Origin of the sequence: Pseudoalteromonas sp. R3 (assembly GCF_004014715.1) — a bacterium.
Classification (GTDB): domain Bacteria; phylum Pseudomonadota; class Gammaproteobacteria; order Enterobacterales; family Alteromonadaceae; genus Pseudoalteromonas.
In genome coordinates, this window is the sequence record NZ_CP034834.1 from 576,716 (window position 1) to 634,386 (window position 57,671).

General features: G+C 45.1%; 39 protein-coding genes (2 of these 39 running past the window's edge). 23 read left to right on the forward strand and 16 right to left on the reverse strand.

Annotated features, from left to right (window positions below):
• From ELR70_RS02070 to ELR70_RS02090, 5 genes are all read left to right on the forward strand, one after another.
• Positions 1-1,010 carry the final stretch of a M43 family zinc metalloprotease gene (locus tag ELR70_RS02070; protein WP_054016578.1) on the forward strand. It extends 2,176 nt beyond the left edge of the window, so the window shows 1,010 of its 3,186 coding nt (coding positions 2,177-3,186); the start codon falls outside the window, past its left edge; the stop codon is at positions 1,008-1,010.
• Positions 1,011-1,476: 466 nt separating this feature from the next.
• A complete protein-coding gene (locus ELR70_RS02075) occupies positions 1,477-3,270 on the forward strand; it encodes a S8 family peptidase (protein WP_054016577.1) in 1,794 nt (597 codons plus the stop codon).
• A 298-nt stretch (positions 3,271-3,568) separates the two neighbouring features.
• A complete protein-coding gene (locus ELR70_RS02080; protein WP_054016576.1) occupies positions 3,569-4,420 on the forward strand; it encodes a DUF417 family protein in 852 nt (283 codons plus the stop codon).
• Between the two features lie 110 nt (positions 4,421-4,530).
• Positions 4,531-5,739 (forward strand): tyrosine-type recombinase/integrase, encoded by a 1,209-nt coding sequence (locus ELR70_RS02085; RefSeq protein ID WP_054016575.1) that lies wholly within the window; start codon positions 4,531-4,533, stop codon positions 5,737-5,739.
• Between the two features lie 107 nt (positions 5,740-5,846).
• Positions 5,847-6,794, forward strand: a complete 948-nt coding sequence (locus tag ELR70_RS02090) for an IS30 family transposase (protein ID WP_054016422.1) — start codon at positions 5,847-5,849, stop codon at positions 6,792-6,794.
• 580 nt (positions 6,795-7,374) lie between these two features.
• Here ELR70_RS02090 and ELR70_RS02095 read toward each other — a convergent pair.
• A complete protein-coding gene (locus ELR70_RS02095; RefSeq protein WP_054017696.1) occupies positions 7,375-10,428 on the reverse strand; it encodes an FAD-binding and (Fe-S)-binding domain-containing protein in 3,054 nt (1,017 codons plus the stop codon).
• A 162-nt stretch (positions 10,429-10,590) separates the two neighbouring features.
• On the opposite strand from ELR70_RS02095, the gene ELR70_RS02100 reads away from it, so the two are divergent.
• Positions 10,591-10,782: a PGPGW domain-containing protein gene (locus ELR70_RS02100; RefSeq protein WP_268795185.1), complete on the forward strand. Its 192-nt coding sequence runs from the start codon at positions 10,591-10,593 to the stop codon at positions 10,780-10,782.
• Positions 10,783-10,827: 45 nt separating this feature from the next.
• On the opposite strand, the gene ppsA is transcribed toward ELR70_RS02100, so the two are convergent.
• A complete protein-coding gene (gene ppsA / locus ELR70_RS02105; protein ID WP_054017695.1) occupies positions 10,828-13,203 on the reverse strand; it encodes a phosphoenolpyruvate synthase in 2,376 nt (791 codons plus the stop codon).
• Positions 13,204-13,344: 141 nt separating this feature from the next.
• Between ppsA and ELR70_RS02110 the strand changes: the two genes are divergently transcribed.
• Positions 13,345-14,154, forward strand: a complete 810-nt coding sequence (locus ELR70_RS02110; RefSeq protein WP_054017694.1) for a pyruvate, water dikinase regulatory protein — start codon at positions 13,345-13,347, stop codon at positions 14,152-14,154.
• 32 nt (positions 14,155-14,186) lie between these two features.
• Here ELR70_RS02110 and ELR70_RS02115 read toward each other — a convergent pair whose 3' ends face one another.
• Positions 14,187-15,542 (reverse strand): 3-deoxy-7-phosphoheptulonate synthase class II, encoded by a 1,356-nt coding sequence (locus tag ELR70_RS02115; protein WP_054017693.1) that lies wholly within the window; start codon positions 15,540-15,542, stop codon positions 14,187-14,189.
• 1,601 nt (positions 15,543-17,143) lie between these two features.
• Between ELR70_RS02115 and ELR70_RS02125 the strand changes: the two genes are divergently transcribed.
• Positions 17,144-18,016, forward strand: a complete 873-nt coding sequence (locus ELR70_RS02125; protein ID WP_054017692.1) for a DNA replication terminus site-binding protein — start codon at positions 17,144-17,146, stop codon at positions 18,014-18,016.
• 3,045 nt (positions 18,017-21,061) lie between these two features.
• On the opposite strand, the gene ELR70_RS02130 is transcribed toward ELR70_RS02125, so the two are convergent.
• Complete coding sequence (locus tag ELR70_RS02130) at positions 21,062-22,276, reverse strand: hypothetical protein (protein WP_054017691.1); 1,215 nt, start codon at positions 22,274-22,276, stop codon at positions 21,062-21,064.
• 700 nt (positions 22,277-22,976) lie between these two features.
• Here ELR70_RS02130 and ELR70_RS02135 point away from each other — a divergent pair.
• From ELR70_RS02135 to rmuC, 6 genes are all read left to right on the forward strand, one after another.
• Entirely contained in the window at positions 22,977-24,209 is a 1,233-nt protein-coding gene (locus ELR70_RS02135; protein ID WP_054017690.1) for an AAA family ATPase, read from the forward strand.
• Positions 24,210-24,225: 16 nt separating this feature from the next.
• Positions 24,226-25,188 (forward strand): ParB N-terminal domain-containing protein, encoded by a 963-nt coding sequence (locus ELR70_RS02140; RefSeq protein WP_054017689.1) that lies wholly within the window; start codon positions 24,226-24,228, stop codon positions 25,186-25,188.
• Positions 25,189-25,343: 155 nt separating this feature from the next.
• On the forward strand, positions 25,344-28,439 hold the full coding sequence (locus tag ELR70_RS02145) for a DEAD/DEAH box helicase (RefSeq protein WP_054017688.1): 3,096 nt from the start codon (positions 25,344-25,346) through the stop codon (positions 28,437-28,439).
• A 239-nt stretch (positions 28,440-28,678) separates the two neighbouring features.
• Positions 28,679-28,885 (forward strand): hypothetical protein, encoded by a 207-nt coding sequence (locus ELR70_RS02150; RefSeq protein WP_054017687.1) that lies wholly within the window; start codon positions 28,679-28,681, stop codon positions 28,883-28,885.
• On the forward strand, positions 28,886-29,578 hold the full coding sequence (locus tag ELR70_RS02155; protein ID WP_054017686.1) for a response regulator: 693 nt from the start codon (positions 28,886-28,888) through the stop codon (positions 29,576-29,578).
• Between the two features lie 119 nt (positions 29,579-29,697).
• Entirely contained in the window at positions 29,698-31,155 is a 1,458-nt protein-coding gene (gene rmuC, locus ELR70_RS02160) for a DNA recombination protein RmuC (protein WP_054017685.1), read from the forward strand.
• Positions 31,156-31,275: 120 nt separating this feature from the next.
• Here the strand turns inward: rmuC and ELR70_RS02165 are convergent, their stop codons facing one another.
• The 4 genes from ELR70_RS02165 to ELR70_RS02180 all read right to left on the reverse strand — a co-directional run bounded on the left by ELR70_RS02165 (position 31,276) and on the right by ELR70_RS02180 (position 37,045).
• Positions 31,276-31,806 carry a hypothetical protein gene (locus tag ELR70_RS02165; RefSeq protein ID WP_054017684.1) on the reverse strand — a complete coding sequence of 177 codons (531 nt, stop codon included), beginning with the start codon at positions 31,804-31,806 and terminating at the stop codon, positions 31,276-31,278.
• A gap of 208 nt (positions 31,807-32,014) precedes the next feature.
• On the reverse strand, positions 32,015-32,494 hold the full coding sequence (locus tag ELR70_RS02170; RefSeq protein ID WP_054017683.1) for a hypothetical protein: 480 nt from the start codon (positions 32,492-32,494) through the stop codon (positions 32,015-32,017).
• A 294-nt stretch (positions 32,495-32,788) separates the two neighbouring features.
• On the reverse strand, positions 32,789-34,882 hold the full coding sequence (locus tag ELR70_RS02175) for an ATP-binding protein (RefSeq protein ID WP_054017682.1): 2,094 nt from the start codon (positions 34,880-34,882) through the stop codon (positions 32,789-32,791).
• 558 nt (positions 34,883-35,440) lie between these two features.
• Positions 35,441-37,045 (reverse strand): isocitrate lyase, encoded by a 1,605-nt coding sequence (locus tag ELR70_RS02180; RefSeq protein WP_054017681.1) that lies wholly within the window; start codon positions 37,043-37,045, stop codon positions 35,441-35,443.
• A gap of 231 nt (positions 37,046-37,276) precedes the next feature.
• Here ELR70_RS02180 and ELR70_RS02185 point away from each other — a divergent pair, with 231 nt between their 5' ends.
• The 5 genes from ELR70_RS02185 to ELR70_RS02205 all read left to right on the forward strand — a co-directional run bounded on the left by ELR70_RS02185 (position 37,277) and on the right by ELR70_RS02205 (position 44,360).
• Positions 37,277-39,451: a malate synthase G gene (locus tag ELR70_RS02185; RefSeq protein WP_054017680.1), complete on the forward strand. Its 2,175-nt coding sequence runs from the start codon at positions 37,277-37,279 to the stop codon at positions 39,449-39,451.
• Between the two features lie 162 nt (positions 39,452-39,613).
• Positions 39,614-40,000, forward strand: coding sequence for a hypothetical protein (locus ELR70_RS02190; RefSeq protein ID WP_054017679.1), 387 nt, complete (start codon positions 39,614-39,616; stop codon positions 39,998-40,000).
• Positions 40,001-40,143: 143 nt separating this feature from the next.
• Positions 40,144-42,438 carry a ferritin-like domain-containing protein gene (locus ELR70_RS02195; RefSeq protein WP_054017678.1) on the forward strand — a complete coding sequence of 765 codons (2,295 nt, stop codon included), beginning with the start codon at positions 40,144-40,146 and terminating at the stop codon, positions 42,436-42,438.
• Positions 42,439-42,447: 9 nt separating this feature from the next.
• The gene (locus tag ELR70_RS02200; RefSeq protein WP_054017677.1) at positions 42,448-43,440 is read left to right on the forward strand and encodes a DUF692 domain-containing protein; all 993 of its coding nucleotides are present in this window, start codon (positions 42,448-42,450) and stop codon (positions 43,438-43,440) included.
• On the forward strand, positions 43,437-44,360 hold the full coding sequence (locus ELR70_RS02205) for a DNA-binding domain-containing protein (RefSeq protein ID WP_054017676.1): 924 nt from the start codon (positions 43,437-43,439) through the stop codon (positions 44,358-44,360). Before ELR70_RS02200 ends, ELR70_RS02205 begins: the two co-directional genes overlap by 4 nt.
• On the opposite strand, the gene ELR70_RS02210 is transcribed toward ELR70_RS02205, so the two are convergent.
• The 3 genes from ELR70_RS02210 to ELR70_RS02220 all read right to left on the reverse strand — a co-directional run bounded on the left by ELR70_RS02210 (position 44,351) and on the right by ELR70_RS02220 (position 47,278).
• Complete coding sequence (locus tag ELR70_RS02210) at positions 44,351-44,566, reverse strand: hypothetical protein (RefSeq protein ID WP_235577157.1); 216 nt, start codon at positions 44,564-44,566, stop codon at positions 44,351-44,353. The genes ELR70_RS02205 and ELR70_RS02210 overlap by 10 nt on opposite strands.
• 70 nt (positions 44,567-44,636) lie before the next feature.
• The gene (locus ELR70_RS02215; RefSeq protein ID WP_054017674.1) at positions 44,637-45,086 is read right to left on the reverse strand and encodes an Hsp20 family protein; all 450 of its coding nucleotides are present in this window, start codon (positions 45,084-45,086) and stop codon (positions 44,637-44,639) included.
• 947 nt (positions 45,087-46,033) lie between these two features.
• Positions 46,034-47,278: a hypothetical protein gene (locus ELR70_RS02220; RefSeq protein ID WP_054017728.1), complete on the reverse strand. Its 1,245-nt coding sequence runs from the start codon at positions 47,276-47,278 to the stop codon at positions 46,034-46,036.
• A gap of 160 nt (positions 47,279-47,438) precedes the next feature.
• Here ELR70_RS02220 and ELR70_RS02225 point away from each other — a divergent pair, with 160 nt between their 5' ends.
• Both ELR70_RS02225 and ELR70_RS02230 read left to right on the forward strand, forming a co-directional pair.
• Positions 47,439-50,336 carry a tetratricopeptide repeat protein gene (locus ELR70_RS02225; protein ID WP_054017729.1) on the forward strand — a complete coding sequence of 966 codons (2,898 nt, stop codon included), beginning with the start codon at positions 47,439-47,441 and terminating at the stop codon, positions 50,334-50,336.
• A 5-nt stretch (positions 50,337-50,341) separates the two neighbouring features.
• The gene (locus ELR70_RS02230) at positions 50,342-50,746 is read left to right on the forward strand and encodes a hypothetical protein (RefSeq protein WP_054017730.1); all 405 of its coding nucleotides are present in this window, start codon (positions 50,342-50,344) and stop codon (positions 50,744-50,746) included.
• Between the two features lie 90 nt (positions 50,747-50,836).
• On the opposite strand, the gene ELR70_RS02235 is transcribed toward ELR70_RS02230, so the two are convergent.
• From ELR70_RS02235 to ELR70_RS25175, 3 genes are all read right to left on the reverse strand, one after another.
• Positions 50,837-51,286, reverse strand: a complete 450-nt coding sequence (locus ELR70_RS02235) for an Hsp20 family protein (RefSeq protein ID WP_054017731.1) — start codon at positions 51,284-51,286, stop codon at positions 50,837-50,839.
• 720 nt (positions 51,287-52,006) lie between these two features.
• The gene (locus tag ELR70_RS25170; RefSeq protein ID WP_241566295.1) at positions 52,007-52,750 is read right to left on the reverse strand and encodes an alkaline phosphatase D family protein; all 744 of its coding nucleotides are present in this window, start codon (positions 52,748-52,750) and stop codon (positions 52,007-52,009) included.
• Positions 52,672-53,583 (reverse strand): alkaline phosphatase D family protein, encoded by a 912-nt coding sequence (locus tag ELR70_RS25175; RefSeq protein WP_241566296.1) that lies wholly within the window; start codon positions 53,581-53,583, stop codon positions 52,672-52,674. The genes ELR70_RS25170 and ELR70_RS25175 overlap by 79 nt, the downstream gene beginning before the upstream one ends.
• Positions 53,584-53,758: 175 nt before the next feature.
• On the opposite strand from ELR70_RS25175, the gene ELR70_RS02245 reads away from it, so the two are divergent.
• Positions 53,759-54,550, forward strand: a complete 792-nt coding sequence (locus ELR70_RS02245; RefSeq protein ID WP_054016408.1) for a transporter substrate-binding domain-containing protein — start codon at positions 53,759-53,761, stop codon at positions 54,548-54,550.
• 87 nt (positions 54,551-54,637) lie between these two features.
• Positions 54,638-56,089 carry a metallophosphoesterase gene (locus tag ELR70_RS02250; RefSeq protein WP_054016407.1) on the forward strand — a complete coding sequence of 484 codons (1,452 nt, stop codon included), beginning with the start codon at positions 54,638-54,640 and terminating at the stop codon, positions 56,087-56,089.
• A gap of 46 nt (positions 56,090-56,135) precedes the next feature.
• Here the strand turns inward: ELR70_RS02250 and ELR70_RS02255 are convergent, their stop codons facing one another.
• On the reverse strand, positions 56,136-57,218 hold the full coding sequence (locus ELR70_RS02255; protein WP_128064434.1) for a hypothetical protein: 1,083 nt from the start codon (positions 57,216-57,218) through the stop codon (positions 56,136-56,138).
• 85 nt (positions 57,219-57,303) lie between these two features.
• On the reverse strand, positions 57,304-57,671 hold the final stretch of the coding sequence (locus tag ELR70_RS02260) for a hypothetical protein (RefSeq protein WP_054016405.1). Its footprint extends 3,139 nt past the window's final position; only the last 368 of its 3,507 coding nucleotides appear in the window; its start codon lies off the right edge, out of view; it ends in the stop codon at positions 57,304-57,306.

Consider the following 57,671-nt stretch of genomic DNA (forward strand, 5'->3'; position numbering starts at 1 on the left):
CCTACTCTGCCATGTCAGGACAAGCCGTCGCCTTCAGCAGTGCAGGTTCTGAAGATCCGGATGGCAATATTGTTACTTACCTGTGGGAGTTTGGCGACGGCAACTCAAGCAATGAGCCGAACCCCGGCCATACCTACACTCAGACTGGCGACTATATGGCAACTTTAACAGTGACAGATAACGATGGACTGAGTAACAGCGCGCAAGCCGCCGTAAGCATTTCCGGCATTGAATACTGTTCAGCCAGTGGCAACACCCGATATGAATGGATCGCAAATGTACAAAATGGATCGTTTAGCAACCCTTCTCAGGCAGACGGATATGGTGATTTTTCTAATCAGACTATTAAGCTTACAGAGGGATCTAACCTGTTTACCTTTACGCCAGGCGGAAGTTACACCGAGCATTGGGTTGCCTGGATAGATTTTAATAACAATGGTCAGTTCGAAGAATCTGAGCAGGTTATGTCAGACGTGTCTGGTAAAGGCGAAGTGACAGGCTCAATTAATGTTCCTGCAAATATGGTGGGTTCTAAAGCCAGATTACGTATTGCTATGAAGTACAACGGCGCTGCTGCCAGTGCCTGTGGCTCGGTAGGTGATGGAGAAGTTGAGGACTATACCGTTGAGATCATGCCCAAAGATATCAGTGGCTCGGTACCTGATGCATGTGCGACTCAGCAGCCAGTAACCGGCGGTCGACTGGTGGCGGGCGAAGCGACCTGTCTGGGAGGAGATGGTACTTTATGGTTATCTATTGGAGATATTAATTCTGCACAAAGCCTGGCTATTACAACAGCGCATGGCAGTGGAAGTCTGAACATCTTGTACAAAAATGGTGGCTGGCCAAGTGATAACGATAAGGACGCACAATCTAATTCTGGTGGCACATCGGAATGCATTCAAATCGCAGCTGGAAGCCAGTATTGGTCTTACCTAAAGATCTCTGGTAATGCAGAAAACGCCAGCATAATTGTCGACTTTGACGCACAGCAATGTCGTAAGCAGTAGTCGATAACAAGCTTAAGCCAAAAAGCAGCACCTGAAAAGTGCGCTGCTTTTTGGCTATTACTCTTTTCTAAGGTGCTCTTGCAGGAACTTACCTGCGTTCACAAAGTTAATAGAAAACTGACCGCCCATTGCTAAAGATAGTCAGAATTTACAAAACCTACTGGAACTTCTTAATGCAGATCATGTGCTTATTAAAGGGCCAAATAGGTGTGAATTACTCATAAATTATCACTAGCTATTTACAATCATTTACATGAAAAATATATCATCACAACCCTTAAAAATATGAATTAAATATTACAAAACAACTAGCTGTGTGAAATCTGATCAACTCTTATAACCCAAACCTCATCTAATATAAGTAAACGGAATTTAAAATAAAAGTAACCTCGTGTTTACATTTAAACACCTTCTGTACGCAATGCTGAACGGAAGGAACAACAACTAAATCTAGGGAAAAACTATTATGACAACGAATAATTTAAAAATTGGTGCCGTTGCGCTGGCTATTTCAGGCATGTTCGCTGCAACTCAAGCTGTGGCAAATAACGCTGAAGCGTTCAATAGCGTTGCAAGTATGGCGCAGTTGAGCCAGAAAATTGAAGGTCAAAACACCGCAGGCACGCAGTTTATCATTAAATACAAGGACAATAGTAATCAGCTTATGTCCATATCTGAGGCCGAGATGTCTCCGGCGATGATGAATTCACGAGCACAAAGTTTTGTTAAGAGCTTCAAGAGTAAAAATAAAGCGTCGTTACAAACTAAATATGTCCGTCAAATGGCACTGAGCAACCATCACGTTATGCGCGTAGACCAAACGCTTTCTGCGGCTGATGCCCATAGCCTGATGCAGGAAATGGTCGAGACAGGCAATATTGAATACATAGAAATCGACCAGATGTTGCAACCTTTCGCTACCCCTAATGATCCACAGTACTCAAGCCAGTGGCACTATTTTGAGTCTGCTGGTGGTATCAACGCACCTGCTGCGTGGGATAAGGCAACGGGTAATGGTGTGGTAGTGGCTGTACTGGATACTGGTTACCGCCCTCACTCAGATCTGAACGCAAACATCCTGCAAGGTTACGACATGATCTCCAACTTGTCAGTTGCAAACGACGGCGGTGGTCGTGACAGTGATGCACGTGACCCGGGTGATGCAGTATCTGCCAATGAATGCGGCTATACACATAGCGCTCGCAGCTCTAGCTGGCACGGTACACATGTTGCGGGAACGGTCGCGGCGGTTTCAAACAACGGTCAGGGTGTGGCTGGTGTCGCTTATGACGCCAAAGTTGTACCTGTACGTGTACTAGGTAAATGTGGCGGTCTGACTTCTGATATCGCAGACGGTATCATCTGGGCATCAGGTGGTTCAGTATCAGGCGTACCATCTAACGCAAACCCGGCTGATGTCATCAACATGAGCTTAGGTGGTAGCGGTGCATGTAGCTCAACGACACAGAGCGCTATTAACACGGCGCGTGCTAATGGTACGACCATCGTAATCGCAGCGGGTAACGACAACTCAAATTCTGCCAATTTCAATCCGGGTAACTGCTCCGGCATCATCAATGTTGCTTCTGTAGGTCGTAACGGTGGCCGCGCTTACTACTCAAACTACGGTTCAAACATCGACGTTGCAGCACCCGGTGGCGCGCAAAGTTTTGCGAATGACCCAGAAGGTATTCTTTCTACCTACAATTCGGGAAGCAATACGCCTTCCAGCGATAGCTATGCATACTCACAAGGTACGTCAATGGCAGCGCCTCACGTTGCGGGTGTGGCTGCGCTTATTAAACAAGCTAAACCTTCAGCTAGTCCGGACGAAGTTGAAAGTATCCTGAAGAGTACTGCTCGTAGTTTCCCCGCCACTTGTAGCAGTTGTGGTAGCGGTATCATTGATGCTTCAGCCGCGGTGGATGCAGCATTAAATGGCACCGGTGGTAATGAGTTGCAAGATGGTGTAGCCAAATCCAGCCTGAGTGGTAGTTCGGGCAGTGAAGCCTTTTATACATTCAACGTTGGTAACGGTGTGAGTAAAGTGACGTTTACAATGAGCGGCGGATCAGGCGATGCAGACCTGTATGTACGTGCAAACGCGCAGCCTACTCTCTCTACATACGACTGTCGTCCTTATAAAAATGGCAATAACGAGGTTTGTACTGTTAACAATCCATCGGCAGGCACGTTCCATATCATGTTACGAGGCTACTCGTCCTATAGTGGAGTAAGCCTTAAAGCTCAAACAAACTAAGGTTTTGCTGCAAGCCGGACAATCTTTTCCTAGCTTACACTTAACTTGTATATAGCCTATTCAGTTTATGCTGAACTATCAATTGGGCATTGTGTTCCCGTTAACGCACTGCCCTTTTTATTTTAAGATACATAGAGAGCGAAAGACTTGGTCTTTCGTATTCATGGTTAACGTACACCTACAAACAATCTCCTAACTGGCTTCACTTTGTTTTTGACTCATCAAAAAAACAAAACCTTTCTGAAATTAAAACGGGCTTGTCCGGTCTTCTTGGTACATCCATTTGCATAGGACTATTATGTCACACTCAACAAATTATAAGGTGATTGCTTTTACCGTTGCCCTAAGCCTGATGTTACTCGGTAGCTCGTTTATTCTTGGGGGGAATATTGGTTATGTAGAAAAAGCCCTGGGTTTTTACTCGCTCAACGATTTATATTCAATGCAGAGTCTTAGTCAGGTATTTGGGCTATTTTTCTTAATTACGGGCATAAGCGTTGGCGCCGCACTTTTTATAACTCAGTTACGCAGACCGCAATTTGCTTTGCTCGTTGTATTGAGTGGTATTATGTTGCTAACCCTGTTCGACGCTGGTCGCTGGATTGCAGCACACGGCGGGTTTCCGGTTATTGGTTCAGGTCAGGGTATTATTAAGTATTTTGCTCTGTTACCTTTGGCACTTTATTTATGTTTCACTAAGCGGATCTCAGCACGCCAGCATGCGATATTAAATTATATTCCCGTGGCTATTGTACTTTTCTGGATTGGTGGAATGAAGTTTCTAGAATTGGAAGCCAAGGCCATAGTGCCATTGGTCGAAACCTCCCCGTTTATGGCATGGCTTTATCAGGTGTTCACAATCCAGCAAGCGTCAGATTTAATCGGTGTTTATGACCTGGGATTTTCAATACTACTTGGTGCCGGCATTTGGCTTGGCAGACGTAATCTGGTTTTGATTGGTATAGTCGGTACAGGTGCTGTATTTATTATGACACAGACATTTTTGTTCACAGCCGATGGTGGGTTTTCACCGACTACTCTGATAGACGGGTTGGGGTTATTCATAATCAAAGATCTCTGGTTCATTTGTAATCTTGCCATCATCTTCGAGTACGCTCGCGAATTGCATGCTTCGAAAGCAGAAAATTAAGGCTTAAGTGCTCGCTGCGGATAACGCGCGAGCTCGGTTTTCCGTTGCAATCTTGCTGAGCTTAGTTCAGAATGAAACACTGTTTATATAATCAGTGTTATACACATACAATGACGCCATTAGTTGATACGCTTAAGCAGCTCAGGTACTTAGTCGCACATCTTGAGGACAATACACTCGAGACAGAATACCCAGATATTGCTAACTTTCTTACCAATGAGGTCTTTGATCCACATTGTTGTAAAAATGATCTGGCGTTTCTATATCAATTTTTGTATGTATATGGTCGCAAGTCAGAAGCCACATTCAATCGATTTCGTAATGAAATAGAGCGCTTCTATCTTTGGTCCTGGACAATAAAACAAGCCTCTGTATTTGATCTGAAACGTGAAGACATTGAGGCATATGTTGAGTTTGTCGTTGAGACCAGTGACGACTGGGTTGCCCAATCAGTGCAATGGCGTTTTAAGGATAGCAATGGTTTAAGGGTTGTTAATTCAAGCTGGCGACCCTTTGTTTATAAGACTAATGGGGTTAGTCAGCAAACACTCGCATCAATGTTCACCGCATTAAATGTGTTTTATAAGTTTGCTATCTTGGAAGAAAAATCATTCGCTAACTTTGTTCCTGTGGTGAAAAAAAACTGCCCTTATCTCGTAGTACAGTCACAAATTAAGATGCCAGATACACTGAGTAACCTGCAGTGGGAATATGTGTTTGGTGTTACAAAAGACCGTTGCGAAAATGACCCCAAGCTTGAAAGAAATCTGTTTACATTAGCATGTTTAAAGGGATTATATTTACGGATATCCGAATTGTCTGACCGCCCGCAATGGGCACCGGTAATGAGCCATTTCTGGCAAGATCCAGATGGTTTTTGGTTTTTGCGTATAATGGGCAAAGGAAACAAGCTTCGAGATGTAACATTAAGCGAAGAATTCATCGAGTATTTAAAGCGATATCGTTTAAGCAGAGGGCTGACTTCCTTGCCTCGCGTCGATGAACCTCACCCCATCATTCATAAACTTCGCGGTAATGGAGGCATGAATGTAAGACAAATTCGCAGAATCGTGCAGGAAAGTTTTGATCTGGCAATTAAAAAGCTCAATGAGGATGGGTTTCAGGAAGAAGCTGAAAACTTACAAGCAGCTACATCACATTGGCTACGTCATACTGGTGCCACGCATGATGCGCAGCACCGCCCCCTTAAACATTTATCCGAAGATCTGGGTCACTCAAAAATAGCGACGACCGATCAAATATATATCCAGACCAATATTAAAGAAAGAGCAAAGTCTGGAATAAAACGTAAATTGTAGATCCTGATTTCAGATAATAAGTGCGACATTCATGGTAACGCATAGAAGAGGAAGCCAACTACTGAAAGTGGTACGCTCTTCTCGCCAAAGAAACAAGCAGTACTACCATGAAATATCAGCAGTTGACCGAGGGCAGAAGATACCAGATTTCCACATTATTGGAAGTGGGTTGTTCTGCCTCTGAAATCGCAGAAAAAGTAAAATGTCATCGCTCCACCGTTTATCGAGAGTTAAGAAGGCATAAAATCAACGAGTCATATTGCCCTGATTCGGCGCACGTAATGGCTATAGGGAAACGCAAAACGGCACGGAAATACCGTATCCCTCAAAAACGAATCGACTTCATCCGAATACTACTGCAATCAGATTGGAGTCCGGAACAAATTTCAGCAGTATTGACGAGCGTTAAACAGCCTGTCAGTCATGAGTGGATCTATCGTTATGTTGCTGTTGATAAACGCAATGGCGGAAAACTCTATCGTCACCTACGTCAAGGGCATAAGCGATATAGACGAGGTAGAAATGACAAAGGCCCTGCGATTTTAAATGCAATGTCAATTGATGGACGACCCGAAGTCGTGGAAGAGCGAACACGGCTCGGGGATTGGGAGATTGACACCGTATTAGGGAAGCAAGGAACTGGTGCCCTGGTCACTGTTTTGGAGCGAAAAACACGCTTCTATCTTGTCAAAAAAGCCGCATCGAAATCAGCGGAAGATGTTGCACAGGCAACGATAGAACTGCTTTCGCCTTATAAAAAGTACGTGCATACAATCACGGCAGACAATGGCGGCGAATTTGCCGCTCATGAACTCATTTCGGCCTCTTTAGAGGCGGATTTCTACTTCGCGCATCCTTACTCTTCCTGGGAGCGTGGGGCAAACGAAAATGCAAATGGTTTGCTGCGTCAATATATAAAGAAAGGCACTGATTTGCGAGAAGTAAGTGATGCAGACGTCGAGTTCGCGATGTCGCGGATAAATTATCGACCGAAAAAGTGTTTGGGTTTTAAGCAGCCAGCTGTAGTATTCAAAGAAATGATGCAGGCCGCTTAATTTAGGTAAGAGTGTCGCACTTCAGGGTTGAATTCGGGGATCTCTTTTTTATTCTTAATACCACGAAAGCCTAATGATTTATTTGAGCATCATTGGGTATCGTTGTTACTTCATGAAAATCGAATAGAGCTCGCTTACGTCTAATAAAACACGAATCAATATTGAAATGTGATTCGTTCATATCGGCTTTGTGAAACAGGCGTTTAAACTCAGTATAAAAAATACCTCTTCAGCAAAGCTAAAGTCCTGATTCGAATTATCTGTGCTTTCAAAGAGCGTATCTGAATCGCTTATTTCAGTACTAAAAATGGAAGCTCTGTAAATTCTCTGACCCGTGTTCACACCACTATAGTTAAAATTCTCCGATCTCTTTAATTTATATGTGAGGAAGAACACATCATACAATGTTGCGCGATACTACTTCCGCCACATAATTCCCGTCTATCTTAAAAAAACAATCAAATGGAATGTTGATTTTTAAATTATGTTAAATCGAGGTTTGATTAGAGAATCAAGGAATGGAGTTGTAACTAAAATCGAAAAGTAGCGACACAAATACGTATCGCTACCATCTATTGTATTAAAGATTCTTTGCAATGTACTCTATCGGATGCATTGGTTTTTTATTCTCGTAACGCTTAACCTGGCAACGACAAGAAAAGCCCGTAGCCAGTACTGTTTCTTCTGCCATATTACTCGTGTGTTTTTGCCACGACATTTCATATAACGATCTTGAATTGTGCTGATGATCGGTTTCATGGCCATAAGTGCCAGCCATTCCGCAACATCCTGTTGCTGGAGTCTCCAAGTTCACACCAAGTTGCCCAAAGATATCTTTCCAAACAGTTTTGCTTTCAGGCATCGCACTGGTTTCTGTGCAATGACTAAGTAACTTGACAACGGAGTTGCCGTTTACGTTTGACAACTTCCCAACTGAACTCCAGTCCTGAATTGACAGCCACTCATGTGCAAGGTGAACTGTAAATGCTAATTTGTCTTCATTCAGGATCTTGAGATATTCGTCTCTGTAACACAATACCAAAGAGGCATCTAATCCAACGAGTGGCCGGCCATAACTGGCAATACGTGACAAAAACTCAGTGGCAGACTTAGCTGTTGATTTGAATTCTTTTAAAAACCCTTTTACATGTTGAGCTTTACCGTTTGGAACAAATGGTAAGAGCACTGGCTTTTTACCGAGTTTAGTAATTACTTGCATAAATGCTTCTACTAACTCAGCTTCGTAGAAACTGGTAAACGGATCCTGAACGATAAAAATTATATCGGACATTTGTTCTTTTGATAGTGTAGAAAACTTTTTCTCGTCGTACTTATACTCACTGTTGGTGCGTTTGTCTAAAGTTGGTACGCTTAACGTTGGCGTATCTACATAACCTACAATATTTTTCAACGCGGATTTGACAGGAGCAAAATTCACAACAAAGTTAGTAAGTCTTGGCAGCTTTGCCATCAGAGGCGTTGTTTGTTCCACATTTGCAACAAGGTGATCCTTTAATGGACGGTTGTATTTACTGTAATACAGATTTAAGAAGCGAGCCCGAAAACTCGGCACATCAACTTTAATCGGGCACGCAGTGGTACACGCTTTACAAGCAAGACATTCATCCATTGATTCTTTGACTTCATGTGAAAAGTCATAGATGCCCTGTTGTTTCTTTCGATTGTTTCTAAAACGCTCCCACCAGGTGGTATCGTTTTCTTTTTCTATCAGCGTTTTCTCTGATGATAGTAAATCGACCCCCTGCTCTTCCTGAAGACGAAACCACTCTCGTATCAGAGAAGCTCTACCTTTTGGCGAGTGCCGACGGTCTTTGGTCACTTTATATGACGGGCACATAGGAGAGGCTTCATCATAATTAAAGCAAAGTCCATTACCGTTGCAGTTCATTGCATTTTCAAAGCTTTCTTTGACTTCAATATTAATCGCTCTGTCAAACCATGCACGTTTCTGTCCGTCAACACTGACCAGACTGTCACTACATTCCAGAGGCGTACAGATTTTTCCTGGGTTAAGGCGGTTATTTTTATCAAATGCAGATTTTATTTTTCTCAGTTCAGTGAAAAGTTTGTCACCGAAAAATTCCGGGCCGTATTCACTACGATACCCCTTACCATGTTCCCCCCACATGAGACCACGATATTTAGCTGTTAATGCAACAACCTGGTCTGAGATTTCTCGCAATAATTTTTCTTGTTCGGGATCACACATATCTAAGGCGGGTCTAACATGAAGTACGCCAGCATCTACATGACCAAACATACCATAGTGTAGTCCTTTGCTATCCAAAAGAGCCCTAAACTCAAGAATAAAATCTGCGAGATTTTCTGGTGGTACTGCAGTATCTTCGGCGAATGCAAGCGGCTTCTGTTTGCCTTTCGTATTGCCAAGTAAGCCTACAGCCTTCTTACGCATAGCGTAAATTTTTAGGATATCTGCTTTATCATTAGTAAGTTGATAGCCAACAACACCCGCTTCCTGGTTGGTGATAAGTTGGTCAAGTTGGCTGCATAACGAAGAAACTTTTCCTTCGATTTCTTCTGGGGTCTCGCCATTAAACTCAACCATGTTGAGGCCCTGAACCTCAACTCCTGGAACATCCGAGATTAAGTCCGATACTGAATGCCAAATGATGTCTTGCTTGGCTAGATTCAAAACTTTACTGTCTACTGTTTCTACGGAAGTTGCATTTGCTGCAACTAGGAAAGGTGAGTTCCTCAAAGCAGACTCGAAAGAATCGTATTTAATATTGATGAGTGTTTTATATGGCTGTATGCGGGTTACGTTCAGTTTCGCTTCGGTAACTATCCCTAACGACCCTTCAGACCCTGTGATTACACGGCTTAAATCAAATGTGGTCATCTCATCGTCAAAGACATTTTCGAGATCATAGCCCGTAAGGAATCTATTTAGCCTTGGAAACTTTTCAAGTACCAGGTCTCGATTTTCGCGGCAACTCGTTAGTACCGCCTTATATACTTCGCCGACTCTGTTGGTTTGCGCTGCTAATAATTCGGCTTTTTCGAGATCAAGTTTATTGGTGTTGAGCTCAGTACCGTCTACAAGAATGGTTTTAAGTTCTAATACGTGGTCACTGGTTTTACCGTAAACCAAAGACCCTTGACCAGAAGCATCTGTATTGATCATGCCTCCAATAGTCGCGCGATTACTGGTTGATAGATCTGGCGCAAAAAAGAATCCGTAAGGCTTCAGAAAATCATTCAATTGATCTTTTATGACGCCAGTTTGTACTCGCACCCAGCCTTCTTCTTCATTTATTTCAAGAATTTCTCGCATGTAACGAGACAGATCGACCACTATCCCAGGTGTAAGAGATTGCCCGTTAGTACCTGTTCCTCCCCCTCTGGGTCCAAAGCTTAAAGACAAAAAAGGGTCCAGAGATGCTACTTGCATTGCAACTTGTACATCTTTGGTATTCTTAGGGTAGATAACGGCTTGAGGTATTTCTTGATAGATACTGTTATCAGTAGCAGTGACTATACGGGTCGCATAACTTGTATCTGTATCCCCGCTAAAGCCTTGGCCGCAAATTTTACTGATGTAGTCATTTAATAATGTGTTGGCAGAATTCTGCTGGGTAATTTCGGCAATCATGACGGTAATAATTTATTGCTTTGGCATTATTGTATCATGTTGAGTCTCGTTAAAAATCCGGAATTTTTTGTTTTGTTACACTTTGAAAAGGATCAAAGCAGGTATATGGAGTAAATTTAATACTAATATCGAATTTGAGGTCACACTATGAATAAAATTATGATGAACTTAGTTGCAGGGGTTTGTGCTTTGCTAGCGATGGTGTTTATTGTGGTACCAGGCCCGTCGATTTTCTTTCTGCTTGGTGCGTTGCTTTGCTTATCCTTCAATTACCCATGGGCACGAGTATGGCTGAAAAAGAGTCAAGTATGGTTTAAGAGTGCCTGTGTTCAACTAGACAAGCGTTTTAGATAATTTTTTAAAAAAGGCCTGCATGATGCAGGCCTTAATCAATCTTTACTAAGCTTTGTTTTGCTCGGCAAGGTATAGCCAGGTTTCAAGAACAGTATCAGGGTTGAGCGATACTGAATCGATGCCCTGATCAACCAACCAGGCTGCAAAGTCTTCATGGTCAGAAGGTCCCTGTCCACAAATACCTACATACTTACCTTTTGCTTTGGCTGTTTGAATTGCCATAGAAAGCAGCTTTTTGATGGCCGGGTTACGCTCATCGAATAAGTGAGCAATAAGGCCGGAATCACGGTCAAGACCAAGAGTAAGCTGAGTTAAGTCGTTCGAACCAATCGAGAAGCCATCAAAATACTCAAGGAATTCTTCTGCTAACAATGCGTTAGAAGGTAACTCGCACATCATGATAACTTTAAGACCATTTTCTCCGCGTTTAAGTCCGTGCTCTTCGAGTAGCTGTATAACCTTAGCAGCTTCTTCAAGTGTACGAACGAATGGGATCATGATTTCAACGTTATCGAGACCCATTTCGTTACGAACGCGTTTGATTGCTTCACACTCAAGGGCAAAACATTCGCGGAAATCTTCAGAGATATAGCGAGATGCGCCGCGGAAGCCGATCATTGGGTTTTCTTCTTCCGGCTCATACTGTTGACCGCCAACAAGGTTTGCGTATTCGTTAGACTTAAAATCTGACATACGAACAATCACGCGCTCTGGTGCAAATGCAGCGCCAAGGGTAGAGATACCTTCGACAAGTTTAGCGATGTAGAATTCAACAGGTGACTCGTAACCAGCAATAATTTCTTTGATTTCAGCTTGTAAATCAGCTGGTTGAGTGTCGAAATTGATCAACGCTTTAGGGTGTACACCAATCATTCGGTTAATGATGAACTCTAGACGAGCAAGACCAATACCAGCATGTGGCAACTTAGCAAAATCAAAAGCACGGTCTGGGTTACCCACATTCATCATTATCTTCATCGGAATGTCAGGCATTGAATCGATACGTGATGAGATAACTTCAAAGTCTAGTTTACCCTGGTAGATATATCCAGTGTCGCCTTCTGCACACGAAACCGTTACTTCATCACCATGTTTAATGGTGTCGGTCGCATTACCACAACCAACTACTGCCGGAATTCCCAACTCTCGAGCGATGATTGCAGCGTGACAGGTACGACCTCCACGATTCGTTACGATTGCAGCTGCGCGTTTCATGATCGGTTCCCAATCCGGGTCTGTCATGTCAGTAACCAGGATATCGCCCTGCTCGACTTTATCCATTTCGTCAATCGAGTTTAGTACGCGTACGACACCACTACCGATTTTGTGGCCAATTGCACGACCTTCACAAACGATGCTTGATTTTTCTTTAAGCTGATAACGCTCCATTACGTTAGCATCTTCATTAGAGCGTACCGTTTCCGGGCGAGCTTGTACGATATAAAGCTTGCCATCGTTACCATCCTTTGCCCATTCGATATCCATTGGACGGCCGTAATGCTTTTCGATGATAACAGCCTGCTTTGCTAATTCCTGTACTTCGCTATCTGTGATGGAGAACTTGTTTGACAGCTCAGGGTCCATATCAACAATCTCTACTTGTTTACCGTGAGATTCATCGTTCGAATAGACCATTTGAATTGCTTTGGAGCCAATGTTACGTCTTACAACTGCTGGCAAGCCCTTGGCCAGTGTTGGCTTATGGACGTAAAACTCGTCGGGGTTTACTGCGCCTTGCACGACCATTTCACCAAGACCATAGCTTGAGGTTACGAAAACGACGTCCTCAAAACCTGATTCTGTATCAATAGTAAACATAACACCTGAAGATGCTTTGTCTGAACGTACCATACGCTGAATACCAGCTGATAAAGCGACGCCGCGATGGTCGTAGCCCTGGTGAACACGATAAGAAATTGCGCGGTCGTTGAACAAAGAGGCAAAAACGTGCTTGATAGCGACCATTACTGCGTCGATACCTTTAACGTTAAGGAAAGTCTCTTGTTGTCCTGCAAATGAAGCGTCTGGCATATCTTCGGCTGTTGCTGAGGAACGAACAGCAAAGGAGACATCGTTGCTTTCATCGCCGTGTAGTGAGGCGTATGCGTTGCGAATGGCTTGGTCTAATTCTGTCTGGAAAGGAGTATCAATAACCCATTGGCGGATTTGTGCGCCGACTTTGGCAAGTTCGTTGACATCGTCAACATCGAGGGAATCGAGAATAGTGTGAATTTTCTCATTCAGGCCTGATTGCTCGAGGAATTCATTAAAGGCGTCTGCCGTTGTTGCGAATCCACCGGGTACTTGTACACCTGCATTGGCAAGGTTAGATATCATTTCACCCAGAGAGGCATTTTTACCACCAACCCTAGGTACGTCTTGCATACCTAATTCTTGATACCAGAGAACGTAGTCTTGCACGGAACTGTCTCCAAAAACAAATTGTATTTAATGTGAGAGAAAAATTGACCTTCCTATAGGTCGAAGGCATTCTACAACTTAATGCATAGCGGCGTAAACCGCGACACGAAAAAATACTAAAAAAGTAATTGAAAGGTTAAAATGAGAACTGCATTTTATATATCTGATGGAACAGCGATTACATCAGAGGTGTTCGGGCACGCAACACTGTCGATGTTTCCCGTAGACTTTAATCATAAGACGATCCCTTTTGTGGAGACTGTCGAAAAAGCGGAAAAAATCAAAGAGCTAATTAATGCCACAGCCCAATCAAGCGGCGAAAAGCCGCTGGTGTTTTTCACATTTGTCAACCCGGTATTGTCCGATATTATCCTTACTTCTGATGGCGTTTGTTATGATTTCTTATCATATTCCAGCGAAATAGTGAAAAGAGAATTGAAAGTCGCTCCGGTGCCAAAAATTCACCGAACGCATAGTATTCATGAAGCAACTTATGATTTCAGAATTGATGCAGTCAACTACGCCCTTGCCAATGACGATGGCGCAAATGTTAAAGATTATGAAAAAGCTGACATCATTTTAGTGGGCGTTAGCCGAAGTGGTAAAACCCCAACAAGTTTGTATTTGGCACTTCAATATGGAATTAAAGCAGCAAATTATCCAATGACAGAGGATGACCTTGAAAAAGGCGCGTTACCTAAGTGTCTGATGCCGTATAAGCAAAAGATTTTTGGTTTGACGATTGATCCAGAACGTTTGTCGGCAATCAGACAGGAGCGTATGGCAAATTCGAGGTATGCATCTCTGCGTCAATGTCGGATTGAAGTAAGAGAGGTAGAAATGCTGTTTAAGAAGAATAAAATTCCTTACCTAAATTCCACCAAATTTTCAGTTGAGGAGATATCAGCCAAGATTATGTCTGAAACAAATCTGGAAAGGCGTAAATACTAATAAAAGGGCCCTGAGGCCCTTAAATCCATATTCTATACTCGATTTCTTGCATCTTTTAGCAGGTCAGCAACCAGGAACCCGAGTTCCAGGACTTGATCTGCGTTTAAACGTGGATCACATTGTGTACGGTAACGCTGTGCAAGGTCTTCATCAGAGAGACCATATGCACCGCCAATACATTCGGTAACGTGTTGACCTGTCATTTCTAGGTGAACACCACCCGGGTATGAGCCTTCCGCTTTATGTACTGCGAAAAACTGGCTGATTTCACGTAATATATTATTAAAACTACGCGTTTTATAACCTGTACTTGCCTTTTCTGTATTGCCATGCATCGGGTCAGAACTCCACACGACCTTACGCCCTTCTTCCTGAACTTTTCTGACCAAAGCAGGTAGTTTTTCTGGTAAAACATCTGCCCCCATTCTGGTAATTAGCGTAAGGCGACCAGGTATGTTTTCTGGATTCAAAGCGTCGATCAATTCGATAAGCTCGTCAGGTTTCATACCTGGGCCAACTTTTACACCTATAGGGTTTTTTATGCCTCTGAAAAACTCAATGTGTGCATGATCTAGTTGCCTTGTACGTTCTCCGATCCAAACAAAGTGGGCTGAACAATCATACCAGTCTCCACTTAGGTGGTCTCTTCGAGTTAGGGCTTGCTCATAACCAAGTAGCAGTGCTTCGTGCGATGTATATAAGTGTGTTTCCCTAAGACTTGGCGCAACTGTAGAGTCGATACCGCATACTTCCATAAACTCAAGCGCTTCTTGAATTCGATTAGCCAGTTGTTGAAACTTCTCTTTCATAGGGTTTGCAGCAACAAAGCTCATATTCCATCGGCTTACTTGGTGAAGGTCTGCAAGTCCCCCTTGAGCAAACGCTCGAAGTAGATTGAGCGTTGAAGCGCTGTGATGATAGGCCGTTAGCAACCTTTTTGGATCTGGTATGCGAGCTTCTTCTGTAAATTCAAAACTATTTACTATGTCACCACGGTAGGATGGCAGTGCTACACCGTTGATTGTCTCAAAATCGGATGACCTCGGTTTAGCATATTGACCTGCCATTCTTGCTATTTTTACAACTGGACATTTGCCACCATAGGTCAGTACAACAGCCATTTGCAAAAGTGTTTTAAAGGTGTCTCTTATGCTTGTAGCGCTGAAGTCTGCGAACGATTCTGCACAGTCACCGCCTTGCAACAAAAATGCTTTTCCTTCACACACATCAGCTAAGCTTTTATACAGACTACGAGTTTCTTCAGCGAATACTAAAGGTGGTGCTGCATTGATCTGTTTTTCTACTGATTCAAGCTCAAATTTATCAGGGTATTCAGGTTGTTGAACAATCGGATGTTCTCTCCAGCTATCTGGGCTCCAAGGTTTCATATTTTCCTCATTCCTCATTAGTTACCTCAAAGGCAAGGTACCTTATAGACGCTACAGCTTCAAGGATATTTCGAAGAAATTAACGGATTAAACACAACAAAGAACACATCATACACTTTAACAATTAAAATCAAGTCAGCATTAGTGTGATTTTAGATAAATTTACCAGAGTCAAACGCTAGATCTGTTCGGTCTATTTGATGGTCAGAGGGTCATTCCTTGCTCAAAATAGAATTATGTTAAATTGGCGTGATGTTAAGAATTTTGCGTATCTCTCCCCTTCCGACCAAAACAACTACTTCAATGCAATCCCAACATATTCCTTGTGCCCAGATCGAGTATCGTATTCCGATTAGTTAAAAGTTCACTGTCACAACCTGCATTGGCTTCTTGAGCCTAGCATTGTTCAACGCGATGTTCATCACTCCTGTACTATTGATACGTGTAGCTCAATTGAATTTAAAATTAGATAATCTTAATAATGCCACAACTTAAGCTCAATCACTTCTTTGTCTAAATATGCAGTGAACAAATTGCGCCCCCCCCTACCAAGGAAGAATTTGGTCTAAATCAATCAAAGCGAAAAGATACGCTTCATAACAAGATACCAAATTTACACCGATTTACTGAACTCAAGTATCATATAGCCTTGAAAACCAGGGCGCTGTCACTAATAGAGAGAAATGGCAGATTTTAGGTGGCAAGCAAATCTACATCCTATAACGGGGTAATCAAATTATTTTTATCGCGCGCTAAGCTGGTGACCTTCAGAGAGAGCGAACAAAGATACAGTGATTTATTGGTTTAATAACAGCGTGAAGGTACAGCGCAATTCAGCTTCAAGGAGAGCAAGGCAAAAACAATGTATCAAAACTATTCTTATGAGCATAACCGACAAGAAGCATTGGTTAGCTAAGAAAGTATCGTGCAAGTTGGAGCCTAGAAATAACGACCATAAGAGATCTCAAGTACAAAAGCCAATATAGTTAAGCGACATAAGTTTTCTATAAGTCACGAAAGTTAAACTATTTGGACCTCGTCATTGAAACATTTTTTGAACACCAAAATTCGCAGTTCAGATAACACGAGCAAGGTGTCTAAAGAAAGCTATTTTTAGCCGAAGTTGACTTCATTAAGCCTTATTTTTTGAACTTTCGTGCCTATAAATATTACTCGATCAACGCCCAAGATTTGGGAATTGTCCTACATTGAAACAAAGTAACCAATTAATCAGAAAATGTATGTAACAGAGACTATTATTCATTTAATACAAAAAGACTAGTATAGAGAGAATAGTTGTAAGGAGAACGATGTTCCAGGATCGTTTGTATAAGCAAAGCAATGCTCTTTTACTTTATTAGCCTCTGCTCCTGAAGTTGCCAGTAATTTCCTATCCCCCTGGCCTATTCTATATAGAGAACCTGAGGCAGGAAGAGTTGTACAAAAGTGTTAGATGAGCTAAAATAAGAGGAACACATCATACTTTTGTTATGCTTAATTTTATCAAAGCAATTGATTCGTTTTTAAGAAAATTAATCAAGCACGATAGAAAGTAAGTGTATAATCACTTCAGTTTTTGAATAGTTTTTATTGGTTATCTCATGAAAAGTAAACTTTCTATAAGGTCGCATTTTGATTATCTTTTTGAACAAATCTCTTTGTTCTGTGACGAGATACAAGCCGCTGATATTACACAAGCTGTCTATTTTAAGCTCCCAGCTGTAGAAAAAAAGGACGAAACTTCAGCTCCTGAAAGCATTCCTGTAGAAAAATTGACGGGAGATGTAGCTCTTTCGCATTGCGTTAGGTCATTTAAAGATCTTTTTCTTGATAAGAAAGAGAGTGGTAAAGTACTTACACGCCACCCAGGACTACTACTAGTTAACGATCCAAAAAGTGAAATTCGAAATCGACTTGTAGAAATTAACGCAGCCAAAGATGCCTTTAAAGAATTGGTTTTAGAAATTGCAAATAACGACGCAAGATTCGAAGCCGTACATAGTGCTGTACCAGGGTTAGTTACTTTGGCAGCTTATAGAAAGATACACTTTGAACACACAGTCCCATACTCAGTACGTTTTACTTGGATGACCAAACATTCAACAAAAACGTTATCTAAAAAGGCCGCTCTGGATATACTACAGAGGTCATCTCAATATACAAATCCAAGAGCAATTGACCAAAATAATTGGCAATCAATTGTTGAACAAGAACGGCTTAGGGTTTCAAGTTTATCGTCATCAGCAAAGCTAAGAATAAGGCGCCCTACCAGAGTCAGCCCAGAGGTAAATGTTCGTTTTAGTGCAAAAAATCGATATCATGTAAGCGGCGCATTACCATTTGTTCTTTTAAATCCGCAAAAAGAAACAAAGATAGGTGAGTTGAAACATTACATTCGAGAAGATACGGATCCACGAAAAAAAGAGTACAATTATTTAATTGAGAGAATTTACTTAGAAAAAGTTAATGAGTAGCACTCATAGAACCTGAGACTAACACATCACGTTAGTCAGTAGGAATAAATTAGAAAATGAAAGTACAGTGTATGTTGTAAGTTAAATTTCTATTCCCCCGAGCTTTTTAAACGAAAGGTTAGCTCGGTCAATATACTTTAGTTTAGAAACTTTACTCCTCATATATCTACTTTGGCTCATTGATTTTTTATCTCTTGGGAGGCAATGTATGGACTCTTTAAGTTATTATCTTTGTTATTCCTCTTGCACAGTCCGTTTCGTTATAGCAGTGTAATTAAGTTAAGGAATCAATGGTACGTAATCACTCTCTCAATACTTATATAGTGAGAAAATACTTTATAGATAAAGTTATATAAATGTATAAAAAATATATCGAGAGCCTTATTAAAGCCCTAAAATTTTTTCTCTTTAATAAAGTCGAAAAAGTCTTACAGAATATGACCAAGCAAAAGGCATGTTGCAAGTAAATTTCTAACTCATAATGAATACAATTCGTTAGAATCCGATCATGATGCTTAGAACACTTCATGGAATCTGTATCAAACCCAATAAGAAAGACCACCCGAAATACAGCTACCAAAAAGTAGGCCAAGTCTGGAACACCTCACAACATTAAGTCTTATTTGGCAATTTAAAAATACTCTGAAATACATAGCTCGTTATGCTCTTAATCTATCACTAGATCTTTAAAAACCAATGAGCGCATTCGTTAGCTAGATAACTATTATTTTCCCAACCAAAATTATAGGTATCAGGTTCAAGCCTCTAAGCCAACCACTTAAGAACACATCATAATTTAGGCGTTACAATAATTTGAACATCGCTACTGTGTAACCCTATCGAGCTAGCATAGCCACCAGTACCTAACCATCGCTAGTAACCACGCCAACACAACGAATTGAAACATACAAACTTGATTCTGTACTCCATGGCCAACCTGTCCACGCCTGGTTTGAAAATTGAGAACACATCATAAAGTTAAAGGAATTATACTGAAATCATGGCTGCTTTTTCACCTTATTCATTTAACATAGCCACCAGTTTCTAACCCTTGATCCGCATCTCGTTTTCAAATGGAGAGATATAGATAATCTCACACCAAGAAAACCCCATACTGGATCGCCTCATCCTACCATCCATATTTGCCAAAACGAAGGCTTCACTTCACCACCTAAAAAGAACACATCATAAATTAAAAGGCACTATACTCAAATCACAGCTACTTCTTCACCTTATTCATTTAACATAGCCATCAACGTCTAACCCTTGATCTGCATCTCGTTTTCAAATTCAGAGATATAGATAATCTCACACCAAGAAAACCCTATACTGGATCGCCTCACCCTACCATCCATATTTACCAAAACGAAGGCTTTACTTTACCACCAATAAGAACACATCATAAAATAGGCGCTACAATAATCAGAACATTGCTACTGTGTAATCCTATCGAGCTAGCATAGCCACCAATACCTAACCGTTGCTAGTAACCACGTCAGTACAACGAGTTAAAACAGACAAACTTGATTCTGTATTCCATGGCCAACCTGTCCGCGCCTGGTTTGAAAAATAGAGAACACATCATAAAGCAAAAAGAATTATATTCAAATCATGGCTGCTTTTTCACCTTATTCATTTAACATAACCACCAGTATCTAACCCTTGATCCGCATCTCGTTTTCAAATGGAGAGATATAGATAATCTCACACCAAGAAAACCCTATACTGGATCGCCTCATCCTACTATCCATATTTGCCAAAATGCAGGCGTCACTTCACCACCCAAAAAGAACACATCATAAACTAAAAGGCACTATACTCAAATCATGGCTGCTTCTTCACCTTATTCATTTAACATAACCACCAGTATCTAACCCTTGATCCGCATCTCGTTTTCAAATTCAGGGATATAGATAATCTCACACCAAGAAACCCCCATACTGGATCGCCTCACCCTACCATCCATATTTACCAAAACGAAGGCTTTACTTTACCACCAATAAGAACACATCATAAAATAGGCGCTACAATAATCAGAACATTGCTACTATGTAATCCTATCGAGCTAGCATAGCCACCAATACCTAACCGTTGCTAGTAACCACGTCAGTACAACGAGTTAAAACAGACAAACTTGATTCTGTATTCCATGGCCAACCTGTCCACGCCTGGTTTGAAAAAATTGAGAACACATCATAAATTTAACAGCACTATTCTCAAATCATCTCTGCTTTGTTGCCTGATTAATTTAACATAGCCATCAACGTCTAACCCTTGATCTGCATCTCGTTTTCAAATTCGGGGATATAGATAATCTCACACAAAGAAGACCCAAAACTGGATCGCCTCACCCTACCATCCATATTTGCCAAACGAAGACCTCATTTTACCATCAAAAAGAACACATCATAAAGTAGGCGCTAAAATAATCAGAACATTGCTACTGTGTAATCCTATCGAGCTAGCATAGCCACCAATACCTAACCGTTGCTAGTAACCACGTCAGTACAACGAGTTAAAACAGACAAACTTGATTCTGTATTCCATGGCCAACCTGTCCCCGCCTGGTTTGAAAAGTAGAGAACACATCATAAATTTAACAGCACTATTCTCAAATCATCTCTGCTTTGTTGCCTGATTAATTTAACATAGCCATCAGCGTCTAAACCTTGATCCGCATCTCATTTTCAAATTCAGGGATATAGATAATCTCACACCAAGAAAACCCTATACTGGATCGCCTCACCCTACTATCCATATTTGCCAAACGAAGACCTCACTTTAGTATCAAAAAGAACACATCATAAAATTATTGTGTTAAAACCAAACGCGTCTTCGACCAGCCTATTTATTTAAAAAATGGCTGTCAGAAAAACTTTTATTGAAGTAAGGCAATCTCTGGAAGGTATATTGTTCAGTTTATAGATATCAAAAGCCTAACGGCATTACGAGAACTCGTAATAAAATACAATAACACTATTAATTTAACATAATAGAATTTAGTTCACCGAATGAGAAAGCTAAATTCTATTTTCGTCAATCAAGTTACTTTTTAACTATTTCTTCCAACGTATCTTCGTCTATCACTTCCGCGTTTTCGACGATACGCTTTCCACCCTGAATTTCAATTCTCTTATTGTGTTTATTTAATGCTAATATTTCATCACAGAACTGTGCTGAAGGGTGCATTTCGTATACATAGTCTACGATTTTTCCACTTTTATCATCTTTTACATTAGAAATGTGATACTCCGAGATAGCCCCTTTTTCGATCAGGTCTTTCATAGTCGTCGTCATATCTCGTCGTAATGCTTTCAATTTATTGTCTGTTATTTCGTCATCAGGGTAGATGGAACCATATTTTTCCATGATAGATAAAAGACGGAAGTGATAAGTTTTTCCTGGCGCAGCATATCTCCATAAATGATACAAACGGAGCATCATCCAGCGAGATAAACCCCGCTTAAGTTCCTGTGCGCTGTTGAAGTAATATCCTTTGTATTCTAGATTGTCGATCATATTGTGAACAAAAGCATTAAGACAAGCTACACACTTAACATTGCCACCCTGGCCTTTTTTACCACTGAAGTGTAATGAAGACAAAAAGTTCATATTAGACTCATAAAATGAGTCATCTATATCTGTGCTTTTTGTGTCCGTAGCACGATATTTGAACGACAGTTTAGACCCTTGCAAGGCTTCCAAAGATTCTTTGATCTGCGGGTAAGGCATTGATTGGCCAACAGCTTTTAGCTCTTGCGCTAGTTCATTCATAGAGAAAATGACAGCATATTGAATACCGGACTTAAAATTGATTTTTACAATTTTACCTTTTGAAGCCAGACGGATTAGTGCGCGCTCTACCTTCTCCTCGCGATCCGACGGCCAGACAAGAAACTCAGCTTCCTCACCGTCTTTTTTACTGCTTACAACAGCCGGCGTGATTTTTAGCTCACCGTCGTACACGATACCGTCAACTTTTTCCGAAATTCTTCTGGAAATAATGGTTTTCTTTGGCGCTTCTTCCAGAGGCAGCTTTTTATAGCCGGAACGCACAAATCGCCCCCAAAGGTCGTAATGATTGAACGTATTAGAATAAGCTCGCAAACCATGACTAGCACTTTCCAATGATACTCGAACATCTTTGTTGTCAGTGAACAACGCTAAACTCTCGTTATCGGTTGCGCTTTCAACACCATGGATCTGACCTCTAAGGGAATCAGGTAAATTATCAACTGAGATGTTTACCTTTCGGCTCATTTTATTACTTCCAGAATTTTGCGACGGTTAATGACAACACATTCACGATCAAAAGTTAATTGTTTAAGTTAGTAAAAAAGTGATCTGTACTAAAAAATCAGCCTTGGATCACTTTTTTACTAAGTTTCGACATTCTGGGATCCAGTTTATACCAACTGATACAAAAACCCTCATCAAAAATGTCCGTAAAAGCTCCATATATGCCTGGAAATCTGGTTTTCTCCGATCTGTTGTGGATAAATTGAGATCAAGCAGGTAAGGATCCGATCTATTCTAAGTACAGATCAGATCTTTACCTATCAAAACCTTCGTATTCGTTGAGTTTAGTGTATAACTTACTGAATTAACTTAGTAAAATATAGATCCAACCGCATCAAACGGTGGACAAGTGTGTGTATAAGTTGTGCATATTAGCAAAATCAAAAATCATGTTAGTAAAAAACCGATCTGGGAGTATGGAAAGATCTGATCTTAACCAAGTATTTTCCTGATCCAGGATATTGAACTAATATTTAGTAAAAACAATAATATAGCTTTATTAAAAGAACTCTTAGCCTTTAGTACCTATAGATCTAACCACTTCTAAACTTATTTATTTATACCTTAGGTGAGTTGCAAATGTTGATGTCTTTGTTTTTTTATGTTTACTGCAAAAGTAATGGACATTATAATAATAGCCATCATTTGAAGGAAATAACGTATGTCTATCAATAGTAATGCGCTCTCAACGTACAGGCTGCTTAAAGCAACCGCAGAAGTTGCTGAAAAATCTCTAGAAGGTCGAATTCAGCATTATCGCGCTCATCTTAAAAGCGAGGATAAAGAACTTCGTACATATACACAAAAAGCTGCAGCAGATCTGCTTGGTGTTAATAATAGAACACTTAAGCGACGTCATGATCAAGGTGATTTTGATCACTTGGCCATCCAAAAAGGTGCGAACGGTCATTATGCTTACACGTTAGCCAACATCTTTTCGATGGCAGAAATATTAGGTATTGATGCTGATCACAGAAAGCCAAACGATAAATTACAGGTCATTGTGATAAATAGCCTTAAAGGAGGATGTGGTAAAACGACCAGCCTGGTAAATATCGCAGCAGCCCTTGCTACAACAAACATAAAAAGATATCGCATTGGGATCATTGATCTGGATCCTCAAGGATCATCTTCAAGCTTCTTTCCATCACAAGATCCAGAGCCGATCACTGTCGGAGATCTAATGCGCGATTGTATTGAGTTAGACGAAGGTGAAACTTGGCAACAATTGGTTTCAGATGCATTCAGAGAAACTCATATCCCTAATATACGTGTATTGCCATCCGGTATGGACGATTTCTACTTCGAGCATGAGACTGCTACAGAATTAAAAGAATCATCTAGTTACGCACAAACACGCCACTACCATAAGTTGAAAGAGAAGGTCATAGAGCCAGTCTCAGAGCAGTTTGATATTATTTTGATAGATACCGCACCTTCGCTTAATTTCATGTTCTACAACGCCCTGATGGCGTCTACGGCTATGCTAATACCCGTACATCCAGAAGCTGTCGATTTTGATGCTAATAACAAGTATTTAAAAAGACTTGGAGAGATCTATCATACAGTCGCAGCACTTGGACATGAAGGTTGGGATTTTATGCAGTTTTTGGTTACTAATTACGTCAAAGGAAACCATTCTCAACGCGATATCGTGAAGGATGTCCGCAGTGCGTTTGGTCGTCAGGTAATGAGTTATCCCATAAATCACAGTTCCGCAATCACAGCAAGCTCTTCATCGTTTAATACTATTTTTGATCAGAAAACCTCTGACTCGCTTGCAAGCAGAGAGTCTTTGATTAAATCACAGGAAAATATAAAAGATGTCGTGGATGAATTAGAAATGTTAATTCGGTCAAATTGGCCATCAACTCAGTCATCACTCGATCAGTAAGCAGGTAAACAATTTCATGGCTAGAAAACGTAAGAACGACACACGCATAGATCCATTTGCAACACCCGTTGAGGGCAGTAGTTTAGATGATCTCTTAGATCAGGCAAAGGTAGGCGATGTGGTGACCATGCCGGCTCCCAGTGATCCTAACAGAATGATCACTTTGATCTGTAAAGTAATAAAACATAATGAAATCGCCCAAGCCACTAAAGTATATGGTGACAACAGACGCGATCAGACACTGCTGAACGAGCGTTCCGTAGCGGATATCCTACCTGCTATCGAAACTGACAAACGCAATTTACATCCTGCATTGTGTTGGGAAAAAGGGGGGGTACATGAGGTATTATCAGGTTCAAGACGCAGGAAAGCCTGTCTCCTCGGTGGCGCTGATTACGTCATTTTAACTTCTGCCGATTTTTCCGACGAAGATGCGAAAGTGCTTTCAGTGTCTTCAGATCAATACATCGCACCGAGTTTGTGGGAACAAGGTAAAGCCTTCTCCCAAACTAAGCAGGCACTGATTCAACAAGGTAAAAAAGGATCTTATCGCGAAATTGCAGCTATTGAGGGTTTGTCACATACCGCGATTGCAGATTCGTTAAAAGCATATGAGCAGATCCCGCTTGAAGTTGTCAGTCTATATCCTACGGCAAACCATTTAGGTCGTGAGGCTGCTAAAAAGCTCATCACAGCTATCCAGGAACATAGTGAGGAGTTCAAACAAAAGTTGGCTGAGTTCGCACCTGAGAGGCTAACTTCTGAGACTGTTAGCGATGAGAAACGAGCTGTGTTACTCACTAACTACCTAACAACATTTTCGAAGGCTGAATCAAGGAACGTTGCATTACTCGAAAACGATTACATCAAAGTTCAAAAGAACATTAAAAGTGGTGCTATCACAGTTAAGATAGATGATCGTGTTATGACCGAGAAACGTCTTGAGCAATTAGAGAAGTTGCTTGCAAGTTTCAATTAGTCTTTAACGGCCGGGTTAGCCGGCCGTTATTCGTACTTTTTCGACATTGTTGTCATCCAACCAGTCAATTTTTCCCGATTTATCACCATTTGCCCCTTTAGCTCAAATACGTAATTTCATATACTGCTCTTTTACGTCTTTTTTATTGTAAACGAATGTCTTCGCAGTTATCTAAAGAGCAACTTCTAGCACTATTTGAGGAAATTAAACAAGAACAGTCGACTCAGTTTCCGCTGTCTGAACGATTTCTCAAACAGTATTTCAATGCTGCCTTATTGAGTAAGGCCAAGCAATATTTGCATGATGAACAAATTAGCTTTCTGGAGCACTCTGAGGACTTCACGAAGATAGACGCCCAGGTGATGGGGAATTTTGGGAATACCTTCACTCAACATATCAAAATTGAGCAGATTAAAGGGACGCCTTCTGTCGAAGCGCAGTGTACTTGTTCAAATAACCCAAAGTGCCGTCACATTGCGGCTGTCTTGTTGAAATTAAAAATAGACCACTCGGGTGGTTTTGGTGAATCTTATCTGGTTAATGATTGGTTCAATGAGCTCGCACAATTGCAACAAGCGAATGATCTGGATGTGACGAATGTTTTGTTGTTCGTGCTTGAGTCCCGCGGTAACGAATTGCTAGTGAACCCAAAAACAACCCCTCAAAAACCTGATGGAGTTTACCCTCTTGGCCGTGCATTGACTGAGCACCAGCTTAATAGCCAGGTGCCACCAAAGGATATCTTAGAGAGTGATTTTAGATTATTTTCTTGGATCCGCTCGCAAAATACGCCGGGCCACTTTGAACTGTCCGGAAACTGGGGATTCTCTGCGTTGCAACAGCTTGTTCAGAGTAAGCGCTGTTTCTATCAAAATAGCCGTAAACCGCTTACTTTTGGTCACAAGCAACACTTAGAGTTTAGTTGGGAAAAGGAGCGTGATGAATATCGCTTAACCAGTCACTTAAGTGGGGTTGAGCAGTGGCAATTGATCAAAACGGATCCTCCTGTTTATCTCGATACTGAAAATATGCTGCTTGGTCGGATCGAGTCTGAGCTTAGTGCGCAGGAAATTGCCCACTTGCACACAATGCCCTTGATCAATGCTAATAAGATAGAGGCTGTGATTAAACGTTTTCAGGATGTGTTTGCCGACAATATAGTTCCGCCGCCTCATGGACACGAACACCTGATCAATAAGGACAAGCTGGTTGCCAAATTAAGTATAGAGCCCGGCTCACCTCTCAAGCTTGCGTTGTCATTGTTGGATAAAGAAGGTCGTTACTCTAAGGCTAAACAGCTTAACCGCTGCGAGAAAATGCTCAATGGACTAGGCTTTTCTGCTCAGCAAAATCACTTTGTACTTCCGCATAATGATGATGTTACTTATCACTGGTTCAATAGCGAAGTTCGTCCTTTCTTGCAAAGTAAACTATGGCAGGTAGATGAATTACAAGATGGTCGAGCGGTACAGACGCCAAAAGTTACTTTGGTCCTAAAGCGAGACAAAAAACATCATGTCATTGGCCGAGTAATGTTTGATGACAAGTTGGTTACGCTCGATTGGGATAAAGTACCTTCCCACGAAGTAAATTCTTTGGCTAATGTTTATCAGTACATTAATATCGCAGAGCAGTTCTATGCCATCCCCAAGGCCGTTTACGACGAGTTGATCCTGCTAAAAACAAGATTTAGCTATTACCTCTCCAGTTCGCAGTTTAAGTTTCCATTGTCGTATGCCCGCAAATTATTTGAGCTAAACGCAGTTGAGAGCGTCTCTGATGACCGACGCCTGTTAGATTATCTTGAAGAACTTAATAAGCCTGAGCAAGCGCATACCGCTGGCATACCTGAATCTGCTGAGCACTTTACGCTTCGTGATTATCAGGTGCAGGGGGTAGACTGGTTACGTTTCCTGAATCGCCATCAGCTTGGTGGTATTCTTGCAGATGATATGGGGCTGGGAAAGACGCTGCAGGTGATAGCCTATTTTATCTCTCAGCATAACACCTTGGTGACTAAGCCTTCGCTGATTGTTTGTCCGACCAGTTTGGTTGGTAACTGGCAGAACGAATTCCGTCGTTTTGCGCCACACCTTCCATTACTAACGGTGCATGGCGCTCAGCGCGATAAGCAACTTAACCAAATTGCAAATGCACGCTTTATCATCACCACTTATCCGTTACTAAAACGTGATCTGGCTCACTACTCTGAGTTGGAGTTTGATTCAATCGTGCTCGATGAAGCACAATACATCAAAAATGAAACCGCGCAAATTTCCAAATGTGTGAAGCAGCTGTCCGCTGAATTTAAGCTTTGTCTGAGTGGTACGCCGGTCGAAAATAACCTCCTGGAGCTTAAATCTTTGCTCGACTTTGTGATGCCTGATGTACTTGGCACTAAACAACAGTTTAAGCACTACTTCCAACAGCCAATCGAGAAAGAAAGCGATACTCGGCGTGCCAAAGAGTTACAGTCATTAATTGCACCATTTATTCTGCGCCGGACCAAGTCGGAAGTTGTACGCGAGCTTCCTGCGAAAACCGAGCTAGTTAAAAAACTTGAATTCAGTGGTGCTCAAGCTGATATGTACCATCAGGTGCAGGCTAAAATCGAGTCTAACCTGGTCGATTTATTTAAAGAGCAAGGCGTGGAGCGCAGCAAGCTAGCTTTTTTAGATGCCTTACTCAAGCTGCGTCAGATTTGTTGTCATCCAAGCCTGGTTGATAAAACTCAGACATTCAATAGTGCAAAGTTTGACTGGTTATCTGGTCACTTGCCTATTTTCTTAGAAGAAGGTCGTAAGGTGATTATTTTCAGCCAGTTCACTAGTGTGCTGGACATGATTGCCAGCCATTGTGATGGCTTGAATATTCCGTTCACTATGCTTACAGGTCAAACTCGCCAGCGAGATAAAGTGATTGCCCGTTTCACTGAAGGTGAGGTCGATGTCTTCCTGATCAGCTTGAAAGCGGGTGGAACGGGTCTGAACCTGACTCAGGCCGATACCGTGATCCATTTTGACCCCTGGTGGAACCCTGCCGTTGAGAATCAGGCGACTGACAGGGCTTATCGGATTGGTCAGGACAAGCCTGTATTTGTTTATAAGCTGATCATTGCTAATTCGATCGAGCAAAAGGTTTATCAGATGCAAAAAGACAAGCAGGCATTGGTAGACGCCTTGTTTGCTGATGCTGGAGTGAATTTGACTCAATTTAATGAAGCGCAAATGCTCGAAATGATAAAAAACTAATTTTTTTCTGAACTTTTCAGAACAAGATAGGGTCTATCATTATGCTTGTTGTTAACGCCGAGTTTGTAGTAAGCATATTGTTGATTTCCCCCTATTAAATACAAGTTTTGTATCGAGCCGGTTAAATGTTAACCGGCTTTTTTTTGTGCGTTTTTAAGCTGTTCCATATTTGATCCACATTGTTCGACTTTAATAACCATATTGGCGAATTAGGACGCGATGGACTCAAGGGGCGAGCTATGTTGTGCTACGAAAACGCAATTTCACAGTTAAACTTTATTGAACCTCAGTCACAGTGTGATTATGATCTACTAAACGAGGTTGCCAGTTCAGATGATCTGGCTAGCATTCTGACCATGTTGCTATTCGATGAAACGTTGTCGGATAAGCTAAAGGGCCAGGTTAAAAAGCAGCTTTCACAACTAAAGGCTAAATCGAGAGGCTAAATGACATCTAAGCACCATATTCTTATCGTTGAGGATGATTACGATATTGCAGAGCAGGTAATGCTGTTTTTTAAAGCTTCTGGATTCGAAATTTCCCATATTGCAGATGGTGCTTTGGTGGTCGACTGGGTGAGAGAAAATAACCCAGAAGCCATCTTGATGGACATCATGCTACCAAATCAGGATGGCGTTGAATGTATGCGTCAGATCCGAGAATTCTCAATGGTACCTATTGTGATGTTAACGGCAAAGGTGTCTGAGGCTGACCGTTTAAAGGGGTTGGAGTTTGGAGCCGATGATTACGTCTGTAAGCCATTTAGTGCTGCCGAACTGGTGATGCGTATCAAGGCGATTCTGCGCCGCTGTCAGGCTGCTCCTAGCGCGCCTCAGGAGGCCGCGGTTGTGGTGGATGTGGATCAGTTAATCGTTTCTATTAAGGGCAACACCTTGTCTTTGACTAAAGTTGAGTTTGACGTCTTTGCCATGTTGTATCAGGCGCCCAATCGGGTTTTCTCACGCCAGCAAATTCTTGACCATATTCAGCCCGATAACTTTGATATTTCAGATCGCGTTATCGACAGTCATATCAAGAACATCCGTAAAAAGATCAAGCAAATAGAGTGTTCGCCAAAAATTGTTGAATCGGTTTACGGTGCTGGTTATCGTTTCAATGAACAGCAACTAGATGCTTAAATAACGGCGCTTATGCGCCGTTTACTCACCACAACAAACTTCAAGAAAATCACAATATAATAGGCATTTAGGCTGTGTAGTTGATATTATCTAAACATAGTTAAGTCAAGAGAATGCCTATGTTTTTGTCTAGTTTAGCCACCCTTTCTCCTGCTCAAATTTTGACGTTACTCTGTGCCGGCGCAGTATTATCTTCATGTGTTTTTGGTCCGCTATATTTCTTGTTTCGGCAAAAGAACCAAACTGCCGGGCAACGGCTGATAGTACAAAACGAGCAGTTGCAGAGTCAGCTTGCACAATTGACTGATGAACTGAAACAGGCACAAGGCCAACATTGGCAGCTTCATGGTGACTGCCAGCAGTTGCAAGCTCGGCTGGAAGAGAAGCAACGTCAAAGTAATGAGTTACAGAGTCGCTGGCAAAAAGCTGAAGATATGGCTCAAGACACACAGGCGTATGCTCACCGTCTGGAGTTAGAGCTGACCGATGTAAAAACCACGCTGGTACAAAAGCAGCAGTCTTTTGATGCACAACTGGCTCAACTAGAACAGTCAAAGGCTGTTTTAAAACAAGAGTTTGAAAATCTGGCGACACAAATCTTTGAGGATAAAAGCGAAAAGTTTGCCCGCCACAGTCAGGATAAAATTTCACAGCTGTTACAACCCGTTCAGGGCGAACTCAAGGGATTTCGGGATAAAATGGAAGCCATTCACAGTGAAGAACTCAAACAAAGAGCGGCGCTGCGCACTGAACTACTGCATTTACAGGCCAATAATCAAGCCATCACAGAGCAGGCGCATAAGCTGACAAATGCGTTGCAGGGTCAAAAGAAAACCCAGGGTAACTGGGGAGAATTAATGCTTGAAAATGTGCTGGATAGTGCGGGTTTACGTCCCGGGAATGACTATCAGCGTGAGGTGAGTTTTTCTACGGAGAACGGTAACTATCGTCCGGATGTGATTGTTTACCTACCAAAGGAACGTCACCTTGTTGTTGATGCTAAAACTTCTTTGAACGCATATACCCGCTATGTCAATGCTGAGCAAGATAGCGAGGCAAACCAGGCTATCATCGCCCACGTTGAAGCGGTAAAGGCGCGAGTTAAAGAGCTGGGCGATAAGTCTTACGAGCGACTACCCGGGCTGAATTCTCCGGAAGTGGTGATTATGTTTATCCCAGTGGAATCTGCGTTTGTTGAGGCCATTAAATATGCACCCGATTTATATCAGTATGCCCTTGAGAACAAAGTATTGATCGCTACGCCTACAACATTGCTGACGAGTCTAAATATTGTTAAGCAACTTTGGCGATTTGAAGAGCAAAGTAAACATAGTAAGGAGCTGGCGCTGCGTGCAGAAAAATTCTATACCAAGCTAAATGCTTTTTTACACAGCCTGGAGGGGGTAGGTAAACAGCTGGATAAAGCCCGAGAAGGGTACGATAAAGCGATGGCACAGCTCTACAGCGGCAAAGGAAACCTGATTAAGCAGGCCTCTGAGTTTAAAGAGCTGGGTGTCTCAGTATCTCGCGAGTTACCGCGTGAATTAACCGAAAAAGCGAAGCTTGAATTAGAGTGAGGTACAACCTCTAGCGGGAATGTTTCTGCAGGAAGCGTGTTAGTACATGTTTCCTGTTGCAGGTAATACCTTTTGGGTCGCAATACTCATTGTTGAGTTTGCGACTCTTTACTATGCGGCCTAACGATCTTTGTAAATTTCATTAGCCTTGAAGGCTTCAACTTCCAGTGGTGAATTATCATAGCCATATTCAGCCAGGTCAGAAAAGTGCTGTGTCACGATAGCCGACAGGCTGGAGCGTTCAATCTGCAGAACATGGACAAGTTCATGTGCCAGCTTAGGTGTTGTGAGTTCAAAGCCGTGACGTACGTAAATGGAATAACCAAATACCTGAGCATTATTGATAATACCCTCACCTACAAAACCAAGTGCTTCTCCCAGCGTTTTCAAGGCGAAATTGTCATGAGGAAAAGGGACTTCGTCAACATAGACTATCCGCACTTTTTCCGGAGATTGGATGCCTATCTCTTTTGCAATTGCTAAGTGCTTTTGATCTAAAGGTTCGCCAATCTGACGACCTAGTATCTCCGTTTTTTCTGCCCAGGCAATATATTGGGGCAAAAGCACAGAGGATATCAGTGTTTGATGAAAGAAAATGATACTCAGAGCTGCAGCAAACGTAATGGCTAAGATCAATTTTATTATTTTCATTGTTGGTCACTCATTTATTATTATTAATTTTCCTTAATTCATAAGAGCTGGAGGTAAGCTGGAAAACAGACTCATAATACACGAGTCAATAAAGATTATCATTTTTAACAGTGTAGTAGCCAAAAGAGAGGAGTATTTAACAGGAGAAGTTATAAGTGTGTTGCAGATAATAAAAAAGGGCCATCAGGCCCCTTATTTTTTGGTATGATCAGCTATTACACAAAGCGTATTTGCCTCTGCGTGGTATATCTGTATACAAGTAAATATACATCTCGTTATTTTGTACATCCTGCCAAACACGGCTGCTGGCTGATGGACACAGTGAGTTACGAATATACTCTTTCACTTCGCTTTCAGACATTGCCAATTTAGTCGGGATCTGAATAAACACATTGAGCTCGCCGCTTTTAAAATCAATATTATTAAACTTCCAGCTGCCCATCATGAACTGCTTAGAAAAGTAGCGTGTAATGCGTTTTTGAGCGCTAGAATCAATCGCTGCAACCTGAACGTCTTCAGATGAGCTATCAACAAAGTAGGTCCATGCAGCTGAAAGTATGATAAAGCCGCCTAACAACATAGACCAGATTGGTAATGTGGTTTTTACTGTCGTATTTTGCTTTTTCTGACGATGTCTGGATTCAACAATTTTTACCCATTCATTGTGTTTCATAGTTCGCTGTGTCATAGACCATTCCTCCCGTGTATATTGCTTATTAAAACCAATCATTGTGGAAAGAAAATGGAGGAGAACACCCGTCACACCTGATCGGAGCAGTTATAGAGTAATTTTTACTGAGGTCGGATCTGTGAAGAGTGGGTTGGGTTTAGCTGCGCTACAGATGTTAATATAAAGGGGCCTGATATAACCGGCTTTAGCATCAAGCGATGTGTTAATTGTGCACGATGCGTTTTAGAAACGATGGTTATGATTAAATAAAAAGCTAAAAAAATGCCTGACTTTATGTCAGGCATTTTGAGTCTAAATCTGTGCCTCGGTTTGAGGCATTTTAACTTTGGGTGTGGCTGAAGCGGCATATAATGTCACCCGGACAGAAAGCCCCCCTAGCCTGCTATCTCTTAATTCAATCTCTCCTGACATGGATTCCACCAAGCTTTTACATAAGGATAAACCCAGGCCTGAACCTCCGGTTGCACGACTGCGTGAGCTTTCTACCCGGTACAAACGTTCAAATAAGCGCGGTTTTTCATTGTCAGATACGCCAGGTGATGAGTCCTCCAGCTGAATGATAAGCCCTTCACAGTTTTGCCGTATTTTAAGACGCACTTGTCCCGGTTTATCAGTGTACAGACAGGCGTTTTTCGCCAGATTATCTATTACCCTGTCTAGTTTAGGTTTATCTATCAACACACTGGCATTGGTTGGTATAGAAACATCAGCACTAAAGTGCAGATCATTACTTTGCACCATCCGCTTGATGTCGTAGCAATAACTGTCTGCGAGTGTACGGGTACAGTAGGGTTGATTATTGACTACCATCGCTTGATTATCTGCCTGCGATAGTTGATAAACGTCCGAGATCAGATGATTGAGTTGGGATATTTTTTCATTGATCTTACTGTATGCCAGGGTGTCGTCTTCCAGCAGGTTATATTCCAGCGCCTCAATGTGCAGCTTGAGCACGCTCAGCGGCGTTCTCAGTTCATGAGAAATATCTGCCAGCATTTGATCTTTTTGTTTGAGGTTTTGCTGATAAAGGTTGGCTTTGAGGCGAGCTGTTCGGTTTTTACTGAACAAAATATAGGTGATTAAGATACCCAGTAACAGGCAAGTCAGGGCGACAAACAACCACATGCGTTGCATCAACTGGGCATTACGCAACTGGCTTTCTGTTAGCTTACGATGATGTTCTGAGTCATCCAGTCGTTGTTGTTGCATAACCGTGTCTATGGTGCGTTTATGAGTCAGTGCCTGCTCTGAGTTGGCTTTTTCTATATTTTGAGCAAAAAACGTATTGGCCTGACTGAGTGCTTCATAGGCTTCCTGGTGGTTACCTTGTTGAAAGTCATATTTGGCTTTGAGGTTATAATAAACCTGAGACATGTGAGAGTTCTCATCTTCTTCTGCCATAAAGCGTGTCAGCCACTCGTAGTGGGGCTGTGCCAGTTCTGGTTTATGTTGATATAGATAGGCACGTGCCATAATGACGTGGGCATAAAAGCGCTGTATCAGGTTATCACTTTGAGCTGCGTAGTGCATCGACAACCTGGCGTGCTCTTCGGCCTTGGCTCCTTTTTCCAGCTTGAGATAGGCCTGGCTGATCAGCTTATGGGCACGCGCCAGGCTGACATTGGCCGGAATTTGCTCCAACAGTTCAATGGCCTCTGTGGTTTTTTCTACAGCCAGTAAGTAGTTTTTGCGTTTAAATGTGACTTGAGCCAGTCTCAGTGCTGTGCCGGCAATATTGCTTAGCTCACCCGATTTCTTGTCTGCTACCAGGGCTTTGGTAAAAAAGAACTCGGCCTGCTCCAGGTCGTTAAAGCGCATGGCCATATCACCCAGATTATAAAAATTGTTTGCGACCACCCCGTGAAGCTGACTGCCTTTAAGTGCATCTCTGGCTTTAAGCTGAAACTGCATCGCCATTGCCATTTCATTCTTGTTGTCATACAAGGTGCCAAGATTAGAATAACTTTGACCAATAAAGTCACTATTATTCAGCTCTTTAGCTTTTTCTAAAGCTTGCCTGTAGTTACTTTCAGCGTCATCCAGCTTGCCCATACGTCGGTAATTAATCCCCAGTTCTTTATAAAGCCGGTACTGGTTGTCGATATCCAGCTGAAATTGACTGGGTAATCTGTCTAACGCATCAATGGCTTGCTGATGATTGCCCTGCTTGCGATAGATTTGTGCTTCAACAAAGCGTGCTGCTAGTTGCTTTTTCAGGTCACCATGGACGTAAAATGGGGTCAGGCTACTGAGTGCCTGCTCGTAGTTGCCCGACAACTCGAGCTTTTTTATTTCCTGTAATGTTAAAGTCGAGCCAGTTGCCTGCACATTAACAGTGACTATACTGAGTAACGCAAAAGCAGATGGAAGCAGTATTTTTTTCATAATTTTTTCGTGGCACATCAGACTTTTTTCAGAGTATGCAATAATTGTGGTGCAATTATGGAGCTGTAAAGGGGTTTACAGAGCGCTGAGTTGGTAAAATAATGATTTGATGGCCATCTAGTTAGTAAAATTTTGTTCTATCCGCTTTCGGACTTAGTAAAAATTTGATTTATGGATACCTGAGTTAGTAAAAATGTGGCCTGAGCCGTATTTATTATTGCAACGAGTCGAATTTTTCAGCTGAAAATCGATGGCTTTTTTCTATTTTTGAACTAAAAAACCCTAACTTTCCCCAATTTTTCTACTTACGACCCTGGCAGGCAAACAGAGCCCCTCAGCTAATAAAATCTTGATCCATTACTTCGGACGATTGACTTCTAGCGAGTAAAATTCTGATCCAGGATTTATCTGGCGATATATAAAGGGTCACAAGAAACGACAACGGGTGTTTGATTGAGTCGTTGTACAGACAGGGAAAAATACCGGAGTGAAAGGTAGTAAAAAACTGATCTAAAAAGGGCCCGCAGGCCCTTGCTTGATTAAGGAATCATATGACAATTAAAACTGGTTCATAGTGTTGGCTTCACCACCTGCTTTCAGCGCGTTCTCACCACTAAAATACTCTTTGTGTGTATCACCAATGTTTGACCCTGCCAGGTCCTGATGTTTTACAGAAGCCTGCTCACGGCGAATTTCTTGTCTCTGAACATCACGTACGTATGCAAGCATACCCAGGTCACCAAAGTACCCCTCAGCCAGAATATCTGTGCTCAGTGCGGCTGTGTGATAGGTCGGTAAAGTGATCAGGTGATGGAAAATACCCGCCTGAGCTGCACCGTCACGCTGGAAGGTACGCACTTTAGCATCGGCTTCAGCTGCCAGTTCCGATTGATCTAGTTCTGGAGACATTAGCGCTTTAGGATCTTGAGTTGGATCCGGGTACGCCGATAGATCTTTACCTTGTGCCTGCCATTCTGCGTAAACCTGCTCACGGAACTTCAACGTCCAGTTGAATGATGGTGAGTTGTTATACACCAGCTTGGCGTTGGGCACTTGCTCACGTACTCGGTTTACCAGCTCCGCGATTTGCTCTACATTGGGCTTTTCAGTTTCAATCCACAGCAGATCGGCGCCCGATTGCAAGCTGGTGACACAATCGAGTACCACACGGTCTTTTTCAGTGCCTTCTCTGAACTGATACAGGCCATTATCAAGGCGCACAGGCTTACACAGCTCACCATTTTGTTTAATGACCATGTCACCTTCGTTCAGATCCGCAGCGCCAGAGATAACGGTGGTGTCGAGGAACGCATTGTATTGGCTGGCCAAATCGCCGGGTGTTTTAGAAACCGGGATTTTTTGAGTCAGACTGGCACCCAGCGAGTCAGTACGGGCGACAATAATGCCATCTTCTACGCCAAGTTCCAGGAATGCGTAACGCACCGCATTGATTTTGGCTAAAAAGTCTTCATGAGGCACCGTCACTTTACCGGCCTGGTGACCACACTGCTTAGCATCCGACACCTGGTTCTCAATTTGAATGGCACAGGCACCCGCTTCAATCATTTGTTTTGCCAGCAGGTAGGTGGCTTCTTCGTTACCAAAACCGGCATCGATGTCGGCAATGATGGGTACCACGTGAGTTTCGAAGTTATCTATCTGTGCTGTGATTGCCTGTACGTCACCGCCCTGTGCTTTGGCCTCATCCAGCGCTTTGTAAAGGTGGTCGAGCTCACGTGCATCTGCTTGTTTTAGGAAGGTGTAGATCTCTTCAATCAGCTTAGGTACGGCCGTTTTTTCATGCATGCTCTGATCTGGCAGCGGACCAAATTCAGAGCGAAGTGCCGCAACCATCCAGCCGCTCAGGTATACGTAAGAGCGCTTTGTGGTCTTATTATGGCGCTTAATGGCCATCATCATTTGCTGAGCCGTGAAACCATGCCAGCAACCCAGTGACTGCGTATACTGGCTGCTGTCGGCATCATATGCAGCCATATCTTCACGCATTACTTTCGCGGTGTATTTGGCGATATCCAGACCCGTTTTAAAGCGGTTTTGTAAATGCATTCTGGTTGCAAATTCGGGGTTGATACCTTGCCATGTATCGCCCTGAGACTGGCACAATGTAGAAAAACGATCAATTTGAGAGGTATAACTGCTCATAACAAAATTCCTTCGAACGGGTTTAAGCTAACTGGTTTATGTTGTCCGCCAGGTTGCGAATGTGAGAGTGCTTGCTGGCGTTTAAATAAACACTAGACCGACCAGTTGAATTTTTTAAATTTATAGTTGTTATTGTCAGTATATTTACTGTGAATGGGATAAAGGGTTTGTTTTTACTGAAATTGGCTTATTTTAAAGTGACCCGTTCAAACCCGATCAAGGATCACTCACATGAGTTCTCATATTTTACAGGCCGGATTGCGTATCGATACCCGCCTGTTTGACTTTGTCGATCAGGAGCTGCTACCTGGTACCCAAATTAACGCAGACGACTTCTGGTCTGGTTTTTCGAATATTATCAACACTCTCACTCCCAAAAACCGAGCGCTGCTTGCCAAGCGCGATCTACTACAAAAACAAATTGATGACTACCACTTAGCGAATCCGAGCTGGGATGCTGAAAAGTATCGGACATTTTTAACCGAAATAGGTTATCTGGTGCCTGATGTTGCTGCGCAGCCTATCACCACCGAGCAGGTTGAGCCTGAAATAGCCCGTATTGCGGGTCCACAGTTAGTGGTGCCGGTTAGTAATGCGCGCTTTGCGCTAAACGCAGCCAATGCGCGCTGGGGCTCGCTCTATGATGCACTTTATGGCACCGACGTGTTGCCAGAGGAAGACGGTGCAGAGCGCGCGAGTGGCGGTTATAATCCGGTGCGGGGCTTTAAAGTGATGGCCTATGCGCGCCAGCTACTGGACCGTATTTTGCCGCTGGCACATGGCTCTCATATCGAAAGCACCAACTATGCGGTGGTTCAGGGTGAACTGATCATCACGCTTAACGACTCAAGCCAGGTTAAACTGGCGGATCCTGCGCAGTTTGTCGGATATAACGGACAGCCACAGAGCCCGTCGGCGTTACTGTTTAAACACCATGATCTGCATTTTGAGATCCTGATCGATCCCCAGGATCCGATCGGCCAGGCAGACAAGGCAGGGATCAAAGACGTGATCCTGGAATCCGCGCTGACCACCATCATGGATTGTGAAGACTCGGTTGCAGCTGTGGATGCCGAAGATAAAGTACAGGTTTACCGCAACTGGCTGGGCCTGATGCAGGGCACACTCAAAGAGCAGTTTGAAAAAGCCGGTAAAACAGTAACCCGTTCACTGAATGCCGACAAAACTTACCTGACACCTGATGGCCAGACGCTTAGCCTTAAAGGCCGAGCTATGATGTTTGTGCGTAATGTTGGCCACCTGATGACCACACCCGCCATTTTGGATGAACATGGCGAGGAGGTATTCGAGGGGATAGTCGATGCGGTGATCACCGCAACCGCCGCGCTTCACGATCTGTATGGGGATGGGGCGCTTAAAAACTCCACGGCGCAGAGTGTGAATATCGTTAAACCCAAAATGCATGGTCCGGAAGAAGTGGCCTTTACCGGCGAGTTGTTTAGTGCGGTAGAGCAGCTACTGAAATTACCTGAAAACACGCTAAAAATGGGGATTATGGATGAAGAGCGTCGTACATCTGTGAACTTACAGGCCTGTATTAATGCGGCTCACGCCCGCGTGGTGTTCATCAATACCGGATTCCTGGACAGAACCGGTGACGAGATCCACACATCCATGCTGGCAGGCCCGGTGTTACCCAAAGGTGAGATAAAAGCACAGCCCTGGATAGCGGCGTATGAAGATCGTAACGTAGACACAGGTCTGGCTTCGGGCTTTGCGGGTAAGGCGCAGATAGGTAAAGGCATGTGGCCGATGCCTGACAAAATGGCGCTGATGATGGAACAAAAGCTGGCTCATCCTAAGTCGGGTGCCAATACCGCCTGGGTACCCTCTCCTACCGCGGCCACTTTGCATGCCATGCATTATCACGAAGTTGAAGTGGCGACATTACAGCAGCAAATTGCTCAGCGGCAGATGGCAAGCCTGGACGACCTGCTGACACCGCCGTTACTGGGCGCACGTCAGTTAAGCAATGATGAAATTCAAACCGAGCTGGACAATAATGCCCAGGGGATTCTGGGCTATGTAGTGCGCTGGATAGATCAGGGCATTGGTTGCTCAAAAGTACCCGACATCAACCATGTTGGCCTGATGGAAGACAGAGCAACGTTGCGTATCTCCAGCCAACACATTGCTAACTGGTTGCACCATGGTATTTGCACTGAGGATCAGGTTAAGCGTACTTTTGTTCGTATGGCGAAAATCGTCGATGAGCAAAATCGCCATGATGCGCAATACCAGCCAATGAGCGGCGAAAACATCGAAGACAACTTGGCCTTTGCGGCGGCTCTGGCGTTGGTGCTGCAAGGTAAAGCACAGCCAAATGGCTACACTGAACCTTTGCTGCATGCGTATCGACGTCAGTATAAGGGCCTTGGTCTGTAGTTTCTCTGATTAGCCTGGGCAACAGAGTGTAAAGGGGCTTTACGCTCTGTTGCCCCTAAAAAATGTCAGCGTTTGTAACTTTACGTCAGTTTTATGTAGTATCCCGTTGTATTCTTTAAGCGCCCTGCATACCCTTATCTAAAGTAATAAATATGGATAATAATGACTATGTTGTCAGGGAAATATACATTGTATGGGAGCTGCACCTTGCTGTTGTCGGGGTGTGTTTTTGTGCCGCACACCGAAGTCAGTTTTGATGAATACTGCGGCGTGTACAAAGAATCGACCAGTATAGAAATGGCGCCTCGCGCTGCCAGTAACCTGGTGTTTCATGAACTCGAGCTTGTTGGTGGCCTGGCACTGGCCTTGTCCAATGGGGTTGTAAAAGCCCAACAACATCAAGCCTACAAAGAAGCCTGTCTGGCGAACGGTATTGATATTGATGCCGAAGCAAAGCTGAGTGCCGATAGCGCTACATCTCAAGTCAAACAGTTACAATACTGCGACAATCAGGCCTCTGATCTCTGTGAGATTGAACGGCGCCGTTGATTATCCTTATTCTTTTGCACACTCGGCTCATTGAGTAATAGGGTGTAATAGGAATTTCTTTTGTTGTGAACTACCTTTTATGAGCACTACCGCCTTGAAGAAACGAACGGGCAGTAGTCAAACCGTCACGAAGGAGCAAGTTCATGAACGAACCAATTAACAAAGACGTATTGACCGGGTTGAAAGAAATCATTAAGCCCGAACTCAGAATTTCAAAGCAACAAGAGCAGGAGATAAAAGCGCGCAGCAGCGATTACAAGGCTGCTGATATCTCGTGTGTGAAAGCCATCGCGCAGGCGGCTATCAACGTTGAGCTATTTACCATTCCACTGTATATGACCGGCCTATACTCCATTTATGGGATGCACCAGATTGGTGACAACTCCGGGTTATACCCGGGACGTTGGTGGCCTGGTTTGGCAGCAACCGCTGGTACGGTGCCAAAGGGACGATTCGATGAATATGACGCCGTAGTGAAGCCGACACCGACGGATGTCTTAACAGTCAACGAGCAAGTATTCAATGGTGTATACAGCGTGTTTGTTGAAGAAATGCTGCACCTGCAACTGGCTTCTAACATGGCCAGCAAGATCGGACTTACGCCGACCTTTACCAGTGAGGCACTGATCGATAAGAAATATGGCTGGCAGTGTTACAACAATCAGACCATGATCCCGCACATTCTCGATTTTAAAGACTGCGACAGCGATCTGAATAAGCTGAGCCCTGAAGTCAGGGATTACTTTAAAGCCCACTTTAAAGGTGAAAGTTTGCAGGACCTCAGGGTAAATGCGACGGAGCTTAACAAAGAGCAGGCGCTGCTGTTTTTATTGATTGAAGAAACCGAAGAAGACGCGCAAAAAATTATTGCACCTCAGTACCTCAAACCCGGAGCAGATGGCCGTCCTAAGTACTTTGAAAATGCCCCGTTTGATTGGTGGCAACCCAGTTACACTGAAACCAACCTGCCGCTGTTTGGCTCAATCGGCCATATGTACCTGTGTTACTGGAACTACCTGCAAATCCAGTATGACGATGGCACGTCTTTGCTCGATGCGCTGTTAGGGTCAACACCGGTGCAAAGAGACTACTTTAACGTACGTCCTGGCGATGACGCGTACCAGGCACAATTTCCTGGCGTTGACGGGTCTTTGAATTCGCCAGAACTGGATGATACTCGCCACGATGAGCTCAAAGTTAAACTTATCAACAACATCAACGCCATTACCGATCAGGGCGAAGGTCAGGGCGTAGTTGAAACAATCTGCCAGCAATGGAGCCATGAAGCCTGGGCACAAAAAGCCCTGAGCAGTTTGTTTGCGCAAAAGACTGAAGATACGCATACCGTGCAAGAGAAGTATCAGCCCGATGAGAACGCACTAAAAGCGGATTATCCGGGTACACCTATCTCGGGATCGGCGTGTGCACGGATCATGAATAAGCGCAAAGATCATTTCCTGATCTTTAAGCAAACACTGGAATTGATCGTCAAATACAGTGATCCCAGCTACTCAGAAGAAGAGAGATATCTAACCTGGAAAGACTGGCATGCCGAAGGTAAGCGTTGGAACAGGGAAATGCTGAACCCGGGTACCTGTGATAAAGCAAAAGAGCAGCACCCAGACTTACCTGGGGTTGATGAGATCGTTGCTGCACTAAACAACTTGAGCCGTACAGAAAAAAGCAAGGTGGAAACCCACCTACTGTTCAGCCAGTCGGCAGTCGGAACCATTAAAGGCCTGACAACCGCGCTGGACCGCTACTGGTCAGGGAAAACCGATGAGTTCCCCGGGCCTGCAATGGGTGGCTCTGGTGACCGTGTCTCAATTTGCTGGGCCACGACCGGGATGGCACCGGATCTGGTGACTGGCATTGCACCGCAGGAAGAAGGCGTCTTGTATCATGCCTGCCAGGGTATGAGTTATAGATCGGAGGATGCAGGACTACCACCAGCCCAGGTGTTCCATAGCTGTAAAGGCTCAAACGATTGTAAAGCCCAGGGTGGCTGTGGCTTTGTACACAGCACGACACCGGGAGGCAGCTGTGGTGCCAGTGGCGCTAAAGGCATTAAGAGTGCCCCGGCCGACAACAAGTGTAATAACCTGGGTGGGTGCGCTGTGCCTATTTCGGCGTCGCAGTTATTCCCATCCCTGCCAGCCGATGACAGTGATGGCTATAAAATGCAGTTGTTTAGTTTTGATGAAGACAACAACTTCACACCGATTAGCTACGTTACGCCTGATGGCGGTGATCCACAGCTGGATTGCGACTCATCTGATAAGACCATGCCAATGCCCTACAAAGAGGGTGATGCGGTATACAAGATTGCCTGGCAGGCATATTGTAATGCCAACAATCTGGTTAATAAGCAGACCGGTGAAATCCCTGCGCCACCAGAAGTGGATGACATTCGTCTGGCTCTGCCGCCTTCAACATAAGGAAGCGCCATGTCAGATAACCACACTGAGGAGGCGCGGCGTGATGCCGCAGCCTCTTTTTCTCATACCGGGAATCTTGGATTTGGGGTTGGCTTGCGCAGCCAGCATTACCCTGAGCTGATGAGCATTGACCATGATACGGCAAAAAAGCCGGTGGACTGGTTTGAGATCATCAGCGAAAACTACATAGACAACTTTGGCTATGGACGCCACGTGCTGGAAACACTCAGAGCACACTACCCTATGGTGATGCATGGCGTATCAATGAACATTGGCAGCACAGATCCGCTTGATTTTACCTATCTGAATAAGCTCAAAGCACTGAGCGATTTTGTGCAGCCTGCGTGGGTGTCGGACCATCTGTGCTGGACAGGGGTGGCCGGGGTAAACAGTCACGACCTCTTGCCCATGCCGCTGACGGACGAAAGTCTCCATCATGTTATCCGCCGGGTTAAGCAAGTGCAGGAAGTGCTGGAGCGCCCGATTGTGCTGGAAAACCCGTCTACCTACCTGGAGTATAGTCATTCCAGCCTGAGTGAACCGGCTTTCTTTACCGAGCTGGTGAATGCCACCGGCTGTGGTATTTTGCTCGACGTCAATAATGTGTTTGTCAGTGCCTTTAACCATGGCTTTGACCCACAGGCGTATATTCGTGCCCTGCCCCACCAGCAGATCGTGCAGATCCATCTAGCGGGCCCAAGCGATTGCGGCGACTGCCTGATTGACACCCACGACCAGCCAGTACCGCAGCAAGTCTGGGCGCTTTATGCGCTGGCGCAACAGCTGACCGGCGGTGTGTCGACCTTACTTGAATGGGACGCCAATATTCCGCCATTTGACACTCTGGTGGCGGAGCTGAATAAGGCAAAGCTGGTACTCAAGGGCGAGATGCCCGCGCAGGCCGTGCACCAGAGCGATATGGCGAAATTCTCAACGCCCGTGGTACGGGAAATGCATCAAAATACAGACCTGGCTCACAGCTTAAAACCGGTAGCAAAATGACGTACTCAACCCCACAACTCAGCCAATTGCAAAACTGGTTGTCTCACGTTTTAATTTCTCGTGGCGACTTGCCAGAAAAGTTGCACACGGCGGGCCTGCGTGATGGCCTGACACTTGAACAGTGTGTTAAATCGACCCCACAGTTGCCTGCCGAGCGTCGGGTGGATATCTATGCCGCTGGCTACGTTATGCGACTGGTAGAGTGCCTGAAAGGGGAATTTGCCCTGCTCTGCGCTTTTATGGGCGATGACGTCTTTGAGGTGTTTGCCAAGGCATATATCGTGACCTTACCGTCGCGGTCATTCACTTTGCATACGCTGGGCAAGTCGTTTGTCAGCTTTCTGGCTAATACCCGGCCGCAGGGGGAATTCGATGACAAACAGCGCGCTATGTTCGATGTGCCCGTGGAGCTGGCCCGGTTTGAGCGTGCCAAAGCCGAGGTACTGCTGGCCGAAGGACTGGAAAACACGCCCCCAGCCGAGCTGGTACTGAACGAATTTGAACTGCTGGGCGGCAGCGCGTCGCTCAATCTAGTCGTGCCACCATGCCTGCGTTTACTGGTCAGTGATTATGATCTGCTGCCCATGGTTGAACAGTTAGAAAGCCCTCAGCAGGAAAATAATCAGCCCTACGCCCTGCCGGCCAGAGAAACCCGTTATATCGCCCTGACCCGGCAAAACTACCGGCTGATCACCCAGCCGCTTACCCACTGGCAGGCGGATTTACTCAGCCACTGTGGTCAGGCTATGTCGTTTGAACAGGCACTAATACACAGCGCCCGCCGTCAGGGCATGGAACCCGCGCTACTCAGAGCCCGGCTGGCCATGTGGCTACCGGCCGCCGTCGCTTGTGGCCTGCTGGTGGTCGAACGCGCCAAACGCCCGACTACAACGACCGAAGATGCCTCGCACTACTTATAAGCGCAGCGCGAGGGGCGAATATCCAGAGGATTTCGATTTTGTAATTGTTCGGAAAACTTACTGGCTAACTGGTGACGCCAGTACGGTGCCATCATCTCTTTGTTCGGCGCTTTGGGGCCAAGCGTCACGTACTCAATCGGCGCCAGATGATCGTCTCTGTGTAGCTCCAGATACAAACGCGGTGCTGTGCCATTATTAGCAGACACAAAAAAGCCGCCCTTTCGGGCGGCTGGTGGGAAATCAACAATGTAATACAAGGAAAAGGGAGTGCGTGTTTTATTTGCTCTCTAACAACTTACCAGTGCCAATCTCAATCTTTCTTGGCTTTAACGCTTCCGGTACTTCGCGCTCCAGGTCAATCAATAACAAGCCGTTCTCAAGCTCTGCGCCAATCACTTTTACGTGGTCGCCCAGCTGGAATTTGCGCTCAAAGTTGCGCTCGGCAATGCCCTGGTGAATAAACTTACGGTCGGCTTTGTCTTCTTTGTTTTGCCTCTCGCCTTTGACGGTCAGCGTGTTATTTTCCGACTCAAGCGACAACTCCTGCTCCGTAAAGCCGGCCACCGCCATGGTAATTTGGTACTTGTCTTCTGCTAAGGCTTCGATGTTGTAAGGCGGATAGCTGGGCTGTTTTTCGCTGCTACGCTGCGCCGCATCCATCATAGATGCAAGGTGATCAAAGCCGATGAATGAACGGTAAAGGGGTGATAAATCTACTGTACGCATAATCGTATCCTCATAAAGCGATAATTAAGCCATTTACTCTTTGCAATAAACCAGTAAACAGCGGATTTTTAACTCTAACATTAATTAAATAAAGACTTTTAAAACAAAGTCTTAGTTTGGTTTGGGACCCTTCCGGCGTCCTCACAAATCTATCTATGGCCGGGGCAAACGCTTTTCAAGCAAGTTTTTTGAAAAAAGTTTGAGGTTTCTTATATCTATTTGATTTTAATTGGTTTTGTTTTTGGTTGTTTGCTTTGGATTTTTGCTCAGGTCAGCCACCGTTTTGCTGTCGGTGGTTCCCGGCTCAAGGCCGGGATGACGGATGTGTGGGTAAAGTTGAGTGCAAATATGAATGTGCCAAAGGTTTAATAAAGTCTAACTAAAGACATAGTTGCCATTTAGCAAACGAGCGGGATTAAGCAAGTAATGCACAAACTAGCAAACACAACCAGTCATCCCGCACTTGATGCGGGAACTTCTTAAAGGCTACTCGGTATTATTCTCATGCGGGGGCGCCGAGCCTGCGACGATACTTAATCGTCGGTTTAGGGTAGGTTATGAGTAAAGTACGTCCCTGTAGTTGCGTCCATCGCGCATCCATGCGCTCATCTCCTCAAGTGCGACGATACTTAATCATCGGTTTAGGGTAGGTTATGAGTAAAGTACGTCCCTGTAGTTGCGTCCATCGCGCATCCATGCGCTCATCTCCTCAAGCTGCGACGATACTTAATCGTCGGTCTTTCGTCGCCCGCCCAGGGCTCGCGTCCACTGACAAAAGGCGATACTTAATCGCTCAAACAGGGGTAGGTTATGAGTAAAGTACGTCCCTGTAGTTACGTCCATCGCGCATCCATGCGCTCATCTCCTCAAGCTGCGACGATACTTAATCGTCGGTCTTTCGTCGTCCATCCAGGGCTCGCGCCAAGCCACGCTGCGGTGATAATTAATCACCGGTCGTGGCTTGGCCCCCAAACATTTGTGCGGGATTTTAGGCCTGCGCCTGTGCTGGCGTCCGGGGTGATGAACAGCTGGCTTGGGCGGGCTGTTGGATCTTGCCAGTTGTGATAGAGCGGGATCAGGCGCTCTTTGATCATATTTTCCAGCGAATGATTCACAAACAGGTTGTTGCCCGGGAAAGCCGGGAATTCGACTTCGTTTTCATCGTGGCGCAGCGCTGAGGACGAAATAGGATCATAGTCGGTGCGGAAGTTGATCACATTACGCAGCCGCATGGTGTTGGCGAAATAACGGGCGTAAGTGTCGATGATCTTAGTGCCGGGTGAGGCAAAAACCCGGGTCTGAATGCCAGTACGCACGCCAGAGTCGACTGCCGTATAACCGCCCAGGCTGTGGCCGGTTAAAACTACATTGTGTCTGGTTGACGCTTCGGGTACCTGATAGCCGGGTGCAATAGATGCCTGATTAGCAGGATACTGCTCCAAAATGCGCTGGCAAAATTCGAAGGCGGTGCGCTGCCAGGCGATGTCGGTTTCGGCCAGGTTGGCAAAAAACAGTTTAAAGTCTTCGTACAGGTCGCCGGTATTAAAGGGGTTGGTGCCCTTGTAGGCAATGATCACTTCTTCTTCCAGACCTTCAGAGGCGATGGCGGGCACTTTAACGGCAAAGGCATAGACACCGTCTACATTCAGTAATGTATCTATGATCTCGAGTTTACCGTTGGTAAGCATTAACTTCTGGTAAAGCGGTTCATCATTGTAAGCAAAGGTGCCACCGGGTTCCAGACTGTACGCATAAGCCGAGGCAAACGCATAGCGCAGTACCTTGTTGTAGGCTATCACATCCAGACTGGTGCTGATCTCCTTGGCCTGCGCTGGGGTCAGTATAGGATATTCCCAGCCGACACTGCGGTCGGAGGCAAAAAAGCTGATATTATTACTGTACTGCGGGCCAAATTGCTGCGCCAGCGTTACCCGGCTCAACTCTTCAAGGGTGGCCAGTGCCTGGGCATCGCTGACCTCAACGCCGTTAATTTTTTCTACCACAAAATAGTTGCCATAAATGGCGGTGAGCGCGTTATCGTGCCAGTGTCCCTGCAACTTGGCATAGTCATCGCTTGCCAGCATCCAGTTTTTCTTTATCAGTTGAGAGCGTGGTACAAAGCCCGTGTGTATGCCATAGCTTTGCACAAAGGTGGTGTCTTGTTTGGTGGTTTGTGGGGTTGAGTCCAGCATAATTATCCTCCCGGATTGTGGTTTCCGAGAGCAAGTATGGAACACAATACACGGTTCGCCAGTTACACGAACTTACAGCGTTGGGTAAAAATTTAACCCTTGCCTGAGCTGCACTGCTGAAATAGGATGAAAAAGTAAGCATTAACCAGGGAGAATGGATATGGCCGAGCGCAGCGTGTCAGTGCAGGGCAGTGCCAATCAGAGCATTATTATTACCGGCGATCATAATCAGGTGGGAGGCGTGGCGCAATTTCGCATTCCGCTGGTGCGCCATCATGCCCCTGCCCGGCGTCGTCGAGGTCCGCAAACCCCACCGAATGTGCTGGACATTCTCAGCGCGCACAACAAAGCATTGAGCTTACAGGGCCGGGAGCCCGAGCTGACGATACTCAATGAATGGCTAAGTGATGACACGGATATTTCCGTCTTTGCCATCACCGCCTCTGCAGGCAGTGGCAAAACGCGCCTGGCCATTGAGCTGTGCGAGCAGGCAGAGCAGGCAGAGCTGCAAACGGGCTGGGCGGCTGGCTTTGTACGTAGCGACGACCTGGCAGAGCTGGCACGTGCCTTTAATTTTGCCCAGGCTAACTGGTCCCATTCTTTATTGCTGGTGGTTGATTATGCCGGGGCTAATGCGCAAGCACTGGCGCAATGGCTGGATGCCCTGTCTCAGCTTGACGACCTGGCCGACGGCATCCGGGTGCGTATCTTGCTGCTGGAGCGCGAAGCCAGCAAAGAGGCTGGCTGGTGGCACACGCTAACAGGTTCAGCGTTAGGCAGCGACCAGGCGCGGCTTGACCTGTTTACTCAGTTTGAGCCCTATGCACTGACCGGGCTGAGTGATATCACAATACGGCGAGCAGTATTGCGTGCTGCACTGAATGCGGCGCAAGCGCTGGTGCCATACCCTCAAGCACGTACAATCCCCGAGCCAGGTGAACAACCCGACTTTGATACTGCGCTGGCCGACCCGCAGTTTGGTAATCCACTGGCGCTGGTTATGGCCGGTATTCTGTGCCGGGACATGTCGCCGCGCGCGGCCTTATCATTACATTATCTGGCCGCAGCTGAAAAACTGGCGCAGCGAGAAATAGACCGCTTTTACAAGTGTTTGGGCGAAGGGGGCGATGCCACTAAGCTGGCCCACTGCCTGTGCTTTCATTTGCTGTGTGGCGGGCTCCATATTACCGATATGCGCCAGACGCTCAGCACTGAGCTAATTGCCATGGGCTGGCGCAGTCCAGGCCTGGATAAAGAGTTACAGGCATTGCAGCAGGCGTTTCCGCCAGCGGAAGATGGAGGTGAAACAGCCAGACTGTCGACCACTCAGCCCGATCTGATCGCCGAGTCTATGTGTATACAGCTACTGCAAAGTGACAGGGAGCGAAGCCTAAAAGCGCCCGACATCCTGGCTCGTACCCTTGAATACGGTCAGGAACTGGCTGCCGCCGCACTGGTTCGCCTGTTACAAGACTTTGCTTGTCCGGTCAGCCAGCCAACCGCTCAGCAGGCTCAGTTGTTACAGTGGGCTGAGCAGCTGGTTGAGAACAACCAACACAATCGGGAGCTGATAGAATTACTTAACAACGCTATGCCACTTAGCTCTGTTGCGCTGGCTGAAGTAGCCTGCAAATTGGCCACCATCTTATATCAGCAAAGCCAGACGCAGACTGTTCAGCTTAGTGTAGCTGATTTAGCGCGTTTAGCCATATCACTGAATAATTTGGCTATTTGTCAAATCGAGTTGGGCCAGCACAAAGCCGCTCATACATCCGCACTGGAAGCCGTTGAACTAAAAAGAGCACTCGCACAGGCCCATCCCGATGATTTTTTACCCGCTTTGGCGGACTCATTGAGCAACCTTACTAACATACAAAGCAAGCTTGGCCAGCTCAAAGAAGCCCATACATCCGCACTGGAAGCCGTTGAACACTACGGAACATTGGCTCAGGCCCGACCCGAGGACTTTTTATCTGACTTGGCTATGTCATTGAATAACCTTGCTAACCGACAAAGCGATTTGGGGCATCGTGAAGCTGCTTTGGCTACCGCTCTGAAAGCCGTTGAGCACTACGGAACATTGGCTCAGACCCGACCCGAGGACTTTTTATCTGACTTGGCTATGTCATTGAATAATCTTGCTAACCGACAAAGCGATTTGGGGCAGCGTGAAACCGCTTTGACCACCGTTCTGAAAGCTGTTGAACTTCGAAGAGCGATGGCTCAGTCTCATCCCGATTCTTTTTTACCTGACCTAGCTGAGTCATTAATTAATCTGGCCGCTTGTCAAAGTGATTTGGGTCAGCGCGTAGCTGCCCTGACCACCGCACTTGAAACCGTTGAGCTAACAAGTAAGTTGGCTCAGGTCCGCCCTGAAGCTTTTTTACCTGGCCTGGCTGTTTCATTGATTAATCTAGCTAGCTTTCAAAGTGATTTAGGTCAGCTTGAAGCCGCCCTGTCGACTGCTCAGGAGGCCGTTGAGCTGCGAAGAGCGCTCGCACAGGCGAGCCCAGATGCTTTTTTATCTGACCTGGCAAGTGCACTGAATAATTTAGCGACTTTTCAATTCGAGCAGGGTCAGTGCGCAGCCGCTCTGACTAACACATTGGAATCCGTTGAGTTAAGTAGAAAACTGGCGCAGGCTTGCCCCGATGCTTTTTTACCCGACTTGGCTGGCTCGCTAAATAATCTCGCGATCTATCAACGAGAGCAGGGGCTCCACGAAGCCGCCTATGCATCCGCACTGGAAGCTGTTGATTTCTACAAAGAGTTGGCGCAGGCCTACCCCGATGCCTTTTTATCTGATCTGGCTGGCTCACTGGGTAGTCTGGCTGGATGTCAAAATGAGCTGGGTCAGCATGAAGCTGCGGTGGCTAGTTCGCAAGAGGCTTTGGAGCTTTTATCACCCTATTTTGTAAAATGGCCTGATGCTTATCAAGCGCAGATGAAAGGGACGTTGAATAATTATCTTCGCCATTGCAAGGCCGCAGATCAGGAGCCGGATGTTGAACTAGTCCTCCCCATTATCGAAAAAATTAATGAATTTAAACAGGAGTAACCCCCATGACAGACAGGACAATACAGGTAGGTGGCAACGCCAATGGCTCGGTGATAGTCACAGGTGACTGTAATGAGGTTTATGCCGCCCCTAAAATCACCATGCCCCAGCCTCAGGCGGTGGATATTCAACAAGCGCTGAGAGAGTTAACCTCAACGCTGAGCGAGCTTAGTACGCAGCAGCCGCGCAAACTGAGTAATGCGCTGGAGGAGGCAAAAGAAGAAATCGAACAGGCGCAGCCCGATAAGGCTGAGGTGGCGGAGTCGCTGGCCCGTGCGGCAAAAATAGCCAAAGAGGCCGAGAGCTTTGCCAGCCATAGTGAAAAGCTGGTCGAGCGTTTTACTCCGGTGCTGGGCTGGTTAGGCCCACATGCGACCCGAGTGGCCGAAGCACTGGGCGTGGCTATTTAATCTGCTCACGATATCACACAAAAAAGCCGCCCTTTCGGGCGGCGGGTGGGAATTCAACAATGTAATACAAGGAAAAAGGGAGTAAGTGTTTTATTTGCTCTCTAGCAACTTACCGGTGCCAATCTCAATCTTTCTTGGCTTTAACGCTTCCGGTACTTCGCGTTCCAGGTCAATCAATAACAGGCCATTCTCAAGTTCTGCGCCAATCACTTTGACGTGGTCGCCCAGCTGGAATTTGCGCTCAAAGTTACGCTCGGCAATGCCCTGATGAATAAATTTACGGTCGGTTTTGTCTTCTTTGTTTTGCTTTTCGCCTTTAACGGTGAGCGTGTTGTTTTCCGACTCAAGCGACAACTCCTGCTCCGTAAAGCCGGCCACCGCCATGGTAATTTGGTACTTGTCTTCTGCTAAGGCTTCGATGTTGTAAGGCGGATAGCTGGGCTGTTTTTCGCTGCTACGCTGCGCCGCATCCATCATAGATGCAAGGTGATCAAAGCCGATGAATGAACGGTAAAGGGGTGATAAATCTACTGTACGCATAATCGTATCCTCATAAAGCGATAATTAAGCCATTTACTCTTTGCAATAAACCAGTAAACAGCGGATTTTTAACTCTAACATTAATTAAATAAAGACTTTTAAAACAAAGTCTTAGTTTGGTTTGGGACCCTTCCGGCGTCCTCACAAATCTATCTATGTCCGGGGCCAATGCTTTTCAAGGAAGTTTTTTGAAAAAAGTTTGAGGTTTTTCCTATGTTATTGATTATAAGCAAGTTTAATTTTTGTTTATTGCTGTGGATCTTTGCTACGGTCAGTCACCGTTTTGCTGTCGGTGGTTCCCGGCTCAAGGCCGGGATGACAAAGGTGAGGCCGGGATGACGGAGGCAAAGCTGGGGTGACGTAGGCAAAGCTGGGGTGACGTAGGCAAAGCTGGGGTGACGGAGGCGAAGCCGGGATGACGGATGTGATGGGTAAAGTTGAGTGAAAATATGAATATGTCAAAGGTTTAATGAAGCCTTACTTAAGACACAACCGCCATTTAGCAAACGAGCGAGATTAAGCGAGTAACGCACAACCTAGCAAACACAACCAGTCATCCCGCACTTGATGCGGGATCTACTTGAATACACTGCCATACCAGCAGATGGACAATGAAGTATGCGTCGCTTGGTCTTTTACGCAGCGGGTCGCAGAGCCTGATGAGGCTGCAAATTGGCACTAATGCGACCCGGTGATGCATTAGTGCCACTTTCTCTGTTATTAAACGAGTTTTGCTTTGCCTGCCTTAACGGTAAAGCGCTTGCCAATGTGCGACTGATCATTCTTAAAGCCGACAAATGGCACATGGTGCCAGCTGGCGTTGAGTTCATCCTGAGTGATGTCCAGGGTCACAAAACCGCGATTGGCCAGATCGACATAACGAATATGAGGGTTCTCCGGGATCAAAATTTTACCAACATCGCCTACCAGTTGTTGCAAGCCTGGCACCGGAATTGACGGTGACGTGACCGACGAGGTGACGATTTCTACCGCAATGGCCCCTTCGTGGGTAAAGCGGTTGTATTCGTGCCAGTCATAGGGGTTTTTACAGATGTTTGCGGCCCACGAAGAGTGTACATCTCCCGTTAGAAACACAACGTTATCTATTTGGTTTTGTTCAATAAAATCTAGCAGGCGATGGCGTGCTGCCGGGTAACCATCCCAGGCATCGCCATTGATGGGTTTGCCCAGCATCTGAATTTGCATCATCTGCACCTGCTGGCCCAGTAGCTTCCACTGCACACCGTTTTGCTTGGCCTCAAACAGATTATCGTACAGCCATTGTTCTTGCTCGTAGCCCAGTAAAGTGCGTGACTCATCCAGGCGCGCCGGATCTTTGATCTCAACTTGTTGATCGCGACCGATCAAACGGGTGTCGAGCATATTCAGATCCAGCAAAGATCCAAACTGGAAGCGGCGATAAGATCGCTCCCGGTTGTTGTCGTTTGGTTCACGGATCGGCATCCACTCATAATAGGCTTTAATTGCGGCGGCCTTACGGTTTGCCAGTTACCCTCGCCGTCATTGTGGTTTTCTGCCCCGCCCGACCAGGTATCGTTGGTAAACTCATGGTCATCCCAGATACAGATCATCGGGTGGGTCTGATGCAGGGTTTGCAAGTCTTCGTCGGTTTTATAACAGGCATGGCGCACCCGGTAGTCGTCCAGCGTCACCATTTCGTGAGCTGGTTGCACTTTACGGTTCCACAAGAACGGATTGCGGTAGACATCTTTATTACCGTATTCGTACAAGTAGTCACCCAGGTGTAGCACGGCATCCAGGTCGTCAATTTCCGCGATACGGGCATACACATTAAAGTACCCATAGCTAAAGTGCGAGCACGACGTCATGGCCAGCTTAACCTGGCTAACATCGTAGGCTGGCAGGGTTTTGGTGCGCCCTGTTGGCGAGATGATGGGCTTGTCCAGCTCATCGATGATAAAGCGATAATAATAGCGGGTGTCGGGAGCAAGCCCTGTGGCGTCTACCTTAACGGTGAAATCGCGCTGCCCATCGGTGATCTCATATCCCTCTGTAATCAGAACAGAAAACTGTGGATCCTTTGAGACCTGCCAGAGTACTTTGACACTGAGTGTGGCCATATCCACCCGCTCCTGCACCTCAGGTGGAATGGTAATGCGGGTCCATAAGATCACCCGATCATCTAACGGGTCGCCACTGGCAACGCCGTGACTAAACGGACTTTGAGAAAAGGTGCAGCCACTCAATCCCAGAGTGAGGGGAACAGTGGATAGCATCATACTGGTTTTAAAGAATTCGCGACGGGATAGGCTCATAAGTAAATACTCTAATTATCATTTTTGGGCGGTATTTAAACGCGTTTATGTTAATTTTATATAACAAAAATATTACATTAAACACGCTTTGCGACCAAACTTGCCTCTTTGATTTAAAACTGCCGCGATAATGGCTATAACTAAAAGACCAAGGTCAGAGATTAAGCAGGTGAGAGTGATTGGTATCAGGTTGTATCTCAAAGTGTGGTGCTTTCTTGTTTTGGGGGGATTGTTTTTTGGGTCGCAGGTTCATGCGCAGCAGTCATGTACCAGCGAAGTGAAAATTGGTGTAGTTGCTGATTGGCCGCCACTTACTGCTGTTGATGAGCGCGGCGCATATGGGCTGGATGTAGAAATTGCCCGCAAAGTGTTTGCCGAACTGAATATCTGTCCGCGCTTTTTGCGTCTGCCCACGTCTGCCCGTAGTTTAGATCAACTGGGTAAGGGAACGGTCGATGTATTGCTGATGGTTAGCTATGTTCAGGAGCGTGCCGAATTGGGGGTGTTTTCAGCCCCCTATCGATGGGAAAAAATGCGGCTATTTTCTCTTCGTCAGCCACGTCTGGCCATAGATTTAAAAGCACTCTTGCGTTTGGGGTACCGAATTGGTTTAAGTATTGGCTCTTATTATGGGGAAGAACTTAAAAGCCTCGCCGAAAGTCCCAACTTTGGGCACTTGCTGGTAGGGATTTCTGGCAGTACTCAGCGCGTGGAGATGCTGGCTAAAAAGCGCGTCGATTTTATTGTTGAAGATGAGATACTTGGCCGGTTTATGGCGCGTAAACTCGGCATAAAGAATGTCTATATATGGGACTATCCGGTTCACAACAATCAGGTGCACTTTCTATTGCGCAAGGGGTTGTTTGATGCGGCACAACTGGCACGTTTTAATGGGGTGATAGAAAGATTGCGCCCTGATATCGATAAACTGGTGGAGCGCTACACTCATCATAATGTACCTCGCTGAACTAACTGAAACAGGCGGTAATATAATTACCGCTTTAATGTGGTCTACACTAAGGGAGCCAACGGAGCCGCAATAAAGGAAAAAACAATGCGCAAACACATTCTCCCTTTGTTTGTTTTACTCTCTGGGTGTATGGGCACCGCAGACAGTGCCGCCAATAACCCGCAAGTTTACGCCGCATATACTATGCTGGCACCCACGCAAAAAGGTGGTGTGCAGATCTATGCCAGAGCCATTGTCGATGGTGCGCACATCACAGATCAGCAATGTCCGCAGTTGTTGCATTCAAGTGGTGAGGCGATAAAGACTCAGGCCAGACGATTAAATCCGGATCCAGATAATTTTCCGGTGACGGTTTGTGAAGCCGTGATAAGCCCTGATACTCAGTATCGCCTCTCTTATGGCGATATTGAACTGGCACCAGTTACTCTGGCACCAGAGCATGTCCAGGTGTTTGGTGATTCGGGCTGTAAAAGCTCTGTGTGCGAAGGCACAAGTGCTGCACAGCCTTTTGCTCAGCTGGCGGACTTGGGCGCACAACAAACCAAGCAGTTAATCCTGCATATGGGCGATTTCAACTACCGCGGTACGTCGGGCAGTATCAGCAAAGATATTTATGCTTATGATGCGGGAGATGGTGGCTATGGTGGCCCTTCCTGTGGATTAACTGAAACCTATTACTCGCAAAATGCCAGCGGCAGTCCAAAGCCCGATACCTGGCAGAGCTGGCATGCCGATTTATTCGCGCCTGCTAAGTCTTTGCTGGCCAGCGCCCCCTGGGTATTTGCCCGAGGCAATCATGAACTATGCAGCCGGGCAGGCCCGGGCTGGTTTTATTTTCTGGGACCAGGTTCAGACTTACCTGGCGGCATTGCACAGCAGTCTTGCCCTTATCAGGGGGAGTTCAGCCAGCCGCCCAGCGAGGCAAGCGATCATATTGTGATGATAGACCCCTATCTGCTGGAGCTGGACTCTCTGGCGCTGTGGGTGATGGATTCGGCCAATGCCTGCGATTCTCGCTCGCCACAAACCCTTACGCGCCAATATCGTGACCAGTACTCCCAGTTGCAGAACCTCGCGTCGCGGGTGAAAACCCCGTTATGGATGATGACACACAGACCGCTGTGGGGACAAAGCGGCCCGGTTGGCACGCCCTCAATCACAAACATGCTGCAAACGGCGCTCAAAACTACCCTGTCACAGCAGTTACCGCCTGAGGTCAGCTTGTCCCTGTCGGGGCATATGCATATTTACCAGTCACTGGCTTTTGGTAAGGGTAGCGGTCGTCCGTCTCAGTTGGTGGTGGGGAACAGTGGCGTCAGCCTGAGTTCAACTGGTGCTAACAGCGGGTTTAGTACTCAGATTGATGGTAAACGCGCGCAGGGCAATACTCAGGGAGAGTTTGGCTATATCACGATTCAGCTGGAAAAAGACAATCAATGGCAGGGGCAGTTTTACAACACCCAGGGGCAGGTTTTCCTTAAGTGTGGCAGCAAGCAGGCTGAGCAAGGTAAAGCGCTTTGTCAGATTGCACGCTAAGATAACAGGTCGCTACGGGATGAATGAGTGGCGACAATCACCTTGTTTACCAGGCCAGCTGCCAGCTCAGATTAAGCCTGAGTGTGAGCGCCTTGTTTGGGTTGATGTGATCCAAAGCGGTGGTCACTGACCATGTCTGGCCCTGGTAAGCCAGCTCGGGAGCCAGATTGATTGGATCAAGCATGATACGCCAGTTATCCAGTTTCATGCCCAGCTGTGCAAAATGCTGGTCGCCCTGGCGGCGAACACTGGCCAGATAGTCGTATCCCCGATACTGATATTGTCCTTGCAAGTAAACTTGACTGGGTAAATCAAAGGTATGATTTTGAGTGGTTTCTAGTCCTTTTAGTAGCGGACGAAAACTGCTAAACCCCACATTGTCAACAAAGCTGCCTTTGGTATTAATGTCAGCCTCGGTAAACCCGATCTGATCAATATTAAACTCATTGTACAGGTCGATGAACTTGCCTGATAAGGTAAACTGTTCAGAGACTTGCCAGTCAAAATGCACATCAAGTGACAAGCCATCTCCGTGAGTGCGCCAGGCGTTATCTGTATTGGGTCGTTTGAGAAAGTTATTGTGGCTGTAGTATTCACTAAATTGCAGCGAACCGCGCAATTGCAGATCATCTGTACCTGAGAGCATGCCGCTCAGTTGAGAGTCTCTCAGATAGTTGAGTTGCCAGTAGTTGGCTTGTACTGTTATTGCCAGTGCATCGAATTGGTGCTGATAGGCCAGTCCCAGTCCTTTACTGCGTGCCCCGGTCAACGTGAGTTTGGTATCGTAATTATCAAAACTTGTCAGCGCCTGATCATTTTGCTCCTGATAGTAACCCAGGGCCGTCTGGGCATTGGTATCAATCAGGTAATCGACGCGTTGCATCATATGTAGCTGCCAGTTTTCAAAAGCCTGATGACGATATGCTATCCCAAAGCGAGACTGAGAAAAGCCATATGAGGCATCTGATTCAGGGGACTGGTCCCATTTGTCCCGCGCTATCTTTAGTACGGGGGCAATATTGGTCTGGCTGTTACTGTCGAGGTATATCGTTACTTCCTGGGTATCTGCCGCAGCAACTGATGAGAGCAACAGGCCGACACAAATCCCAAAGACTTTTTGCTTGTTCATAGTATTCCATAAGAAGGGCCAGTTGTGACTGGCCCACAAGGTCTCCTCACTGATCACAAAGCTCTGGCCAGCGAGGGTTTTGCTATCACAGAGTTTCAATTTGCTCGTTAGAGTAAATAATGAAGACTCCTGAATCTCGTTTCACTATTCTGGCGGCCTGCTCTTCTCCTACCATGATGGTGCCCAGCGTCTGCTCTCCCTGAGTGTCAGTGTCTGCTTCTGCCATCACCAAAGAGACTCCCTCTGCGTTGTTGGCCGAGAGTTGCTGTGTTTCGGTGTTATAGTACACAGTAAAACTGCGTTTCAGTTCGGACCCCGGTAACTGGTAGTCTACATCCAGTTCCAGCTCCCCAGCTTTGAAGTCGGTGCGCTGGCCAAGCAGAGATAGATCTACATGGTATTCACCCAGCGTGACATTGACATTCATGGCGGCACTGACATCCAGATAGTTGG

What these genes read in the sequence shown, in the direction of transcription:
- ELR70_RS02220 (WP_054017728.1), bottom strand. Translation starts at nt 47,278, where the DNA reads ATGCTGGACTCAACCCCACAAACCACCAAACAAGACACCACCTTTGTG.
- ELR70_RS02085 (WP_054016575.1), top strand. Translation starts at nt 4,531, where the DNA reads ATGACGCCATTAGTTGATACGCTTAAGCAGCTCAGGTACTTAGTCGCA.
- ELR70_RS02225 (WP_054017729.1), top strand. Translation starts at nt 47,439, where the DNA reads ATGGCCGAGCGCAGCGTGTCAGTGCAGGGCAGTGCCAATCAGAGCATT.
- rmuC (WP_054017685.1), top strand. Translation starts at nt 29,698, where the DNA reads ATGTTTTTGTCTAGTTTAGCCACCCTTTCTCCTGCTCAAATTTTGACG.
- ELR70_RS02090 (WP_054016422.1), top strand. Translation starts at nt 5,847, where the DNA reads ATGAAATATCAGCAGTTGACCGAGGGCAGAAGATACCAGATTTCCACA.
- ELR70_RS25170 (WP_241566295.1), bottom strand. Translation starts at nt 52,750, where the DNA reads ATGCCGATCCGTGAACCAAACGACAACAACCGGGAGCGATCTTATCGC.
- ELR70_RS02185 (WP_054017680.1), top strand. Translation starts at nt 37,277, where the DNA reads ATGAGTTCTCATATTTTACAGGCCGGATTGCGTATCGATACCCGCCTG.
- ELR70_RS02190 (WP_054017679.1), top strand. Translation starts at nt 39,614, where the DNA reads ATGACTATGTTGTCAGGGAAATATACATTGTATGGGAGCTGCACCTTG.
- ELR70_RS02235 (WP_054017731.1), bottom strand. Translation starts at nt 51,286, where the DNA reads ATGCGTACAGTAGATTTATCACCCCTTTACCGTTCATTCATCGGCTTT.
- ELR70_RS25175 (WP_241566296.1), bottom strand. Translation starts at nt 53,583, where the DNA reads ATGAGCCTATCCCGTCGCGAATTCTTTAAAACCAGTATGATGCTATCC.
- ELR70_RS02075 (WP_054016577.1), top strand. Translation starts at nt 1,477, where the DNA reads ATGACAACGAATAATTTAAAAATTGGTGCCGTTGCGCTGGCTATTTCA.
- ELR70_RS02165 (WP_054017684.1), bottom strand. Translation starts at nt 31,806, where the DNA reads ATGAAAATAATAAAATTGATCTTAGCCATTACGTTTGCTGCAGCTCTG.
- ELR70_RS02130 (WP_054017691.1), bottom strand. Translation starts at nt 22,276, where the DNA reads ATGAGCCGAAAGGTAAACATCTCAGTTGATAATTTACCTGATTCCCTT.
- ELR70_RS02180 (WP_054017681.1), bottom strand. Translation starts at nt 37,045, where the DNA reads ATGAGCAGTTATACCTCTCAAATTGATCGTTTTTCTACATTGTGCCAG.
- ELR70_RS02125 (WP_054017692.1), top strand. Translation starts at nt 17,144, where the DNA reads ATGAAAAGTAAACTTTCTATAAGGTCGCATTTTGATTATCTTTTTGAA.
- ELR70_RS02175 (WP_054017682.1), bottom strand. Translation starts at nt 34,882, where the DNA reads ATGAAAAAAATACTGCTTCCATCTGCTTTTGCGTTACTCAGTATAGTC.
- ELR70_RS02200 (WP_054017677.1), top strand. Translation starts at nt 42,448, where the DNA reads ATGTCAGATAACCACACTGAGGAGGCGCGGCGTGATGCCGCAGCCTCT.
- ELR70_RS02230 (WP_054017730.1), top strand. Translation starts at nt 50,342, where the DNA reads ATGACAGACAGGACAATACAGGTAGGTGGCAACGCCAATGGCTCGGTG.
- ELR70_RS02255 (WP_128064434.1), bottom strand. Translation starts at nt 57,218, where the DNA reads ATGAACAAGCAAAAAGTCTTTGGGATTTGTGTCGGCCTGTTGCTCTCA.
- ELR70_RS02135 (WP_054017690.1), top strand. Translation starts at nt 22,977, where the DNA reads ATGTCTATCAATAGTAATGCGCTCTCAACGTACAGGCTGCTTAAAGCA.
- ELR70_RS02205 (WP_054017676.1), top strand. Translation starts at nt 43,437, where the DNA reads ATGACGTACTCAACCCCACAACTCAGCCAATTGCAAAACTGGTTGTCT.
- ELR70_RS02095 (WP_054017696.1), bottom strand. Translation starts at nt 10,428, where the DNA reads ATGATTGCCGAAATTACCCAGCAGAATTCTGCCAACACATTATTAAAT.
- ELR70_RS02100 (WP_268795185.1), top strand. Translation starts at nt 10,591, where the DNA reads ATGAACTTAGTTGCAGGGGTTTGTGCTTTGCTAGCGATGGTGTTTATT.
- ELR70_RS02080 (WP_054016576.1), top strand. Translation starts at nt 3,569, where the DNA reads ATGTCACACTCAACAAATTATAAGGTGATTGCTTTTACCGTTGCCCTA.
- ELR70_RS02150 (WP_054017687.1), top strand. Translation starts at nt 28,679, where the DNA reads ATGTTGTGCTACGAAAACGCAATTTCACAGTTAAACTTTATTGAACCT.
- ELR70_RS02195 (WP_054017678.1), top strand. Translation starts at nt 40,144, where the DNA reads ATGAACGAACCAATTAACAAAGACGTATTGACCGGGTTGAAAGAAATC.
- ELR70_RS02140 (WP_054017689.1), top strand. Translation starts at nt 24,226, where the DNA reads ATGGCTAGAAAACGTAAGAACGACACACGCATAGATCCATTTGCAACA.
- ELR70_RS02155 (WP_054017686.1), top strand. Translation starts at nt 28,886, where the DNA reads ATGACATCTAAGCACCATATTCTTATCGTTGAGGATGATTACGATATT.
- ELR70_RS02250 (WP_054016407.1), top strand. Translation starts at nt 54,638, where the DNA reads ATGCGCAAACACATTCTCCCTTTGTTTGTTTTACTCTCTGGGTGTATG.
- ELR70_RS02110 (WP_054017694.1), top strand. Translation starts at nt 13,345, where the DNA reads ATGAGAACTGCATTTTATATATCTGATGGAACAGCGATTACATCAGAG.
- ELR70_RS02215 (WP_054017674.1), bottom strand. Translation starts at nt 45,086, where the DNA reads ATGCGTACAGTAGATTTATCACCCCTTTACCGTTCATTCATCGGCTTT.
- ELR70_RS02170 (WP_054017683.1), bottom strand. Translation starts at nt 32,494, where the DNA reads ATGACACAGCGAACTATGAAACACAATGAATGGGTAAAAATTGTTGAA.
- ELR70_RS02145 (WP_054017688.1), top strand. Translation starts at nt 25,344, where the DNA reads ATGTCTTCGCAGTTATCTAAAGAGCAACTTCTAGCACTATTTGAGGAA.
- ELR70_RS02115 (WP_054017693.1), bottom strand. Translation starts at nt 15,542, where the DNA reads ATGAAACCTTGGAGCCCAGATAGCTGGAGAGAACATCCGATTGTTCAA.